The sequence below is a fragment of the Clostridium sp. YIM B02555 genome (assembly GCF_022320955.1).
Taxonomy (GTDB): domain Bacteria; phylum Bacillota; class Clostridia; order Clostridiales; family Clostridiaceae; genus Clostridium; species Clostridium saccharoperbutylacetonicum.
Map to the genome: position 1 here is coordinate 1 of NZ_JAKJJY010000004.1, position 57,671 is coordinate 57,671.

The window sequence follows — 57,671 nt, forward strand, 5'->3', positions numbered from 1 at the left end:
AATAGGAGGGTAATTTATTATGAATATAGCAGATTACAAAGGCGTTTGGGTCTTTGCTGAACAAAGAGAAGGCCAATTGCAAAAAGTATCTTTAGAACTACTTGGTGAAGGTAGAAGAATTGCTGATGAATTAGGAGTAAAGTTAACAGCTTTATTACTTGGAAATAATATAGAGACACTCGCTAAAACTTTAGCAGAACATGGTGCAGATGAAGTTTTAGTTGCTGATGATAAAAACTTAGAACATTATACAACTGAAGGTTACACTAAAGTTATTTGTGACTTAGCAACTGAAAGAAAACCTGGAATCTTATTTGTAGGAGCTACTTTTATCGGAAGAGATTTAGGTCCAAGAATAGCTGCTAGATTATCTACTGGATTAACTGCTGACTGTACATCATTAGATGTAGATGTTACAAATGGAGATCTTTTAGCAACAAGACCAGCCTTTGGTGGTAACTTAATGGCTACAATTGCATGCCCAGACCATAGACCACAAATGGCTACAGTAAGACCAGGAGTATTTGCAAAAATTACTAATGATCCATCCAAATGTAACATTGAAAAAGTTACTGTTACATTAGCTGATTCGGATATTAGAACAAAAGTATTAGAAACAATTAAATCAAAGAAAGATATCGTTGATATAGCTGAAGCTGATTTTATAGTTGCTGGAGGTAGAGGAGTTGGAAATAAAGAAAACTTTACACTACTTAAAGAGTTAGCTGATGCTTTAGGTGGAACTGTTGCTGGATCAAGAGCAGCTGTTGAAAAAGGATGGATTGACGGAGCATACCAAGTTGGTCAAACTGGTAAAACTGTTAAACCTCAAATATATATAGCTTGTGGTATATCAGGAGCTATTCAACACGTTGCTGGTATGCAAGATTCAGATCTTATAATTGCTGTTAATAAGGATGATTCAGCTCCAATAATGAAAATTGCTGATTATGCAATAGTTGGAGATCTTACAAAGGTAGTCCCAGAATTAATAGCTCAAGTTAAAGAAATTAAGAGTGCTGAATAATTCAGTTTAATTAGGGTTTGCTAAGCAAGCCCTAATTTCTGTTAAAAATTTGCTTCTTTAAGTTAAATCTAATTAAGTGATTTTTCCAAAAAAGTTACAAAAGAGATATAAAATTTTTAGAATTATGAAACACTTTTAACTTAAATCAATAACCAACATTTCAATAATAAAAAAGGTATATTGGGGGAATACAAATGCTAGAAAAATCAGTTAAAAAAAGTACCAGATTCGCAATTAAAACAAAACTTATTTTAGTAATGCTACTATTATTAAGTATACCTGTACTTATACTTGGACTAATCAGTTATTATGTTGCTAAAGCTGAGCTTGAAAATAACGGAAAGATTTTATTAAAAAATAGTGTTGAGATGACATTACAAGCAATAGATAACAATCAGAAACTTGTGGAGCAGGGAAAACTAACCCTTGAGGAAGCTCAAGAAAAAGTTAAAGAATATATGCTTGGTAAAAAACAAGCTGATGGCACAAGACCAATTAATAAAAATTTAAGTTTGGGACAAAACGGTTACCTACTGGCATATACTCAAGATGGAGTTGAAGCAGTTCATCCAAGTTTAGAAGGTAAAAATGTGTTAGATTCAAAAGATAAAAAAAATGGCAATTTGTTTGTTAAAGATCAGATAAAAATAGCAAATGATGGTGGCGGATATTTAACTTATTACTGGACTATTCCTAATTCAGATAGTATTGCAGATAAAATAACTTATCAAAAGACTGATCCTCATTGGGGTTGGGTAATTTGTGCTGGAACTTACATGAATGATTTTAATGTTGGTTCAAATAAAATTTTTATTACTACTATCATTATATTATTAGTGGTGTTTATTCTAGGTTCAACCATCATAATGATTTTTTCAAAACACATATCCACTCCAATTAAAGAAATCAGTAGTGCAGTAGATGCGGTGGCCTTAGGTAATTTAAATATTGAAAGGTTAAAAATCAAAAATAGAGATGAAATCGGTAATTTGAGCGATTCATTTAATGTAATGGTTAAAAATGTTAATTCCTTTATAAGTTCAGTTAAAAATTCAGTTGATGTTGTTTTTGACTCTTCTCGATTGTTAGATGAAATAGTTTATGAAAATACTGCTTCAATTAATGAAGTTGCATCATCTGTTGAAGAAATTGCCAAAGGCTCAAGTCAACAAGCTAGAGAAACTGAGAGCGGAGTTCTCAGGGTAAAAAATTTATCAGAGAAGATAGATTTAGTAACCAAACTAACTGTAGAAACCAACGATATTGCAATTGAAACAGCTGATATAAGCAATAAAGGTCTAAATGCAATTGAGTTACTATCAAAAAAATCAGATGAAAATAATACAGCTACTGAAAAGACGAGTGATATAATAATGGAAGTTGATAAAAATTCTGTTGAAATTGGAGTTATTACTGAAGCAATAAGTCAAATTTCAGAACAAACAAACTTATTATCTTTAAATGCTGCCATAGAAGCTGCTAGAGCTGGCGAACAGGGAAAAGGTTTTGCTGTAGTTGCTGAAGAGATTAGAAAATTGGCTTCACAATCTTCAAGGTCTGCTGAAAAAGTTAAAGAATTAATCATCGGGATACAGGATAAATCAAAAATTGCTGTAAAAACTATAGAATCTGGAAAGATTATAGCTAAAGAACAAAGTAAATCAGTACTAGAAGCCAAATATATATTTAGTGAAATATTAAAATCTGTAGAAAAAATTACAGATGATCTAAAAAACTTAAAAACTTACAGCCTTGAAATGGAGAATGAAAAAGACGAATTAATTGATGTTTTAGAAACTCTTTCAGCTTCAACTGAAGAAAATTCTGCAGCTACTGAGCAAATTTCAGCTACAAGTGAACAGCAATTAGCAAGTATTAATCAAGTAGCTAAACATACTCAAGACTTGACTCAACTTGCAGAAAAACTTAAAGAAGCAGTTGGTGCGTTTCAAATTTAAAACATGTTAAATCTATTAAAATAAAACAAGTGGACTTAATATGATCGGGAGATGCATTCGTTGGAGATGTGTTAAAGCAGTTGTCTGAAATTGAAGATAAGAGAGATTTGAGTTTTGAAGAGTGGAAAAATATAATGAAAAAGCTATAATAACAAGATAAATAAAAACTTCGCTTATAAGTGATACGGTAAATGCAAGATAAGTGAATACTGACTTAACTAAAATTGAGACCCACGACGAATTGTCGTGGGTCATTTGATTGTAGTTAGAATACCACCTGGTGATACTGATAATATGGTTTTTCACAACATATTAAAGGAATGATTAAAGCAAAAGTGCATTAACAGATAAAAACAATCTGATTATACTAAGATAGAAAATGAGTAAAAATTTTAATTTTTACCAATATTAATTCTTGACAAACGAACTGGTAAGGAATAATATTCAAATATACACAATGTGTAAAATTACTAAATGTATAAGAAGATACAAAGTGTAAAAAAGAGGTGAAGAGATGGATGTAAGAGATATATCTACTGAAAGTAGAATTGAGAGAAAAAAAAGAGAAACTAGAGAGAAAATTGTTAAGATTTCTATGAATTTATTTCAGGATCAAGGCTTCAATAATACAACAATGGAGCAAATAGCAGAAAAAACGGATATAGCAAGAAAGACGCTTTATAATTATTTCCCAGTAAAAGAAGCTATAGTTGATGAATATGTAAGAGGAATTTCACAAAAATTAGCTGGAGAAAATCTTGAAACTATTTGGAAGCTTCCAAATACTAAATCTCGATTAATAGCTTCGCTTAACCATACTTATAGTTGGGTTGAAAGCAACAAGGAAATTATGGGGATATGTATGAATTATCGCCTGCGAAATATGTGTAATGATTCAAAGGCTCAAAATGCTGAGACTGGAACTCAAAGTATCTTGAACCAAATTATTAGCAGAGGGCAGGAAACAGGTGAAATTAGAAAGGATATTTCAGTTAAACTATTGGTGACTCATATAAATATTCTTCGAAGTGCAATGACCTTTGAATGGGTAAATAGTACATCAAGGTTTGAACTTCATGATGAAATAGCTAAATTGGTAGATTTGTTTCTGTATGGAGCAGATAACCGATTAGATAGTTCCAAAAAATCTGAGCTAGATAATATAATAAGTCAGGAGGAATAATAGAGATGAAGTATTTTTTTACTTGGAAAGAGGCATTTAAATCAGATGCATCACTGGTAGGAGGTAAGGGATGGAATTTAGGACGCTTAGACAGATATGGCTTTAGTGTTCCACAAGGAGTAGTTCTTATTGCTAAGGCTTATGATGAGTATATAAAATATAACCAATTTGATAAAGTAATCAGCAATTTATCTTCAATAATTCATCTAAATAATTTAGATGAAGGCAATGTTAAGGATGGACTGGATCAATTAAGAAAAAAAATAATGAATGGTTCAATGCCGCCAGCTATTGTTGAGGAATTATCAGGGCTTCTAAATAGCAGTGGGAAATTAAAAAAATCGTGGGCAGTAAGATCTTCAGCAGTTGCAGAGGATTCTGCAAAGGCTTCATTTGCTGGCATACATGATTCATTTTTGAATGTTTGTGGTTTAGAGGAAATTCTATCAGCTGTGAAAGAGTGTTATGCTTCGTTGTGGTCATCTCGGGCAGTTGCATACCGTAGAAACATGAATATAAATGATGATGATGCGACAATGGCAGTAGTGGTTATGGAAATGGTGGAGGCGCAGGCAGCTGGAGTAGGGTTTACGTGCGATGTCCAAACAGGACGTCAGGATGTTATGATTATTAATGCCAATTTTGGATTAGGTGAGTCAGTTGTGAATGGTACAGTGGAGCCAGATACATATTATCTAGAGGCTCAAACATTAAACTCTGAAGCAAAGTTAATCCAGCGAAAAATTGGAAGCAGGCAAGGGATGACTGTGTTAAATGAGGAAGGCGGAACTAAACTTATACCAATTGACTCAGCTGTTTCGCAGGTATTGTCTGACCAGAATGTCAAAAAGCTAGGTCGTCTTTTGCAGAGAGTATTTGATGCTCTTGGAAATAGTGAGCAGCATCAGGATGTGGAGTGGGTTTATAACGGTAGGGATTTTGTTTTAGTCCAAGCCAGACCTGTGACTATTCTTCCAAGAAAGACTTTTCCTGCTTTACAGGAACAGAATGATGTTTGGTCTAATGGCAATTACAGAGATTCTGTTCCTATGGTGCAATCTCCTTTAAACCGTCGGTTAATGAAAAATATCATTGATATCATACATCATACGAGTTTTACAAGCTTAGGTTATAAACTACCCGTTGGAATACAGTTTTCTAAGTTTTATAATGGAAGGATTTACTGTAACTTATCAGCTTACCAGTGGGGTCTGTATGCTTCTATGGGGGGACGACCAGAGGGATTTAATGATTTTTGGGGAGGTCATCAGCCAGCGATTAATATTGGTGATCAGAAACCAGAACCTGGATTTGAAGATCGTGCAATGAAGTTCAGTGAGCTGGTTAATGAGGCTAGGAAAAATGCTCCTAAGATTTGGGAGGAGGTGTCGACTTCAATTCAAAAGATAACTGGAAGCAGGCTTGAAACTTGGAAGGATCAGGATTTTATTGCTGGTTATGATGAGTTAGGACAAATTGCCGGAATGCTTGCTAAGGAATTCAACTTTTTAGCTGCGGTTGGTAGCGTACCAGTGTTTATGCTAATTCAAAGTCTGAACAAATACTTTGAGGGCAGAGAGCTGATGATGCTGAATGCATTGATGATAGGTGGAACAGATGGCATCACAAGCGCTGAACATGGGTATAGGCTGGTGGAATTGGCTGAAATTGCAAGAAAAGATGTAGATGCTGCAAAATATCTTAGTGAAATCTCTTTTGATGCATTGGACTGGAGAGAACTGCCTGATAATTCTCCATTTAAGAAGGCTTTTTGTGAATTTGTCAAAGAATATGGGCATCGTGCAGTATATGAATTAGATATCATCAATCCTCGTTGGAATGAGGATCAGACTTATCTTCTAGGTATTATTCAGAGTACTGTGAATATAGCAGATATTAGTAAATTGAGAAAAGAGCAGAAAGAGAAACGAGAACAGGTTTGGAAGGAGATTAAAGATAAAGTCCCAGATTCTGAGCAAATTGCTATAAGAAATTTAGTCAAGGAGTGTCAGATCGGGGCTGGAGTTCGTGAGAAGACAAAATCAGTATTAGCTGAAGTCATGGAGGCTTATCGAATAATTGCCAAAAAATTAGGTTTCCGTTTTTATGAAAGAAATCTCATTAAGGAAGCAGAGGACATATTTTTCTTTACTTGGTCGGAAATTTTTTCTGTATTAAATGGAGAATGGAACGGAATTGGACTTCAGGCTCTTATTGATATGAGAAAAGATTGGAAGAAAGAAATGGAATTGTTAGCTCCGCCAGATGTAATTTTAGGAGAGACACCAAGGTTTGAAAAACAGGTTAGTTGTATTTCAAGTAATTATCTAGAAGGCGTACCAGTTGCTGCTGGAAAAGCCTCAGGATTAGCTAGATTAATCAGACATCCAGATGAGGGAGTACGATTACAGCCAGAAGAGATTATGGTAGTCCCATCCACTGATCCAGGGTGGACGCCACTGTTTTTAAAAGCAGGAGCTGTTGTTATGGAAACAGGAGGATTTTTATCACATGGAGCTATTGTAGCAAGAGAATATGGAATCCCGGCAGTAGTAAATGTACCAGGAGTAATGGGAATTATTAAGGATGGATGGACAATATCCGTAGATGGAAATAACGGTAAAATATTTTTTGATGATAAGGACATTAAAATTTGATAGGGGAGAGTTTTGATATCTGTGTCATAATTAAGTAGAATACAAAAGAAGGAGAAGCTTACTATGGAATGAAGTAAGAAAAACATATCCAAATAAATGGATTGTATTTGATAGTTTAAAACAACACGAAGAAAATAATAAATTAATCATTGAAGACGTAGCAATAATAGAAGTTTATGAAGCAAAAGCATACCTTGCATTATTAGAAGAATCACCATTAACAGGCTATGCAGTAGCGAAAAATTCAGGTGTACCACGTTCAAAAATATATGAGGTTTTAGATAGTCTTGCTATGCGTGGAGATATTTTAATTAGCCATGGAAGTACACAACAGTACGTTCCAATTCCAGCAAAAGAACTTATTAAAAATCGTCGGGTAAAAGCTGAAGAAAATTTTAAACTTGCAGAAAAATCTTTAGAACAATATAATCAATCTGCAAAGAATCGTGAGAATATCTGGAATATAACTGGTCATGACGAAATACTTGATAAAGTAAAAGAATGCATCATCTCAGCAAAACATAGAATTCTGATTGAACTTTGGAAAGAGGAATTCAAAGAATTAGAATCTGAATTAAAAAAGGCATCTGATAAAGGAGTAGTAGTAACCATTATTTAGAAAATTTATAGAGGTAAAACTTATTAAGTTGAATGATTTAAATCAATTACTATGTTCGGTACTAAAAGTTCTATTACTTACTACCGATACGGTGAACAGTATCATAAATAAAATAAAACTTCCAATTATTCATACAATGGGTAGTTATATAAACAGAAAACTAATTAAATGATAGATAAAGTTTAGGGCAAGTATAATAAGTGAATGCGAAAGTTATTAAAATTGGAGAATAGTGCAGGGGTTAGTTACGCTTCGCCTCCACCATGAAACCCACGAAAATCTAAAATTTGGATTTTCGTGGGTCTTTTATTTTGTAGATTTAAAATTATTAATAGTGAATCGTGCTGTAAGTAACATAGAATATTTTAATTGATAGAAAGTAGTAAAAAAGTAACACACTCACTATGAACAAGAGGAGTGTAATAAATTAAAAAAACTATTTTTTTTCGCTAAATATATCACATAATAAACTCATGATAAAGTTTATAAAATCATCCTCATTGAGTGAAAAATGATCTGTGAATGTTTTGCCTGATATAGAAAACATATGAAAGAATTCTGTTATTAAAAATTCAGAGAATGAGTTAATTTCATTGTGTCAAAATCTGTTCTTATACTTCCGTCTGCCTTTCCTTCATCAATTATCTTTGCAATTTCTTGAGCCAATTGCTCACTAACTTTATTAAACTCAATACGTTTAGCAGAATTTTCTGCTGTAGGCTTAATATACCCAATATAGTTCATTAAGTTCAATGTATTAGGAGAGTCCTTATAAAATTGAAAATAAGCATTTGTTAAGTGTTTAAGCTTTTCAATTCCGTTATTTCCATTTACAACTGCATTCTTAAGCGTACAGAAAAGGCTTTCAAATCCTCTAATTATAACTGAGAACAGTAAATCTTCTTTATCAGTAAAATACTGATAAATAGTTTTTCTGGTAAATTGCGATTCCTTAGCTATCGCTTCCATTGAGGCTCCATTATAGTAAAGACTTTTTCGGCAGCATTTATGATATCTTTTTCTCTTACTAATTTTTCTTTTTCTTTTCTAGAAATTGTACACATAAAATGTTTGCAGGTATTTTATATGAGACTTCTTAGGTAGTACACCTCTAAATTTGGATAAAATTGGAATATGGATTACTTAATAATAATAATATTATTATAAGAATTAAATTTCTAAGAGGGGAAGATTGATATCAAGGCATAAATTTTCTTTAATAATCCATAGTATATTATAAAAATTTTGGGGGTGTACAGAAAAATGGCAAAGATTAACACAGTACAAGAAGCGGTAGAAAATATTAAAGATGGTATGAAAATTATGACAGCTGGTTTTTTAGGAGTAGGTGCTCCATTAAAGATGATAGATGCATTAGCAGAGACAGATGTTAAGGACCTTACACTTATTCAAGCTGTATCAGCTCACCCAGGAGAAACTCACGATGTTGGTAAGCTTGTGGCAAATAAAAAAATAAAAAAATTTATAGGTGCACATATTGGAACTTGTCCTGAAATACAAGAACAATATAATGCAGGTACATTAGAAGTGGAATTTATACCTATGGGAACTATAGTAGAATGTATAAGAGCTGGAGGAGCTGGGCTTGGTGCAGTTATAACTCCAACTGGTCTTGGAACTGAAATTGAAAAGGGAAGAGATAAACTTATTGTAGATGGAAAGGAATATTTAGTATTTCCATCAATAAAGGCAGATATTGCACTAATTAAGGGTTATAAAGCTGATAAACTTGGGAATATCGTATATAGAGGGACAACCAAAGGAACAAATACAAGTATGGCACTTGCTGCTGATTTAGTTATAGCTGAAGTAGATGAAATTGTAGAAGTGGGTGAAATTCCCCCTGATAGTGTTGGAACACCAGGCATATTAGTAGATATAATAGTTCAAGGTGATTCTCTTGAAGATAGAACAAAATATTTTGAAGATTTATGGACACGAACTAAAAAAATGAAATAGGGGGTTAAAAAGATGAATGGTAAAGAGATAATTGCAAGGAGAATAGCGAAAGAGTTTAAAGAGGGAATGGTTGCTAATTTGGGATTCGGTATACCTAATATGGCTGCAAACTATTTACCAGAAGGGATGGAAATAATACTACAATGTGAAAATGGTGCATTGAGGTTTGGAGCAACTCCTAGCATAGGGGAATCTGATCCAGACTTAGCAAATTCCGGTGGAGCTCCAATTACTTTATTACCAGGAGCATCAACATTTGAAATGGATCTATCCTTTGCAATAATAAGAGGAGGACATGTTGATATAACTGCATTAGGTGCTTTAGAGGTTGATCAAGAAGGAAATATTGCTAACTGGAAGATACCGGGAGTTTTTGCACCAGGTATGGGAGGTGCAATGGACCTTTTGGTAGGAGCAAAATATGTAATAGCTGCTTTAAGTCATAATGATAAAAAAGGTAATTCAAAGGTGCTAAAAAAATGTACATTACCTTTATCAGCTGCAAAGTGCGTTGATCTTATAATTACAGATAAAGCAGTTATGAAGGTTACAGATAAAGGATTAGTATTAATGGAGGTGGCACCAGGTTTAACTGTTGAGGAAGTAGTAAAGATAACTGAGGCTGATTTACTAATAGCTGATGATGTCAAGGAAATGGAAATATAATAGGACAATTGCTAATGCTGTAAATAGAGCTAGAATATCTTTGGAGGTAAGCTTACAAGATTATAAAATTATGCATTATGAAAATTATTAAAATGCTTATAATAATTAATTGTATAACATAGTATATAAATTTATTTAATAAATAGGCTAAGCATGATTTACAAATTTAAAATAATTCTTGCTTAGTCTATAATTATATGAAATAGTTCAGTATATTAAAAAATTATTTATGCTGGGGGAAGTTACAGATGATAAATATTTTAATTGTAGAAGACGATTTACCTATATCAAATTTAATAAAACTTAATTTAAATATTACAAATTATGGAATGGCTGAATACTAACTTATATATTAAAGAAGGATAGAGTAAGTGGTGGATTTTAAAGGTCGTGCATCGCCTCCACCATGAAACCCACGAATCTAAAATTTAGATTTTGATGGGTTCTTTTATTTTGTTTTAAAAGTGTTTAGAAAAATTTCTATCAATAATAATTAAAAAGAAGTAATATTAAATTATTTCAAAACTAACAAAAGTGAATAATATCATAAATAAGTAAAGATAGTAATAAGTCTAATTTTTAAAAATAATTATGGAAAGGGTTTACCTATATTTAATTTCAAATATTCTAAATCGCCAGATGGTAAGGGATATGATTTAAATCCACGACTTGTAAAACAAGGGACAACAACAGATGCTAAGATGTTTAAAACCGGACAAGTTGAAATTAATTTTAAAGATTCTCCACATGATCCTTGGAGTGAATTAGAAGTTGTGAAAATGTTAGGTTGCACTTATACTATAGGCACTTCAGTACTTTTGAGAGGCAAAACTCTAGCAGAAGTAGATCCAAATAAGTTTATACTTTATGGGCAAATATTTCTTTTAAGTATTATTTTATGCGTTTGGAGAAAAATGTATGTATTTAATTTAAAAAATATGAGAATATGTAATTGTTTAAATAGATTAATAGTTACTTTTAGTTACGCTTATAAGCAAGGGGGTATTTATTTAAGAAATAGTATGATTTTCAAAAGGACATAGTTTTTTTAGTGAATTGCAAAACTAATAGAAAAGTAAATTTAAAGGTGAAAATAAAAAATGTTAAAAAGATCAAGTTCATTTTTATTGGCTTTAGCAACTAGTATTTAGCGTTGGAGTAAATACCAATACAGTGAAAGCTAGTGCAGCTACAACTATATGAACAATAAGTTCAAGTGCACTTGCAAAGATTCAAGGATATTCTAATCATCTTATTACACAAAAGTTTGGAGCAGATCCATTTGCGATGATCTATAACGTTAAGGTATACGTTTACATGGACGGTAATGCCTATGTATAGCAACGGAAAGCTAAAATGTTAGTTAAATCCAAATAAAAGAAAGTATGGATATTAAAATGATTTGAAGATAAAAAAGATATTATTCTAAAATCCATAGATTAAATATATCAAAATCAGAGAAATAAATTTATTAAAATTAAGGGGGTATTATTATGAAAAAAGTATTAAGTATGATAATTATTTCAGCTGCTTCAATACTACTTTTTCCAGTAGTATGCCATGCAGAGAATCCAATTGTACAAACTAGGTATACTGCTGATCCTGCTCCAATGGTTTATAACGGTACTTGCTATTTGTATACCGGGCATGATGAGGATGGATCAACTTACTACACTATGAACGACTGGAGATGCTATTCCTCAACAGATATGGTAAATTGGGTAGATTGTGGTTCACCATTATCTTACTCTACATTTAGTTGGGCAAAAGGTGATGCATGGGCTGGTCAATGCATTCCTAGAAACGGTAAATTCTATTACTATGTTCCTGTAAACCAAAAAAATGGGGGAATGGCAATAGGTGTTGCTGTTTCAGATAGTCCTACTGGACCTTTTAAAGATGCTCTTGGACATCCACTAGCTTCTACTGGTACTGGTGATATTGATCCAACAGTATTTATCGATGATAACGGACAAGCTTATTTATATTGGGGAAACCCTAATCTCTATTATGTAAAGTTAAATCAAGATATGATTTCCTATTCAGGAAGCATTGTAAAAGTACCTTTAACCACAGAAGGGTTTGGAGTGCGTAATGGAAATGCTCAAAAACCAACTTTATATGAAGAAGGTCCATGGTTCTACAAACAAAATGGAATGTATTACATGGTATATGCAGCTGGAGGTATACCTGAATATATTTGTTATTCCACAAGTACAAGTCCTACTGGGCCATGGCAATATAGGGGGAAAATCATGCCTACTCAAGGCAAAAGCTTTACAAATCATCCAGGAGTAATTGATTATAAAGGAAATTCCTACTTTTTCTATCATAATGGCGCTTTACCAGGAGGCAGTGGCTTCACACGTTCAGTATGTGTAGAGCAATTTAAATATAATGCTGATGGCACATTTCCAACAATAAATATGACTACAACCGGTGTACCTGCTATTAGTAATTTAAATCCATATGTAAAAACTGAAGCTGAAACAATTTGTACAGAATCAGGTGTTCAAACAGAAAAATGCAGTGAAGGTGGACAAAATATATCTAATATTGAAAATGGTGATTGGATAAAGGTTAAAGGTGTTAATTTTGGTACAGGTGCAGCATCTTTTAATGCAAGAGTAGCTTCAGCAACCAGCGGAGGGAATATTGAACTTCGTCTTGATAGTCCAACAGGTACTTTAATTGGAACATGTAGTGTTCAAGGTACTGGTGGCTGGCAATCTTGGGTTAATAAATCTTGTAAAGTAAGTGGTGCAAAAGGTGTACATGACTTATACCTAAAATTTACTGGAGGAAATGGTTATTTATTAAATGTAAATTGGTGGCAATTTAGTAGTAATGATTCCACAGGAGGAAAATTATCATATGGAGGAAACAATTAAGATATTAGTAAATAGATAGCATTATATTAAAAATATTAATTCAAATTTATGTTGTAGTTTTTAATACAGAATGAAAATAATACAATGAGTTGGTAAACAGTGTGATTACTCTTAAAGAAAGCACTGGCAAAATAAATTAATATACATTTCAATTTTGAGTAGTGTAATTTTGGTATCAGCATTTGCATTACATGCAAATGCTGCAACATCAGTAAAAATTCCAGTATTAATGTATCATAGATATTGATGTAAATCCTAATAAAAATGATACATGGCAAATAAGTTTAATTGAATTTAAACAGGAAATGAACTACTTAAAAAGTAATGGTTATACGACACTTACAAAGTAGAAACTTTAAAAGAATTTAAAGAAAAACTTGAAAGTGACAAAACTTTTGAGAATGTTGATATCATTAAATTGTTAGAATGGTTTCAAGATATACGCTATAGCAGTAAGGTTATTACAGATGATGATGTTTCCCGGATTAAACATTTTACTGCAAGTACAATAGAGGTAAAACTACAGGTAGGTGAAACATATGTATTGAATGTATATAGTAAAATAGGTGGTACAGAAACGTACACACTTAGAATTGTTAATTATATTGAATTATGGATGTAAGAATAAATGTTGTGACGCAGAATATTTTTAGTTGGTGGATTTTAAAGGTTGTGCTTCGCCTCCACCATGAAACCCACGAAAATCTAAAATTTGGATTTTCGTGGATTTTTTTCATGTAGGAATATTAGCTCTTACTCGATTAGGCTTAAATATTACTACATTTAGATATTATAAAATCTACTGTTTCAATTAGATTATCATCAGCTAAGTCAGCTGGAGATTTACCTTTTAAATCAGCTATAGAAATCAAATTACTATAAGGTATAGAAGAAAGCAGTTCTATATCATTAAGATAATCTTTTATAAGATTTAATTCTTCTTCATTTCGAACCTTATTAGCGATAGCATAGATATTATCTACTCCGATTTCCTTAGCCATTTTTTTAACATTTACAGCGGTTTCAAGACTTCTTTGACCTGGTTCTACAACTACAATAAATGTATCAATTCCCTGAGCAGTACCTCTAGAGAGGTGTTCAAGACCTGCTTCCATATCAATAATTACACTTTCCTGTCTCTTTAATACAATATGGTTTATAAGTCTTTTCAGAAGTTTATTTTCTGAGCAATAACAGCCAACCCCACCTTTTATAACTGTTCCAACAGCTAGAAAGTCTACACCTTCATGATGAATTGAAAAACGATCTGGGATATCTCCAACAAATGGGTTTAGAGTATAAAGTCCTTTTCCTATATCTTCTCCAGTACCCATCTTTTCCTCAATTAGTTTTTCCATCTCTGCTATTGGTTTGATTTCATGTTCTTTTATATTTATTCCTAGGGCAGAAGCAAAGTTTGCATCAGCATCAATTGCTAATACCTTATAACCCTTTTGAGCAAGTCTTCTCGCTATTAATGCAGATATAGTAGTCTTACCAACTCCACCTTTTCCGGTCATTGCTATTTTCATTTTTTTATCCTCCTTTTTTTATCTCTAAATAGTTTTCTTTTACATTTGCTGCAAGTTTTTAATAATTCTAAGTCGCTTTTAGATATATTCTCTATTCTTTTTTTTATATAATCTAATTTTATAAGTTTAATTGAGTCACCGCATTGAATACATTTATCAATTTTATCATAGTCTTTAATGTCAAAATCCATTATACAGTCCCCCTAAAATTAGATGTGATGTTTAAGGCTGCTCTTTTTTCTTCTATTGTTTCAATTATTATATGTGCAGCCTTTGATGGATCCTCTTCAACAATAAAATATCCATCTACTAAATTTTTCAATCCTAAAGTAAGAACATTGGTAACTAGCGTACTTCCGCTAACAGGAGGCATAAGTCCTATATGAAGTGGTAATCCAAGTCCGGCTACCCAAGTTCCAATTGATATTGCTTTCTCGCTCATAAGTTCTGGAGCAGAAGCTACTAAAGGTAGTTGATTAAGATCAACTCCTAGTTCATTAGCAAGAGCAACAGCTAGATCAACGCCGCGACTATTATCAACACAAGAGCCCATGTGAAGTACTGGTGGCAGTGGAGAATTCAATCCAGCTTCGTTTCCGAGCAGTGTTAAAACAGCTTTTAAACTCTCTCCGGCATATTTAAGAGTTGCTTCAGAATTCATCAATGAATTTTTGGCAAAGGCTCCAGCACCACAGCCTGTAGATAATATTAATATATTGTTTTCCAATAATGTCTTAGCCATTTCTACAAAGTTATGATCTTGAGTTATTTTAACATTATTGCATCCTGCAAATAGAGTAATTCCTCTGATATTTCCATTAACTATGTTATCAATTATGGGCCTTAGAGGTTTTTCATTGTCAATTTTGCTAAGAAGGTTAACTATAGATTCTGTGCTAAATCCAGCAATTATTTTATTTTTTTCCTCTGGAATTAATACTTTATTAGTATCACGCCTTTTAAAGGCTTCTATAGCTTTTCTAATAATTTCTTTTGCGTTTTCGATAGCTTTATCGCCTATTAAATCTGCATGGTCAGCACCAGATATCTTAGCTTCGACCATAGTTGTATATAGTTTTGTGTGATAACAGGATGCAATTTTAGAAAGAGAAGGCATAATACATTGTACATCTACAATCATTGCTTCTAGGGCTCCTGTAAGGATTACTAATTCTTGTGAAAGATAGTTAGAGGCTAGTGGTATACCCCTCCTTAATAAGACTTCATTTCCAGTACAGCAAACTCCCACGATGTTGATTCCACCTGGTGCTCCAGCATTTATTGCCTCCTGTTGCATTTCGTCTGCTACATCTACTATAATCTCGCTAAGTAATGGATTGTGGCCGTGAACAGCAATATTAACAGCATCAGCTCTAATAACTCCAAGATTTGCTTCACTAATTACTGGTTCTGGAGTACCAAACAAGATATCGGAAAGATTTGTTGAAAGCTCCATCCCAGTAAAGTCACCAAGAGCACATCTAAGACCAGCTAACAATAAGTTGATTGGATCTGCATCAGTACCCATATGAGTTCTAGACATAATATCTGTAACAGAAGATTCAATGTTGTTTAAGGCAACACCTAAACTATTAAGTTTGTTTAATCTGGATGTGGTTATATTGCTAGCTAGCCAAGTACAAGGGTCTTCTTCGAAACGAGAATAATCCTCTAAACTTTTATAAGCAACCTCTTTAGCTATATCATTTACACTTTTTCCATCAACATTTATATTTAATTTTTTAGCAACAGATTTTAGCTTTTCTACATCTTTAATTTCATAGTTTTTAGTCTCTCCTTTTGCAATATGCAAGATAGTCTTTGCAATTTCTTTTCCGTGAAGTGAATGAGCAGCGGTACCAGATGCTATCATTCTAACTAAATTACGAGCAACAATTGTATCTGCATTAGCACCACAAATTCCTTCTTGGGCTCCGTTTCCAAAAGGATAAATTCTACAAGGACCTTTCATACAAATTCTGCAGCAGATTCCTTTTTCGCCAAATCCACAAAGAGGTTTCATCTTTTCGTAACGATGCCAAACTAAATTAATTTTTTCTGCTTTAGCTTTATCAATTAGACAATTATTTGAACTGTTATAACATTTATTCATCTTTTATTCCTCCTAATATAATAAATTAATATGTGGTATTAATTAGATAAGGCCCAAAGCTTTAGTTGGACAGGCTGAGTAACAAAATGGGGCTTCATTATTAAGCTGTCTTTCAATACACATATCACATTTAACTGCAAGTTTTTTAATTTTAGAATCCTCATTGTAAGAAGTCATATTTATAACTCCATAAGGGCAAGCTTGTTGACAGATTCCACAACCTATGCATTTGTCTTCATTTAATTTCATTATATCTTGAACATCTTCAATGGCTTTATTAGGACATAGCTTTAGACAATAAGCATCCTTGCAGTGTCTACAGTAAACAGGAAATTTTAAGTTATCATTTTCAGTTATCATAATGTTTGGAATAATAGTTCTTTTATCAGCCTGACCATTAGCTATATATTTACTTAACTTTCCTGTTGCACAGGCCAATTCACAGCTTTTGCAGCCTAAACAGTGAGAAGGGTCAGAAATAACCAATTTTAGTGGCTTACGGTTCACACAAATCACTCCTTTAAATAATATTTAGAAAAATTAGTATCTGAAATAAATTTATATAAAGCAAATTTCATGCCAATACAGGAAATATATTGAAATTATTTAGAAAATTTATTAATAAACTTTTTTAAAAAGAAAAAGCACTGCTTTAATGGGATTTTTAATGATGTTTTAAATACATTCTTATAAACAATTAATTATTAGAATGGAATTTTATTGATTAGTATTGTATATTTTACTAAGAATTTAGTGTAAAAAAAATTTACAGTGTAAAAATTTTTTTACACTGTAAAAGTAGTCAGGCATCTATACTATATCTTTTCATTTTATTATATAAGGTTTGACGGGTGATTCCTAAAGCTTGGGCAGCAATAGTTTTATTATAATCATACTTCTTAAGAGTATTTACTATTAGTTCTTTTTCAACAATATTAATATCTTCAGATGAATTAATAGTGGATACATTAAGGTTTTTAATTGAATTTAACTCTTTTATAATATCTTTTTTAGTAATTTTATTAGTATCAGAATTTATAGCCAGTCTTTTTACTAAATTCTCAAGTTCACGTATATTTCCAGGCCAGTTATAGTGAATTAATTGTACCATTCCATCTTCTTCAACTTCTTTTATATCAAGATTAACTTCTTGACAAAAGTCAGATAATATCTTAGTTACTAAACTAGGTATTTCTTCAAATCGATCACGTAGAGAAGGTAATGTAATATTAATTACATTTAATCTATAATAGAGGTCTTTTCTAAAGGTACCCATAGATACCATTTTCTCTAAATTTTGATTTGTTGCCGATATTATTCTAATATCTAATTTCTTTGTAGTTATCCCACCAACTCTTTCAAACTCTTTTTCTTGCAAAAGTCGGAGTAGTTTGGACTGTATCTCTAGAGGAATATCCGCAATCTCATCTAAAAACACTGTTCCACCATCAGCAGACTCTAGCTTGCCTGCTTTACCATTTTTCTTAGCGCCAGTAAATGCTCCATCTTCATATCCAAATAATTCTGATTCAAAGAATCCTTTAGGAATGGTTGTACAATCAATGCAGATAAAGGGCTTATTTCTGCGTAGACTTTCGCTATGAATTACTTTAGCAAATCTACTTTTTCCAGTTCCACTTTCTCCTCTTAATAGTACAGTGGCATCAGTTTTAGACACCTTATTTATATAGACTCTAATTTCTTTCATCTTATCACTATTACTAATTAAATCTGAGTCATCAGATTCAGATTTTAATTCCATAGCCTTATATTTATAATATTTCATTTCTTTTTCCAAGAAGGATATTTTATCTAATAATAGCTTTATAAAATCAGATTCAAGAGGAATCAATTGATGGAGAACACCTCGAGATTCATCAACTGGACTTTCAAATATAATATAGTGATTGCCGTTAATAGTTTCTTGCCATATTGTAGGATTGCCAGAAGATAAGACTTCTTCATATTTTGTAGTCCAACCTAAGAACTTGATACTTTTCTTTTCAATGTTATAAGAATCTATATTAAAAAAATCTTTATATTGCTTATTAATTTTAATTATTACACCATTTCTATCAATTAATGCTAAACAATTTGTCATGCTATCTAATATTGTTTCATTAAAATTATTTATTTCTAGAGCAGTTTCTAAGCTTTTATTTAGTTGTTTGTTTAAGTTGCAAATCTGAGTTGAAGTATGCTCTATTTTATTATAGTTCTGTACCAATTTTAATGAGTGAAGAGTTAGGTTTAAAATATTGTTATCTCTTTTTATTAATTCAGAGTTTTCGTTAGATATGTTCGATAAAATATGGCTTTTAGTTAACTCAAACTCACAATAGCTATCTCCTAAGGTATTGCAGCACACCTCTATAGCATCCATATCCTGTCCGCAAATAGTACTTACAGCACCTGCTAAAAGACCACCTTCAAAAAAACAAACAGGCTTGCCAGTATATTTCATATCTTTACAGGTAAAGCATTCATATAATTGAATTACAATTTTTTCATAGGATATAAGGTTGATCCGAGCGTTACCTATACCAAGCTCTGAAACCTTTGTTATTAGCATATCATAATCTGTAATATTAAGACGGGTACCAAAATTTTTGGCAGTATTATAATATAGGTCTTCTTCAACTATTTTAACTTCATTTTGAGAGTTGAGTATGTTTATTAAAGATTTTAGGTTGGATTCTAACTCATTTGATTTTTCAACAGTTTCTATTTTCTTCATAGGCAAAATAACCTCCTTTCAAAATAAAGATTATTTATTATATTATAATAAAGTATATTACAAATTAAGCAATTTGGTAATATGTCAAGAAAGATGGAGGAAAATAAATTGAAAACTAGAAAGTAAATAAACGCAACAGCAATTATAGCAGTATTGGTATTTAGCGCATTTATGGCTACATTTAATGAAACTGTACTAAATGTAGCATTATCAAGTATTATAAAAGAAATGAATGTTACGCCTGGAACTGCTCAATTGTTAATTACAGTTTAAATGATAAGACCAATTATGATGAATACTGCATTACTAGTTGCTCCAAAAGAAAAGATATGTTCATTAATTCAGTTAAAAGGTGAAAATAAATACAAAAATTCAGAGAATAATATTATTGTCAATGGAAATCCATCACAGATGATGGTTATAAAGGAATACATCTATATAATCAAAAGAGTAATAAGCATTATTCAATTGAAATACAAGCAAATACTAAAAGCGATAGAATGATAAATGATTGGCTTCATATACATTTATAAATAATGAGGTTGATTTTATAAGTAAAGTTATTAAAATTGGAGAATAGTGCAGGGGTAGTTACGCTTCGCCTCCGCCATGAAACCCACGAAAATCTAAAATTTGGATTTTCGTGGGTCTTTTATTTTTTTGATTTAAAATTACTAATAGTTAACCATAAAATAAGTAAATTATTCAGGTAAATAAAATATAAGATAGATTATTTTGTAGTATTAGACTTATATTTATAAGTACAAAAAGTAGCATCTAATAAATTTCATATTAGTGTTAGAATAATATATTAAAAGACATTTAAATTTTGATTTTAATACAGTTGAGATATAATAGAAATAAATAAGAAAATATAGAAAGAAGAGTACATAATATGGTGATTGAGGAATTAAGAATAGGTAGAAATTTCACACAGAATGAAAAAACAATTTCTGAATTTATATTAAATCATCCAAATGAATTTCAAAAAATGACTAGTGAGGAATTAGGAAAGGTAACTTTTACGAGTAAATCTACTGTTGTTCGTTTATGTAAAAAGTTAAATGTTTCAAGTTATCAAGAATTAAAGAAAATATTATATTCAGAACTTAATGAGGAAAGAATACTTGGAAAAGAAGATGTATGTCCAACTTTAAATAAGAAAAGTACAAATAGAGAGATTTCGGATTTACTTCAACAGGTATACAAAAAAGCTATTGATGAGGTCAATTTGTTAAATAATCAGATTATTATAAATCGGATTATGAATCAACTAGTTGCAATGGAAAAGATAGAATTTTTTTCTACAGGAATAGGATATTCAGTACTTGAAACAGTATCTCATAAATTTAATTCTATTGGAATAGAAGGTAATGTAAGCAGCACTTTGAATGAACGTTATTTGGCATCTGCTAAAAAAAAGTTTAAAATAATGGCTTTTGTTTTGTCCTTTTCTGGAAATAATCCATTTGTTATACATGCAGCAGAAGTATTGAAGCATCTAGGAATATACGTAGTAGGGGTAGTAGGAACATTAAATGATGATATATCTAAGTATTGTGATGAATTAATAAATATACCATCAGATAGATTTGTAGAGGGAATGGATATGCCTTCAACCCAACATAGCATTAATTATATTTTTGATATGATGTTTACACGAATTTTAGCAAACCAATACGAGGAGATAATAAAAAGGCAGAAAGAAATACATTACGATTACGATAAAGATGTATTTGCAGTGACACGAAAGTATCAAAAATAAAATATAAATAAAAGAAGATTGTGAAACGGCGGTACAATATCCTTTAACTATATTGTGATTTAAATGATGCGGAGTTATATTCTTATTAAAGAAAATAAATCACATTTTAAAAGATAGGGGAGAAGAAATATGGAAGAAGCAATAATGGAACTAATAATGAATGCAGGATGTGCTAGAAGTAAGGCGATGGAATCAATAATGAAAGTTAAAGAGGGAAATTTAGAAGAAACAAAGAAAAGTATGGAAGAAGCAGATGAATTTTTATCAAATGCTCATAACGTTCAAACAAAATTAATTCAAGAAGAAGCAGCTGGAAAGAAAACAGAGATAAATTTATTAATGGTTCACGCACAAGACCACTTAATGAATGCTATGACTATAAAAGACTTGGCTAAAGAAATCATAGAAATGTATGAAAAATTTAGTTAGATTAAATAGAATAATTTAGCAGGAGATAGTGAAATGAATGATGTAAAATATAATGAAGGGACAACAGAAAGAAGACAGTATATACTAAGTCCTGTAGATGGAGAAATAATTAAAGAGTCTCAAATAATCGATAAGGTTTTTCAAGAAAAGTTATTTGGAGAATATGTTTGCATTCATCCGAAAAGCAGAAAATTATTATCTCCAGTTAGCGGAATAATTGAGAAAATAGAAAAGTATGAACATTATATTATAATAAGATCAGATTTAGGTACAAAAATATGGATATATTTAGGAGCATATGCTATTTCGCTAGATGGAAGGTATACAAAGGTAGTTGTTTCAGAAGGAGATAAAGTAAATGCAGGAGACGTGCTGATTATATGTGATTTTGAAGAAATTGAAAGGCTGGGATATGAAATTAAAATTATAATGTCTGTCATTAACCAAGATAATATATTGGATGTTATTTCTTTATCAAAGGAAGATGTAAAAGGGAAAGATAAAATATTAGTTGTTATTTTTGCCATGATTCGTGATAAATTAAGGTGGTAGTAAATGATTAGAGTGATTGCAGCAGATATGGATGGAACTCTGCTAAATAATAATCATGAAATGGATATAGAAACTTATTTGAATATTAAAAAGGCTTGTAAGCAAGGAATTCGCTTTATTATTATTACAGGACGTAATTTTCAAGGGGTAGTGGATGCTGCAACTATTGCAGAAATTAACGAATTTCTAAAGACCTTCTTTAAGCTCTATCCAACAGCAACAGAAAAGGAGCTTTCTTACTATGTAAAAGATAGTGCATTGAAGCCTATGGGTAAAGATTATGTCTTTGCACGGAAATGTATTTGGATTATTTTATAGTAACTAAAAAATATTGACAATATTCTTTAGTTACTACAAAATATATTTGGTGATAAAAATGAAACAAAATGAAATTCTAGAAAAAATAATTTGTTTTTCTAATAAAGTTAGTCAAAATAATAAAAGACCCAATAATTATGGAACTGAGCACACACTTTATTCAGCTGAAATTCATATGATAGAAGCTATAGGCAATCACAAAAATGCTAATGCTAGTGAACTTTCTACTATTATGGGAATTACAAATGGAGCTATTAATCAGGTAGCAAATAAACTTATTAAAAAAGGACTAGTTGAACAATATCGAATGAAAGATAATAAAAAAGATGTATTTTATCAATTAACACCTCAAGGAGAAATTGCTAATGTTGAGCATAGTAATTATCATAAAGAACAATATCATCATATGGAAGAATATATAGATGAACTTGTTCCGGAGGAAATTAATATCATAAATAAGTTTCTCGATGAATTAATTAATTCTTGGCCTCCCAACTAAAGGAGGCTTTATACAGGCATAATGTTTTAGTAACTAAAAAATATTTTTATGGAGGTATTAAAATTGAAAAAAAAATTTGAGTTAACAGAAATTACTACACCAATGTTATTAGAACTTTTAAAGGACGAAATTATTTCGCCAGAATGTTTTTTGAAAGAGTGTAAATCATCTCTCCAAAGTTTTCAGAGTACTATTGATAAAAAATTTCCGCCTGATTTAATAAATTTTATTTCAATGCCATTATGGGTATATATAAATTTAAAAAATAAGTTAGGCAATGAAAAAGCATTTGAAATAATGAGAATAGTATTGCTTACAGGGGGAGTAGCAATGCAAAGCATTCTGTTTAATTCTATTAATAAACCAAGAACTTTTGAAAATTTTATTGAACAGGAATTGCAAATTAATAAAACAGGAACAACTAAGTGGAATACTCTAGAAATAGTTTCTAAAGATAAAAATAAATTTGAGATAAAAATAACTAAATGCCTTTATCATGAATTAACAACTTCTTTACAAATTCCTGAAGCAACAAAATTAATCTGCCAAGTGGATAATGCAGTATTTAATTCTTACTTACCTGAAGAAATTACATTTCATCGCGATGGTCTAAATCAACGTATTGCAGATGGATGTAATGAATGTCATTTTACTTGGGAATGTAAAAATAAGATTGAACATAAATAATCAATAATATGTCTTAAATGATGTAAAAACTTATTTAAATTATGATGATTTACTTGGACAAGGGTGGCATATATCACTAGGAGTAAAGTAATTACAACATATATATAATATTTGTAATGTAAGGAGAGAAATTAAATATGATGTCAAAAGTAATTCTTATTACAGGTTGTTCTTCAGGAATAGGTAGAGAAATGGCTGAGAGATTATCTAAAAATGGTTACACAGTAGTTGCTACGGCAAGAAATTTAAATGATATGGAAAATCTAAATGTGGCTTTAAAACTTTCTTTAGATATTACTAACAATGAATCCATATTAGATGCAGTTAATAAAGTAATGCAACATTTTGGAAAGATAGATGTTCTGATTAACAATGCTGGTTATGCTTTCAGAAGTGCTGTAGAAGAAATATCAGATAATAATATTGAACAAATGTTTAATGTTAATGTTTATGGTATTATACGAATGATTAGAGTAGTTGTTCCCTATATGAGAAAGGAAAGGTCAGGTAGGATAATAAATATTAGTTCAATTGCTGGTAAAATGGTTCTTCCAGTCAGTGGTGCTTATTGTGCTTCAAAATTTGCGACAGAAGCATTAAGTGATGCACTTCGCTTGGAGCTATCAGCTTTCGGTATTTCTGTTGTAGTTGTAGAGCCTGGAAATATTCGAACAAACTTTATGAAAACAGTTCAAAATAATTCAGATAGAATCATATCAGACTCTAATTCTCCGTATGATGAACTATACAAAAATTATAAAACTTTTAACGATAATGCACGTACTAATGAACCAGGGCCAGAAGTTGTTTCTTTAGTTGTACAAAAGGCTATAGAAGCATCAAGACCCCAAAAAAGATATATGGCTGGCGTTCCATCTTTTAACCGCATGATGACTCATTTTGGAGACGGAGTGAAAGATTGTGTTGTTAAATCTCTTTTTAAGATAAAGTGATTCTGATAATCAAAAGGCTTATATTTACTTAAATATATTGAAAGTGAACATAAATGTAGGTGTATAAGTTTGGAATTTAAAATAAGTTATCAGTAGATATTAATGTATGTTAAATTTTCTGAAAGACAGAGAGATTGATTTATGGGAAGCGGACAAGATATTGCTATTTTGGGAGAAATAGTGTTGCCTTTATAATAAGGAAGAAAGATTAAGGGAAGAATTGTTAAGTATCATGTTAAAGTGCGTTCGTTGTGAAGAGAATTGGTAATTAACAATAAAGAAATAATTCCTTATGAAGTAACACATATAGATGCACATTCAGATTTAGGGTTTTCGTCAAATGTTAATTAGGGGTTATTTTACATCCATCTATGCGGAGGATATTCCTCATCGTGCAAAAAACTTACCATTAGCTTCTTTTATAATTCTTATTATGTATTGTGTATAAAAGAATATGCTGCTGTGCGTTAAATAAAAAAACCGATATTGCAGCAGTATTCTTTTCTTGCTCTCATTTAAATATAGTTATACGGCAGTTTTGAATAATCAAAGCCTTCATTTATATCATTAAAAGAAGATGAACGATATAACTTGCTTGTTAAAAAATTGAAAGGGAAGTTAGCTGGAGAAGATGAATGCAATAAATATTGAGAATCTTAAAAAATCTTATGATGGACAGATTGATGCTTTGAACAATATCAGTCTTTTTATACATATATATTCATAACTATATAAAAGTTTTGAATACTATTTTATGCTTATTATTGAGCATAATAAATTTTAATATGGATTTACAAAGCTTTGATGCACGTTTCGTCTTAATTGGTAAGGTGTTTGTTTTATTTAATTTGTGCTGTCATATTAAAGATAATTTCGGCCATTTCATATGTCGACTTGGTCAATCCATATTTCAGCCAGTGTTGTATTAGGCCAATACTTCCATTAAGCACAAATATAAAATAAAACTCCGTTGTCGATGAAGGTACTGCCAAATTCATTATTTCGCATTGCTCATATATCATCGTAAAAAGCTTTTTTTGGAAATTAATATCACCTCGTTCGCTGAGCAAAATCTGGATGTGCTTGTCATTGTCCGCGATGTATTGCAAAAATCCTTGGATAATATGTACGATACTGCTCTTGTCCATTTGACTATGAAGACTGTCAATAAATTTTCTAAACGATAATAGAACATCATTTTCGATTTTATGAAGAAGGTCGTTTTGGTCAGTATAATGCGCATAAAAAGTTGTTCTGTTTATATCTGCCCTTTCGCAAAGTTCTTTAATGGTTATTTTAAAAATGGGTTTTTGCTCCATTAGTTCCATAAGGGCATCTTGCAATGCCAGTTGTGTATATTTAGTTTTTCTGTTCTGTTTCATTTCTTTCATAAACATCCTCCTGTTCGCAGTATAAAATTTATAAATTCACATGCAAACCGACAAATGTGGATCATTATGTTGTCAACACAACAAATTAAAAACATCTGCAGGTTGTGAAAACAACACTGTGATGTTATTATAATTTTATCAATCTAGATTGTCAAGGACGGACTGGGCTCAGGAGGAGTTATCTTGATTTTTAGTTAGCCTATGCCGTGGTCCATTGTAAGAATATTTTTCCTCATGTTGTTTGAATGTATATTTCGCATGCGTCAAGGAGAGAACATCTTTTAAAAAAATAACAGCAGGGTGTATGTAATAACGGATTACAGAGCTTAATAAAAAAGAAAAATCTAATTTAATTAGTGGCCACTGCATTGAAAACTGGAGCTTCCAAATGATTATTGAAAAGAGGGTGTGTTTGATGATTTTATACTTTTCCGCCACAGGTAACAGCAGGTATGTTGCGGAACGAATTGCAAGGGAGACAAATGATAAAACCGTTTCATTAAACCTATTAATAAAACAAAATAAAAAAGATGACCTTATTTCAGAAACGAAACCATTTGTATTTATTTGCCCAACCTACGCGTGGAGGTTGCCGCGAGTAGTAGATGATTATATAAGAAGGACTGTCTTTAAGGGAAATCGCAAGGTATATTTTGTTATGACCTGCGGAGATGAAACCGCGAATGCAATCCGATATGTGAAAAAGCTATGCCAATATAAAGGTTGGGATTTACAAGGTTTTGCGGAAGTTATAATGCCGGATAACTACATTGTTATGTTCCCAAGTATTGATAAGACAAAGGCAAGAAAGATTATCGAGGGAGCACAACCGTTAATCAATCAGATTTCAGTAGATATTTATAATGGAAATGGTTTCTCTATTCTTGCTCAAAAAGGTATTGTTGGGTGGTTGGAAAGCGGACTAGTGAACGACATATTTTATAAGCTTTTTGTACAGGCTAAAGGATTTAATGTTGATGAAGCAAAATGCCTTTGTTGCGGTAAATGTGCAGAGTTATGTCCGCTTAACAATATTGTCATAACTAGCGGAAAGCCTGTTTGGGGAGATCGCTGTACCCATTGTATGGCTTGCCTTCATAGATGCCCCACAGAATGTATTGAATACAAAAAGAAAACACAGGGTAAGCAGAGATATTCTTTTGATAATCAATAGTCTTTTTTATCTCTTACAAGTGAAATTGGAGAGAGTATAGAATTTACTGTTTGATTGCCTAAATAGAAGCCAATATGTTTATTACCACAGTCTGAATTTAATAGACTGTGTTTTTCTTTTTGTTTACATTTGCAGATAAACAAAATTTATGCAAAATTGTTAAAACATTAGAGGAATATGAATTAGTATTAACTTTTGAAAATGGAGAGATAAGATTATTTGATATGGCATAATATTTTAAAAAAGGAATATTTAAAGAATTAAATAGAAAACTAGAGATCGCAGAAATTTTAGAGAGAACAGGCTTTTTGAAAGTTTGTTCTCTGAAGAATTTTCGCGGTCTTTTTGTATTGCTAAAAATACTATTTCTGCTGAGGTATTATATAAACCTTTAAAAAAGCGGGACTTGTTAAATCATTAGGATTAATTAAATATTTCGTAAATAAAATTTGAAAGAAATCATATATATTAAATAAATATGAGTAATTTGATAGGAGATGAATAGATGAAGAAAAATTTAATTAGAGGTATTGTTGTAATAGTAATAACAGCTATGGTTTTATCTGGGTGTGGAAAAAATGGAGGATCTGATAATACAACAGCTACAGCAACAACACCAACAAAAGTAGATAATAATGTACAGCTAATTAAAGCAACAGACATTTCTAAAAATCCTCAAAAAGCAAAGGAAAGAACTGATACTTTTGTTGCTGGATTAGCATCAGCCCCAGGAGGTGTATTTTTACCTTATTTTTATGAAAATGGATATGATGGTAATGCTACTGGACCTATATTTGCATCACTTGTTGTTCTTGACAGCGAGGGAAAGCCAAAGGCAGATTTGGCAGAAAAGTGGGAGATATCCTCAGATAATTTAGTTTATACTTACCATTTAAAAAAGGATTTGAAATTTAGTAATGGGACATCTGTAACTGCAAATGATGTTGCATTTACTCTTACATTATTAGCTGATCCAGCATATGCAGGGTCTGTGGATATATCAACATTTTTTGTAAAGGGAGTAGATGATTACAAAAAGGGAAATGCTGATTCAATTTCTGGGATAAAGGTGATAGACCCTTCTACAATAGAAATTACAACTGAAAAAGTCAATGCTCAAAATTTATTAAACTTAGGTGGTCCTGTAATATCTAAAGAATACTATGGGAAAGACTACAAGAAGGGGAAACTTGATTATTTAAAAGACTTATATCCAGCTCCAATGGGAGCAGGTCCTTATAAATTTTCAAAATATGTACCAGGCCAGGAAATTGATTATGTAGCTAACGAAAACTATTATGGTGGAAAGCCAAGCATAGAAAATCTAATATACAAGGTTAGTTCGGCAGATACAGCGCTACAATTATTCCAAACTGGTGAAACAGATACTGTAGGTGTTCCTTTGACTGAAGATAATTTACAAGCACTAAAAGAGCTTGGGTTTGCAGATATACAAATTTCACTAGCAAATAATTTTGGTTTAATATATTTTAATAACGAAAAACCTACTTTAAAGGAAACAGCGGTAAGACAAGCTCTTTATTATGGGTTAGATAGGCAAAAGCTAGTTGATATTCAGTATCAAGGTCATGCTAAAGTTGCAGATGTTCCTAATTCACCTCTTTCTTGGGCTTATACTGAAGATGGTATTACCAAATATGATTTTGAGCCTGAAAAAGCTAAAAAGCTTCTTGATGATGCAGGTTGGAAAGTAGGTTCTGATGGGATTAGAGAAAAGAATGGAGTTAAGCTTAAATTAAATTATTTGACGAGAAAAGGTGATGATGTCTTTATATCCATAGCTAAAGAAAATTATAAAGATTTAGGTATTGATTTTATGGCTGAAATGATAGATTTTGACACTGAAATATCAAAATTTACTAAAGGTGATTATGATTTAGCTGCTTTTTCGACTTCACTTTTAACTGATCCTCATGATGCTGTGTCAGAATTTGCAAGTAATTATCCGCAAAATTATTCTCATTACTCAAATCAAAAAGTAGACAAACTAATTAGTGATGGAATAGGAACAATTGATTTAGAGAAGAGAAAAGTTATTTATAAAGAATTATATAAAGAATTTACTAATGATCCACCAGTGTTACTAACAGTATATAAACAAACATTAAGTGCATCTAATGCTAGAATACCAGGATTAGTTAAAGATGGGTATAGTAATTATGATTTAATGCTTCCTAAGATAAAAATTACAAAATAAGACTATAAAATAATTGTTTGAAATTATAAGGCTTAATTGAGTTTGGTTAAGCATTATAATTTCTTGGAGGTGAGAGCTTGAAAAAATATATTCTGAGAAGAGTGCTGATTATGATACCAACACTTATTGGAGTTTCAATTCTTATATTCTTCTTATTTGCAGCAATGCCAGGAGATTATTTTGATTCTTTTGTAAGACTTAATCCAAGCAGATTAGCTGAACTTAAAGCTCTTTATGGTTTGGATCAACCTGTGGTTAAGCGATATTTTATGTGGATATCAGGAGTATTATCAGGGAATCTTGGCTTTTCCTTGAAGTATCAAGAGCCTGTAACCTCGTTGTTAAATAAATATATGTGGAATTCTTTTATTGTGGCTATAGTATCAGTGATTATATCTTGGACTGCAGCTTTAATTATAGGAGTAGCGTCTGCTGTTAAGCAAAACTCTTGGTTTGATAGGATAATAACTGTATTTGTATTTGTATTTATGTCTTTTCCTTCATTTTTCTTGGGATTACTTATGATAAAATTTATTTCTGTAGATTTAAACATATTACCTATTGGAGGAATGATAGATACGGGAAGTACGACAACTGGATTTGCTTATATCTTAGAGGTTGGAAGACATATGGTTTTACCAGTGAGCCTGCTTACATTATTAAGCCTAGGATCATTAACTAGATACTTTAGATCAGGCATGATTGATGTTATAAAAATGGATTTTATTAGAACAGCTCGAGCAAAAGGATTGAAGGAAAAAACAGTAATTGTCAGACATGCTCTAAGAAATGCAATTTTACCAGCTATAACCTTGCTTGCATTTGAGCTACCTGGATTATTTTCAGGAGCTATTATAACAGAACAAATCTTTAATTGGCCAGGAGTTGGGCATATTCAGCTTGAAGCAGTAAGTACCAGAGACTATCCTGTTTTAATGTCCTTTACTTTATTATTAGCAGCACTTACAATATTGGGAAATCTTTTGGCAGATGTACTATATGCCTATGCTGACCCTAGAATTAGACTAAAATAATTGAAATGAGGTGAGCATATGATACTTAAGAATAAATCAAAAGTTAAGAGAGATTCCTTGTGGAATCAAAATATAAAACGTTTTAAGAAGAATAAATTTGCAGTGGGAGGCGTATGCTTCATTGTAATTATGTTGCTTTTTAGTTTTATAGGTCCATTCCTATCTCCATATTTACCAGATAAGGTAGATCCGTTGATGATAAATAAGCCTCCAAGCTTTAAGCACTGGATGGGGACAGATCAGCTTGGAAGAGATATAATAACAAGATTGATGTCTGGTGGCAGAATTTCTTTAACTATAGGAATTGCATCCATGACCATTTCTATAATTATTGGAACAATATTAGGTGCTATATCAGGCTTTTACGGAAAGCTAATAGATAGCATAATTATGCGTTTGGCAGATATACTTATGTCTATTCCAAGTCTTCCACTGCTTATAATACTGGCAGCATTGATGTCAGAATGGAAAATACCTCAAGAATCTAGAATTTATTTAGTTATGATCATGCTTAGTTTAGTTGGCTGGCCGGGGCTTGCAAGGTTAATTCGTGGACAAATTCTTTCCTTGAAGGAACAATCATTTATGGATGCAGCAGAAGTACTTGGATTAAGTGATAGGCGTAAAATATTTTCACATCTAATCCCAAATACAATTCCACTATTAATAGTAATCGCAACCTTGGGTGTAGCTGGGGCTATACTTAGTGAATCTGCGTTAAGCTTCTTAGGACTTGGGGTGACCCCACCAACTGCTTCTTGGGGAAATATGATTGACGCAGCTAATAGCTTTATGGATTTTAAAAATAGGCCTTGGCTATGGATACCACCAGGAGCAGCATTATTGCTTACAATTATCTCAATAAATTTAGTGGGCGATGGGTTAAGAGATGCGTTAGACCCTAAGATGAAAAGGTAGGTGAATAGCTATGAAGGATGTTTTATTGGAAGTAAAAAACCTAAGGACCTACTTTAAAACTGAGGATAGTATTTTAAAAGCTGTTGATGACGTAAGCTTTCAAATTAAAGACGGTCAAACTGTCTGTATTGTAGGTGAATCAGGTTGTGGCAAAAGTGTCACAGCACTTTCAATCTTAGGTTTAATAGGGAATCCAGGTAATATTGAAAGTGGAGAAGTGATATTTAAAGGTAAAGATTTACTTAAAGCTAAGAAAAAAGAAATGAACTCTATTAGGGGAAATGAAATATCTATGATATTTCAAGAGCCTATGTCGTCCCTTAACCCATTGATGACAATAGGAAAACAAATAGTAGAGCCCTTAATTGAACATAAGAAGCTTGATAAAATAGAAGCATTTAATCAAGGAGTTGAACTTATTAAAAAAGTTGGAATCTCAAGAGCTGAAGAAATAATGTATTCATACCCTCATGAATTAAGTGGCGGCATGCTTCAAAGAATCATGATTGCTATAGCACTAAGTTGTAATCCAAAGCTTTTAATTGCTGATGAGCCAACTACAGCTTTAGATGTTACTATTCAAGCGCAAATATTAGATTTAGTAAACAATCTAAAGAATGAATTCAATACTTCTGTATTACTTATTACTCATGATTTAGGTGTAGTAGCTGAAGTAGCTGATTATGTTATTGTTATGTATGCAGGAAAAATTATAGAGGAAGCACCCGTGTTAGAATTATTTAAAAATAATATGCATCCCTATACAAAAGGACTTTTAAAGGCTAAACCCATATTAGGCAAACGAACTGAAAGACTCTATACTATTGATGGCAATGTACCAAATCTTTCAGATTTAAAGCCTTCCTGCTATTTTAGTGATCGTTGTACTAAATGTAAAGAAATATGTAAGCGTAAGGCACCAAGCCTTAAAAAGGTTAATGATAGCCATAAAATTGCTTGCTGGCTTTACCAGGAGGAAGAATAATATGAGTGAGATATTATTAGAAGTAAAGAATTTAAAAAAGTATTTTCCAATAAAAGATAATCTGACTAAAGCCACTATTGGAGAAGTCAAAGCTGTAAATGGAGTATCTTTTACTATAAATAAAGGTGAAGCCTTTGGACTAGTGGGAGAATCGGGAAGTGGGAAAACCACAGTTGGCAGAACTATTCTTAGACTAAATGAAAAAACAGATGGAATGGTTAAGTTTAATGGAGTTGATGTTCACAGTTTAAAGAGGAAAGAATTAATAAAACTTAGACCTAAAATTCAATATATTTTTCAGGATCCTTATAGTTCGCTAAATCCTCGTATGAGAATTGGTGATGCTATAGCTGAACCACTTATAGAACATGGTTTAGCAACACAAAACGATGTACGTGAAAAGATTGTAGAGTTATTAAAAATTTGTGGATTGTCTGAATATCAGATGCATAGATTCCCTCATGAATTCTCAGGAGGACAAAGGCAACGTATAGTAATAGCAAGAGCTCTGGCTCTAAATCCAGAGCTTATTATAGCAGATGAACCAGTGTCAGCCTTAGATGTATCGATACAAGCACAAATTATAAATTTATTTAGTGACTTAAAGAATGAGAAACAACTGTCTTATCTTTTCATCTCTCATGATTTAAGTATAGTTGAACATTTGTGTACAAGGATAGCTATAATGTATTTGGGAAATATTGTTGAGATTGCAGATAGAGATGAACTATTTAAGAATCCTCTTCACCCATATACAAAGGCATTATTATCTGCAGTTCCAATACCAGATCCAACAATAAAAAGAAAGCGAATAATCTTAAATGGAGATATACCAAATCCAGCAAAACCACCAAGTGGATGCAAATTTCATACACGCTGTCCTTATGCTATAGATAAATGTAAGGCTGTAGAGCCAGAGTTTAGAAAAATTTCTAACGGGCATGAAGTTGCGTGTCACATTATTTAAAATGAAGTATATTGCAATATTTGAATTTCCTCGCGGTTGTTGTGGTGATGCAAGTAATCTTCTAGCTAAGTTTCTTCGTGATAATGGTATTGAATGTGAATATGTATGTGGGATTAAGGGGCAACAATCACATGTATGATTATAATTGATTCGCTATAGTACTTTTTAGCATCACAACTATTAAAAACTATATATTTTTTGAAACACCGCATTAGTAAATTTTACGGTGTTTTTTTATTCTATAGGAAATTATATTGTTGGACAATCTGTGGATAACTTTTGAAACAGACTAATCAACTAGGTTTAATATTTTAAAAGAATAAAAAAATAAATCATATTCGCCTGCATAAAATGTTCTCATATGCAGCATAGCTGCTCTTTATAAGGTGCAGATTTTTCTCACATGCGTTCGAAAAGGCAGATGCGCACCTATAAAAAGAGTGCGAAGCACAATACGGAACTTAATATTAAAAATCTACGGCTCCATAGTCGCCTGCGATTTTTTTATAAGTTAAATTCGATACCTTTACCTTAATCATTATATAAAAAAATATTTTTTGAATTAATAGCTTTTCATACATATATGTATGAAAAATATATATTAGTCATTAGCAATAATAGCTAATATAATAGTAAATGTTAGGAGGTTTGGGAAGTTTTACATCCTTATGAGGAGAACAAAACTCAAAGAAATTACCTATATTTATTTAACTTAATTATGAAAGGGGAAAATTATTATGTCGTTAAATCCTAAATATAATGAATTTTTAAAACAAGATTTTGATAAGATGTATGAAATGGGAGTTGATAAGGTAAGAGAGCTATATGTTGAAATGATGAAAGCAGGTAAAAGAGTTCACAAACAAGTTGGTTCAGTAGAAGACCGCATTGTTAAGACTTCGGTAAGAAATACAAAAATTAGAATTTATACTCCCGAAGAAAAAGCTTCAGATGGAGTAATTATTTGGATGCATGGTGGTGGATTTGTATTAGGAGACATTGAACATGGAGATTCTACTTGCAGAGAATTATGTAGCAGAGTAAAATGCCTTGTAATAAGTATTGAATATGGTCTTTGCCCACCACAAAGGTTTCCAGATCCTCAAGAAGAATGCTATGAAATTGTAAAATTTATATATCAAAATGCTAAGAGCTTTGATATAAATATCAATAAAATTTGCGTTGCAGGTGACAGTGCAGGTGGAACTCTTACTGGTTCTCTTTGCCTGATGGCTAGAGATAGACAAGAATTCCCCATTGCCTTCCAAATGCCTGTTTATGCATGCTTTGATTGGAATGATATTGGAGAAAGAAAATCCAGACGAGAAAATGGTAAGGGATACAGGCTTACACAATATGGTATTCAATGGTTTGTTCAATTTCTATATAAGGATCGCATAGTTGATGGTAATAATGAGCTGGCTTCTCCGTTGCTTGCTAAACACTTTGATAGACTTCCTCCTGCATTAGTCATTACAGCTGAATTCGACATATTAAGAGATGAAAATCATGATTACGCGCAGGCATTGGTTGATGCTGGGGGTGAAGCAGAATATGTATGTTATCCTGGAGATCTTCACGGTTTTTTAGGTTTCAAGCAATTAGGGCTTGAATCTCCTGATCATTGCTATGATTTGATGGCCGATAGAATTACTAAGGCTTTCAATAAGATAAAATAGGCCCAAGTACTACTTATAAATTTTTTAATATAGATTGATACTGTAAATCTAATTTACCTCTCTAACAATTGTTATATTTATGTTTTTCAAAATAATCAATTATATAATCTTTGAGTTGTTTAGCTGCTTGAGATAAATAACGATCTTGAACAAAAGATAAAGAGGTTGTTTGTTTGCAAATAGGTTCCATTATATGCAAAGCAAAAGGTTTATTTTCTGGGAGTCCACTCCATTGAGATGTTGGGAGTAGAGATATTCCTAGATTTAAATTAACCATATTTATTATGTTTGCAGCTATATCACTTTCAAAAATAATATTTGGGGTGAAACCGGCTTGATGGCAGAGAGTTTCTGTTAAATCACGTATACCGAAGCCCTCGGGTAAGCTAATAAATGGTTCATTAGCGACCTCAATTAAATTAATATACTTACGATTTGCAAACCTGTGTCCGTTAGGAACAATTAAAAATATTTCTTCTGTTATGAGAGGTATGCTTTTTATATAGTCACTATCAATAGGTGCTGAAGAGATACAAAGATCAACATCACCATTTTGAAGTTGTTGCTGCATTTTTACTGTTGTTCCTATGGTTTGACGAAAACTTGTATGTGGATAAAGTTCTAAATACCCTTCAAGGAGTTTGGAGAATGGATATAAATTATTTGCAGCTATAGATACTTTCTCATTTTCATTCCCTTGCATATCCCATATTTCTTTTTTTGCATCCTCAAGCTCAAGGAACACTCTTTCTACTCTATGAAGAAATACTTTGCCAAACTGGTTAAGTTTAATCTGTCGCCCTACACGATCAAATAAAGGAATGCCCAAGTCTTCTTCTAAACGCCCAATAGCTTTACTTAAAGAGGGTTGTGCGACATGAAGTTCATCAGCAGCATGAGTCATATGTTCATGCATAGCAACTGTCTGAAAATATTTTAATTGAAGTAAGTCCATATATTTTTCACACTCCTTAAATTAGTGATATTAAAGCTACTAATATAAGGAAAAGTATACATTAATGATTAGTGATAATCAAGAATAGAATAAATATTATGGAGGTGCAAAAGCCACTTTTTTGATATAAGGAATTCCTATTATTTCACTAAATAAAAATTAAAAATAAAGACGAGGAGAAAAGCTATGGAAAATAATGTAGAAAATTTAATAAAAAATTATAAAGGAAATGGAATACCTAAAATTGATATGCATGCACATTATCTGCCACAAGCTTATAAAGATGCATTATTGAATAGAGGAGAAAAAAATCCAGATGGATTTCCAACACCAGAGTGGGATCCTGAAGTGCATTTACAAACAATGGAGCAGCTAGGTATATCCAAATCAATGCTATCAATATCATCTCCTCATATTAATTTTGGAGATAGAAATGCTGCTAAAATCCTAGCTAGAAAAGTAAATGAAGATGGAGCAGAACTTGTAAAAAAATATCCTGATCGATTTGGTCTGTTTGCCTCTTTACCACTGCCTAATGTAGAAGATAGTATAGAAGAAATTCGATATGCAAAGGAAATTTTGCAGGTTGATGGTTTTGCTTTACCTACTAACACGCAAGGAGTTTATCTAGGAAATCCTTGCTTAGATCCTATATTTGAAGAGTTAAACAGGCATAAAGCAGTGGTTGTTCTTCATCCCAATAAACCTAGTAATGTTCCTGAAAATGTTGTTGAAGGTTTACCTATTCCTATGATGGAATTTTTCTTTGATACAACTCGTACTGTAATTAATATGATATTAAAAGGGACGTTAAAGAAATTTCCTGATATTAAATTCATCATTCCTCATGCTGGTGCTTTTTTGCCAATACTTGCAGATAGGATTGCTTCTGCAATTCAAATGACACCAGACTCATTTGGTGAGAATATAAAAGGAGAGGCAGATAGGATAGATATCTATGATGCTTTAAAAAATTTATATTATGATGTAGCTGGAGTTTGTCTACCTATACAATTAGCGGCTCTCTTACAGATTGTTAATGTTGATCATTTATTATATGGAAGTGATTATCCTTATACCCCGAAATTTGGATGTATTATACTAGCTGATGCTTTAGATAAAACCAATTTGCTTAATAATGAACAGCGTCATGCTGTCTACCATGATAATGCATTAAAATTATTTTCACATTTAAAAGATGAGTAAAATTTATTAAGAGAAAAATTAAAAGTTATCAATAAATAATACAGTTAATTTATTGATAACTTTAATGTTAATGATTATGACACTACTTATTTTGGGAGTACAGAATATTTTAGACATGCAGGCCGCTCAACAATACCTTATATTCTTCGCTTGAAAATGGAGTATTTATAAAAATAGACAGTGATTGCTGAAATCCTGTTGTTATAAGAATATTATCTGATGTGTTAAAATATAGATTAATTATTGGAATTCATAAGATAAACTTACAGCAATAGGAAATTATAATATGATATTAGAAGGAAAGGATTTTATTTATGAAAAAATATAAACATGTATTTACTAAATTCTTAAGTGTTTTACTAAGTATATTCATTTTATCTCTAATCGCTTGTTCTAATAATGTCAAAGAAAATAGTAAAGCAAAAGAGTCTGTATTGGAAATCGGATCTGATGATTCTAATTTTGTTCAATTAACTAAAATTAATGATAATGTCTGGGTACATACAACATACTATAGCTATAATGGAAGTAGAACTTTATCAAATGGTTTGTTAATTTTAACATCTAAAGGATTAGTACTAATAGATACTCCTTGGACTGATGAGCAAACAAAAGAATTAATTAAATTAACAAAGGAAAAATTCAAGCAGGATATTATTGCCGCAGTAATAACACATGCTCATATAGATAGAATTGGTGGGATTAAAACATTATTAGATAAGAAAATAGATGTAAAATCTACCACATTAACAGCACAGCTAGCTGAAAAATATGGTTTTGATAAACCTAATTCGTTAATTAATAATGACGATGAAGTGTTAGAGTTCGGAAAAACCAAGCTAGAGGTATATTTTCCTGGTAAAGGTCATACTATTGATAATATTGTTGTTTGGTTACCAGAAGACAAGATTTTATTTGGGGGATGTATTGTAAAGCCAGTGGAATCTAATTCAATTGGAAATACTGCAGATGCTGATATAAAAGAATGGCCTAATTCTATTAAAAATTTGATGAATAAGTTTTCTGATTCTGAGATAGTCATAACATCACATGGAAGTTGGGGGAATAAACAGATATTAACACATACTCTTGACTTATTAAAAAAAGCATAAAGATATATGGTAATAATCTCATTTAAGTTTAACTAAATATCAAATAATGATATTCACCTCTATAAGTAGTTCGTTTGCAACTACTATAATTGGCATAGAAAATATACAAGCATTGCTATCTATGCCAATTTAACTTGATATATGAGATATATTTTTAAGGGAAAGTTATTATTATCTGTTCAAACATTTTTAAAACAATTATATATACTAAAGTTCATATAGAAGTATATTTATGATACTTTGAGTATAGTGAGAGGAATGGTAGTTAATATGAAAAATAATGTTGATTTCAATTCAGGCGAATATCAATTACACTCTAATCCTAATTTTAATTATCAATTAAACCGCACCTATAATGTAAGTAATGGGAACCTTGATGAAATTTTAGAACTCGCTAAAAAAATAACTGATATTAAAGTGTGGGAAAAAGAAATGATGGTTCTTGCTAAAAAAGCTTTAAAGGAAGAGAGAATAAAAGATGCTATTGCTTATTTCAGAATGACAGAATTCTTTATGTATGATGGTAATCCAGATAAGATAAAAACATATGATAAGGCAATAGAATTGTTTTATAAATATCATGAGGAATTGTTTCAATCTGGAATATTAAAGTTTGACCGTGTTCCATATGACCAAGGGTATCTTCCAGTAATACATGCAGTGCCTGAAGGAGAGTGTATAGATACAATTCTAATACATGGCGGATTTGATTCCTATATGGAAGAATTCCTTCCTTCGCTGTTGTATCTCAGGGAAAATGGCTTCGACGTATATCTATTTGAAGGGCCAGGTCAGGGAAATGTCTTAAGGAAACAAGGAATTACATTTTCAATTAAATGGGAAAGGCCTGTAAAAGCTTTACTAGATTATTATAATTTAAACGATGTGACAATAATAGGTATATCCATGGGGGCTATTCTAGCACCAAGGGCAGCAGCGTTTGAAAATCGAATAAAGAGAGTTGTAGCATGGAGTGTATGTGTTAACATGTTTGAATTACTTCTCGATGCTATTCCTACAGCAGAACAAGAGGTTTTAAAAGAATTGCTAGGACAAAATGATAAAGATACTATAAATAATATAATGTATAACCAGATGGAGAAAGAACCTTTAATAGATTGGGCAATGCATCATGGCTTTTATAATATGGGAGTAAATAACCCTTACGATTATATGCTGGCCGCAAATAAATATGAATATAGAGATGTTGCGGATAGGATTACACAGGATTTTATGTTACTAGGCGCTGAAAAAGACCATTTAATACGTATAGAAAAATATAAAGATGCTATTGATAGTCTTAAAAATGTAAAATCATTAACATACAGAATGTTTACAGAGAAAGAGAATGCAGCAAGTCATTGCAATACTGGAAATCCTAAATTAGTTCTGGATACTATCATTTCATGGATAAAAATAATTAAAAATAGAGAGAAGTAGTTTTTAAGGCACTTATGGAAAGCATTTTAAGAGCTGTTAAATTAATTAAGGATATAGTAAAAAACAAAATTCAAAGAGAAAAGCTATGTCGGCTAAACTCAAAAGTGAAGCAGATGCGCACCTATAAAAAGAGTGCGAAGCACAATACGGAACTTAATATTAAAAATCTTCGGATCCACAGTCACCTGCGATTTTTTTATAGAACGGCAGCAGATAAGAAATTAAGAAAAAATACTTTAAACATAAAAACAACATTATAAATGATAATGTAGTGTATTTAGATAATGGAGGAGAACGAAATCCAGACAGAGGAGGTTCTCCTTTTTTGTTGCGAAAAAAATGTTGATGATAGGTCTTGTGAATATAACAATAAGTAGATAATTAATAATGCAAATATAAAATATTCCTTTAGTTATATGGAATGTTTATTAAGGTAAGCTTGGTTTTTATTGGTTAATTTTAAATTAAGTGGATTAATAATATTGACAATGTTATTATAACGAGTTAATATGTATCTATAATATATATATCGAAATGATATATATCATAAATATATATGGAGGTGAAAAATGTTAGAGTATATTATTCTTGGTTTTTTAATGAGTGGTGAAATGAGTGGATATGATTTAAAGCAAAAAATGATTGAAAGTACATCAAACTTTTTTGATGCAGGTTATGGGAGCATATATCCTGCTTTGAAAAGAATGGAAGCTAAGTGTGTTATAAGTTTAAGGGAAATTATCGAGGGCGGAAAATATAAAAAATTATATGCTATAACTGAGCTGGGAAAATCAGAGTTCCTGAATTGGCTTGAACTACCAGTGGAATTTTCAAGGACAAAGCCAGATCATCTTATAAAGATATTCTTCTTCAAGTTTTTGCCGAAGGAAAAGGCCATAACACATTTAAAATTTTTTATTAAAGAAGTTGAATCTTTTATAAGCATTTTTGGAAAATATGAAAATCAAGTTAAAGAACAATTCGATGTTTATCAATTTTCTACATTTTTATTTGGACTTGGTTACTATGAGTATATAGTAAAATATTGTAATGACTTATTAAATAAACTAAATGATTAGGGAGGATTTATAATGTTACGACGACAAAATGTAAGAAATGCCTTTTTAATAATATCTTTTTTATTATTCCCAATCACGCAATTTTATTTTTCTCCTTTTCTTATTATATGGGGTGCTTCAAAGGGGTTGATTACTGCAAGTGCTGTTATATTCTCAATGTTTTTCCTTTTTTCATTATTGTTTGGACGAGTATTTTGTGGCTGGTTATGTCCCTGTGGTGCTATGCAGGAAATATTATTTAAAGTAAATAATAAGAACCCTAAAACTGGCAAGCTTGATTATATTAAATTTTTTATATGGGTTCCGTGGATGATTACAATAGTAACTGTAGCATTATTGGCAGGTGGATTTAAAAGAGCAGATTATTTTTTTGTAATGGATCATGGAATTTCAGTAAGTAATATATATATGTATATTCCATATTATATTGTAATTTTATTATTTTTTCTTAACTCTATAATTTTTGGTAAAAGAGCAAACTGCCATTATTTATGCTGGATGAGTCCATTTATGATTATTGGAAGAAAAATTAGTAACTTTTTTAATATTCCTTCATTAAGAATTAAATCTGAAAAGGATAAATGTATTAATTGTAAAAAATGTAATAGCGAATGTCCAATGAGTCTTGATGTTAACAATATGGTTAAGTGTGATAAATTAGAAAATCACGAGTGCATTTTATGTGGCAAATGCGCCGATATCTGCCCGAAGAATGTAATTAAATTTAATTTTGGAAGAATACAATTTGCTAAAAAAAATAGAATATAATCATTGGAAGGAAGTTTTTTTATGAAAGTAATAACAATTTTAGGAAGTCCGAAAAGACACGGCAAAACAGCAAAAGCTCTTGACATGTTTGAAGAGAATCTTATTTCACAAGGACACGAGGTAGAAAGGGTACAGCTTAGTGAACATATTATTAAAGGATGTGTTGGGTGCTATGCTTGTATGGCAAATAACGATGGACCTGGATGTATTTTAAAAGATGATGCGGTATTGATATTTAAACGAATGATATCTGCAGATGCTGTTGTATATGCTTCTCCTATTTACTGTTATGATTTTACCTCACAGTTAAAGACTTTTATTGACAGACATTATTGTCTTACAATAAATTTTGGTTCTCCCAATCACACATCATCAATTGAGGGAAAGAAGGTTGCTCTTTTAATTACATGCATGGGTAGAGAAGAAGGAAATGCAGATCTTGCAGAGGAAATTTTCGATAGGTCAATGAGAAATGTACTAAAATGCAATTTAGTTGGAAAATATACTATTCCATTAAGTGAGGCACCTGATTTTAATGATAGAGCTAAGAAAGTTGCCGATAAGTTGGCAAAAGATATAATACAAAAGTAACTTTTGTAAAAAGTATTGATTTTAATGCAGTGAAGTTTGTTTATCTTGAATTGGTAAAAGAAATAAATAGTTGGATTATAATAATTTGTGTTTTGTAATTTATAAGAGAGGAAGAGTGAATTAACTTGAGTAAAATAAATATGATGGATAAAGGCACCAAGAGTAAGAATGTCTCGAAACACATAATGCAGTTGATATTTGTTCTAATAGGAATTTTAGCTATATACACAGCTTATTTAGGATTTGCTTATGGTGCGGTTAACTGGTATTATGGATTTCCAGTTGGGCAGGAATATTCAAAAGGATTTCTTATGCTAGATAGCAACCTGCGTTTTTACAGTGGATTATGGTTAGGCGTTGGAATTATAATGTTGTGGATGATTCCACGGATCGATAAAGATAAGGACATGCTTCGTGTTATTGCAATATTATTTTTTTTTGGTGGAATAGGGCGCTTAATATCCATATTAACATGTGGCCTGCCTTCGTATATGTACATGGTTTTCGTGCTACTTGAATTGAGTTTTCCGCTTCTCACGTTGTGGCAAAAGCGTATTTTGAAATGATGTATACGTTAATGTACGAATAGTGAATTTAATATATTATAATATTTCAACTTAATATTTAAAATTATGTTTAAGAAGCTGAATTTTCATACTGGGAATTTGGCTTTTTATATAGTTTGGCATAGATGATTAATTAATTTATAGTGCCAAATATAATAGAATTTTCAGGAATATCAGGCTCTGAAATGAGATTTAAAGCTAGCTGACTTAGTATTATTCAATCTTTGATAACTACCTCAGGAGATGATAATCTACATAATAATCATAAAATGTATATTTTTCATCGTAAAATTGCAAGTGATGAATTTATATATTTTTGATAAGTGATTTTATGCATTTCAAGGAATAAGAATTTACTTAATTTTTATATTATGAGAATATGTAGTGGTAAATATTAGATGAGGAGGAATAGTATATGAAGTCGAAAAAGATAATCACAGTAATAATAAGTGCAGCTTTATGTCTAGGTATGCTTGTAGGCAATAACAATTTTCAAATAATAGCAAAAGCTGCTGAAGTTAATGTTAATTTAATTAAGAATGGAAATTTTGATAAAAACTTAGACGGTTGGGGGAGTTATACAGCTTATGGTGGAGATGGCAGAATAAGTTTAAAAGATGGAGCGATTAATATACAAGTAGATAACTGTGGAACAGTATCATATGGTGTACAAGTTTATAATGATGGTTTTAAAATGTACAAAAACGGAAAATATCATTTAGAATTTGATGTTAGTTCTACAACTGATAGAAAAATTGATTATAGAATTCAACGTAATGGAGGAGATTATCGTTCTTATTTTGGAGAAACAATTGATATAAGTAAAGATGTAAAAAAAGTGTCACAAGATTTTGTTATGAACGATGAAAATGATATGTCACCAAGATTTGCTTTCAATTTAGGTAATGTAACAGGAAAAAATCTTGATCCGCACTCCATTAAAATTGATAATGTTAAATTAGTTCTTATTGATGATACTGGAGTACAATATGATGAAGAAAAACCAGAACAAAAAATTGTTTTAAACCAAGTTGGTTATAAACCAGGAGATAAGAAAAAGGTTGTGTTTAGAGCACAAAGTGAAGACAGCAAATTTAGAGTTGTTTCAGCAGAAACAAAGAAAGTTGCCTATGAAGGAAACATTAACGGTAACTCTTACAATGAAGCAGCTGGAGAAACAGATAGATTTGGTGATTTTTCTTCTGTTACAGTGCCAGGCAAATATACTATTGAAACAGATGGTTTAGGCAGTTCCTATGAATTTACTATAGGACAAGATGTCTATAAAAATGTATTTAAGGATTTAGTTAGATTTTTCTATATGCAAAGATGTGGACAAGAAATACCAAAAGAATTTGGTGGTACATGGTCACATCCAGCTTGTCACACAGATCTTGCTAAAATATATGGTTCAGATAAAAAAATTGATGTATCTGGAGGCTGGCATGACGCTGGTGACTATGGACGTTATGTGGTTGCTACATCAAAAGCAGTTGCAGATCTTTTATCTGCTTATGAAGATAACAAAGGAGCCTTTGGAGATGATTTCAACATACCTGAAAGTGGGAATGGAATTCCTGATGTTTTAGATGAAGTAAAATATCAGCTAGAGTGGATGTTAAAGATGCAAGAACCATTAAGTGGTGGTGTTTATCATAAAGTAACTTGTGCTAACTTCCCAGGAACTGTTATGCCACAAGAGGAGAAAGAAGAACTTATTGTATGTCCCATTTCAACAACTGCAACAGGAGACTTTGCAGCAGTTATGGCAATGGGTTATCAAAACTTTAAAGATGTAGATCCATCACTTGCTCAAAAATGTCTCGTAGCAGCAGAAAAGGCTTGGACATACCTTGAAAAGACACCAAATGCTGTGGTTAAGAATCCAGATGGAATTGTAACTGGAGAATATGGTGACTCTGATGATACAGATGAAAGATATTGGGCAGCTGCACAACTTTTCAAGGCCACTGGTGAGAGTAAATATGATAATGCCTTTACCGAAATGGCCAAGGCAAAAATTCAGAATGGGTATGATTGGGCTCTTGTAGGCGACTATGGTAATATGGCTTACCTTTCAGCAAAGGATGCCAATCAAAATGTTGCTAATAATATTAGAAATAACATTTTAAATGAAGCTCAAAAAATTGTAGCTTTGGATAGAAATGATGGTTATAATGTTCCCAATGGAAAAGATTATTATTGGGGTAGTAATATGGGCATGAATAATAATGCTGTACTTCTTGCGCAGGCATATAAACTTTCACCTAATCCAGAGTACTTGGAATATGCAAAAGAGCATATCAATTATTGCTTTGGTAAAAATTCATTAGGCAAGTGCTTTGTTTCAGGTTATGGTTCCGATTCATTAAAAAATCCACATCATAGACCATCTATAGTACAAGGTAAAGCAATACCAGGTATGATTGCAGGTGGCCCAAATAAGAATCTAGAGGATCCAATTGCAAAAAACCTGTTAGAAGGTAAAGCTCCTGCTAAATGTTATTTAGACAATTCAGAAAGTTATTCAACTAATGAAGTAGATATTTACTGGAATTCACCAATTGTGCATGCAATGGCTGAATTAAATATGGATTAGAATAATTGAAATGAATAGAGTAAATGAAGGTAGATTAGATAGAAATATTTAATCTGCCTTCATCTTTCAATAAGGGATTGAAAGATTTGAAAATTTTGTTATTAAGGACAGGTCAACATTAATAAATAATAATAGTTCTAATTTACTTTAAATTGAGATTCAAAAGTTTTAATAAATTCTCCTAATGTTGAGGAAATATATCCTTCGCTTCTCCAAATTAAATTTGGAGTTGTAGTCCAAGGATTATTTTTAATTGGAATGACATGCATAAATTCGCCTAACATATTATCAACCATTGAATTCGGCAAAATTGTTGCACCAAAATTACTTAAAATCATTTTTAAAAGTAAACCAGAGTCATGGCATAGACATGAAACATTTAACTTTAGTTCTTTTTTCTCGAATTCACTTGTGATTTTCTTATATAAGCTGGTTGAATCTGGTGCATTAAGAAGAAGAAGTGGAACGGTGGAAATTTCTTCAAGAGAAATATGTTCTTTTTTCCATTCGAAATCTTTAGAAGCAACAAAGACACACTTATCTGGTTCCAGCTCCTTGGTTATGTAACCTTTTGTATTAAAAGGTCGTGCTGAAACAACTAGGTCAATTGTATGATTTTTTAATAAATCCATTAGATGAGATATATTCCCCTCATGAATTTCAGGAATAGTGAAGGGATATTTTTTACGGAAATTTTTTAAAACAGGAAGCATAATTTCTGAACAATAAATAGTGGTACCAATTGATAGCTTTTTTGACATTTGCAGATTATATTCTTGTACTTCCGTAATAGCTTCATCCATTGTGTAAAGTATTCTTCTAGCATTTTTTAAAAAAATTCTGCCTTGTGGAGTAAGTGACATACTTTTTTTGTTTGTACGATTAAAAAGAGTGACTCCAAGTTTGTCTTCTATTGTTTGTAGCTGTCTAGATAAGGGTGGCTGAGCCATAAATAAGCGTTCTGCTGCTTTTGTAATACTACCTTCTTCTGCAATTACAACAAAATATTTTAACTGACGAATATCCATGATATAGTTAACTCCTTTCTGTTATACCTTAAAGGTATTAAAACATACATTATTGATATTTTCAATGTATGTTTTCTAAGCTTATAATAATAATGCAGAAACAAGAAAAAGAGGTGATACATTGAATGTTATAGTATCAATTACTGGAGCAACAGGATCAATTTTTGGAATACGTATTCTAGAAATATTAAAGGATATTAAAGAAGTAAAAACTCATCTTATATTATCAAGCTGGGGAAAAAAGACTTTGGAAGCAGAAACAAACTATACAATGGAAGAAGTGGAACAGCTTGCTGATTTTATATATGAAACAGCAGACCTTGGGGCAAGAATCTCAAGTGGATCATTTCAGGTAGATGCTATGATTATTGCACCATGCAGCATGAAAACACTTACATCCATTCGCATTGGGCTTGCAGATAATCTTGTATCACGTGCCGCAGATGTTATTTTAAAGGAAAGAAGAAAATTAATTCTCTTAACAAGAGAAACACCTCTGAATACAATTCATTTAGAAAATATGCTTGCATTATCTAAGATGGGAACAATTATATTGCCACCAATGCCAGCATTCTATAATAATCCTCAAACAATAAATGACATAGTAAATCACATTGCATATAGAACAGTGGATCAACTTGGAATCATTCTTCCTAATTTAAAACGTTGGGATGGATTAAGAGAAAAATAGGTTTAAATATACTGGGAGATATAACAAGAAATGAAACAGGTATATTTCTGTTTTAAATAAATACCATATAATTCTATGATAAATCAGGAGGTTAAAAAATGGCTTACAGAGACTTAAGAGAATTTTTAGAACTATTAGAAAAAGAAAAGCAATTAGTTAGAATAAAGGATGAGGTTATGCCTGAACCAGACCTTAGTGCAATCGGGCGATGTGCCCCAGATATGGAAAGTGCACCTGCAATTTTTGTAGAAAATATTAAAGGATACAAAAGTCCTGTTGTGCTTAATGTCCACGGATCATGGCAAAACCATGCACTAATGTTGAACATGCCTAAGGATACTCCAGTCAAAGATCAATTTTTTAGGCTAAAAGAACTTTGGGGTAAGTATCCTGTGAAACCGGTCTGGGTTGATAAAAAAAATGCTCCAGTAAAGGAAGTTGTAATAGAAGAGGATATAAATCTTTTCGATGTACTTCCGTTATTTAGAATTAATGAATTTGATGCTGGATTTTATCTTTCAAAAGCACTTATAGTTACTAGAGATCCTAATAAACCTGAAAATTATGATGAGCAAAATTGCGGAATATATCGTATTCAAGTAAAAGGAAAGGATAAAGTTGCAATTCAGCCGATGCCATTCCACGATATCGCAGTTCACTTAAGAAATGCTGAAGAAAAGAATGAAAGGCTTCCAATTGCAATTTGTCTTGGGAACGATCCGGTTCTAAGCTTCATGGCTAGTACACCAATTGCATATGTACAATCAGAATATGACTTTGCAGGTGCTCTTAAAGGAGAACCGATAGAACTTACAAAAACTGAAAATAGCAACCTTGATATTCCAGCTCGTTCAGAAGTTATACTTGAAGGTTATATTGAACCAAGGGTTAGAGAAATCGAAGGACCATTCGGTGAATTCCCAGGAAGTTATTCGGGCGCACGTCTTCAACCAATTGTGAAAATAACAAAGATTACACATCGTAAAAATCCTATATTTGAAAACTTGTATCTTGGAATGCCTTGGACAGAGGTTGACTACTTAATCGCGCTTAACACAAGTATTCCTCTTTATGATCAATTAAAGAGAGACTTCCCAGAAGTACAAGCCGTAAATGCTATGTATACACATGGTATAGGTGCAATTGTATCTACAAAATCTCGTTTTGGAGGGTATGGAAAAGCTGTCGCAATGAGACTTTTATCAACTCCTCACGGAATGTCATATACAAAGATTGTTATTATTGTAGATGAATTCGTAGATCCATTTAACTTAGAACAAGTAATGTGGGCTCTTACAACAAGAGTACGTCCAGATAAAGATGTATTCAAAATTCCATACGCTCCAGGTATGCTACTAGATCCATCTTCAGAGCCTGCAGGAATGCATACTAAATTGGTTATTGATGCAACAACGCCAGTAGCACCTGATTTTGGAAGAGATACAGAGCTTTTAGAAACTCCAATAGGGGTAGAAAAATGGACAAAAATTCTTAGAGATTTAGTAAAAGAAGGAGGCAACAAATAATGAAATGTCCTAGATGTGATTCAGAATTAGTAAGCGTAATGGTAAAATCACCAGTTGGTCATGCTTGGGAAGTATATTTATGTGATACATGCAAATTTTCATGGAGAAGTACAGAGGGTGAAAATATAACGGACCCAGAACAATATGATAAAAGGTTCAAATTAAATTCAGAAGAATTTAATAAATTAGATCAGATTCCTCCTGTCCCACCATTGCTAAAAAACAAATAATGATTTGTAAGTTTAACAATATTAAGTTATATAATAGCTATTTTTATAAATAGTTATTATATAATTTTTATTTGTTTGGAACGATATAGGGATTCTTTTGCAATGAAATTGTAAATGCACCAATAATGAGCTATATTAGGATGAGTCAAAATAAATTGAAAAATAATTACAGAGTTTGGGATTGTTATTATTGAGTTAAGAAAGACCTGTTTCTAAGAATTATTCTTGAATCAAGTCTTTTTTGTTTTGAAAGGAGATATACATGTAGAACTTTCAACTTTAGAGGATTTACGGGAATGTTAATAATACAAAAATTTTGTCTGTTCAGAATTGTATTATTGAATAAATAATGCAGTTATATGTCTTTAGAAACTACGGTATGGAAATAAATGGAAAAGACATGAAATGATAACGTTTTATTTCGCTTAATCTAATTTTATTGTATATAGGGATTGTTTTTATAGTATACAGTGCTATGATACTAGCATATAATGATTTACTATTTAATCATTTGACGATGAAATGTCTTCAGCATTAAATCTAAAGTATTCATTATAGAGAATAACAATAGGTTCTAATATTTACTGATTTTAGAGTATATAAGTTGCAATAAAAACTTTTTATTTGACTGCTTTGCATAGGTTTAAAGCTAAATAATAAATATAAATTATTTGTTGAGACTTATATTCATTGAGTGATTAAAAAATAAAAAGCGGTGGATGAAATCAAAAAAATGTTAATTACAGTCTTGAATATTGCTGTATATAAGTGATTAGAGTCTATATCGTTAAAAAAATAACAATATTTTTTATTTTAGGAACTATGGGATTAAAAGATCTTCAAGTTTTTTCAAAATCAGTTTTGAACCTATTGAAATATGGTCCATATCTAGCCTTAAAAAGTTAGATAAACTAAGGCTTGAGGAATTCCACAAACAGATAAACTAATATTTATTAAAAATTTAGGAGGGGAAAATTATGGAACAGTTAGGAGTATTTGAAACAGCAACAGAGGCATGCGTAGCAGCTACAGTTGCACAAAAGGAGCTAGTGCTCAAATATACACTTGAGGACAGGGAGCGTTTTATAGGTAATATCCGTAAGAATATTATTGGTAACATGGAAATGCTTGCTGAGATGGAATTTGATGAGACAGGTTATGGCAGATTAGAAGATAAATTAGCAAAGAATACAGGTGCGGTTATGCTATCTCAGGGTACAGAAGCTATTCCACAAAATATGTATGCCTCTGATAAGGGGCTTACAGTAGAATATTATGCACCATTTGGTGTCGTAGGTGCTGTTACACCTGTAACTAATCCTGTTGCTACAGTTGTAGGAAATGGTATTGCGAATGTCGCGGCAGGAAATGCAGTTGTATTTAATGCTCATCCTTCAGCCAAGAAGACTTCAGCAAGGGCAGTACATTTAATAAACAAAGCTGTTATTGAAGTTGGTGGACCTGGTAATTTATTTACAATGCCAGCAGAACCTACTTTAGATTCACTTAATGAAATTATGGCGTATCCATCAGTTAAATTATTGATAGGAACAGGTGGGCCTGGAATGGTTAAAACTCTGATGTGTTCAGGTAAGAAGGTTATTGCGGCTGGGGCAGGTAATCCACCATCAATTATTGATGAAACAGTAGATTTAGCAAAAGCAGCAGCAGGAATTTATGAGTCAGCTTCTTTTGATAACAATCTGCTTTGCATAGCAGAAAAAGAGTTGTTTGTAGTTGATACTATATTTGATGAGTTTATGAAAAGGTTAGAATCAGTAGGAGCTTATCGCGTAAATACGGAAGAAGGAAAAAGATTAACAGATATTTGTGTTGTAAAAGCATCAGGTGGTAGTTATGCTGCGAATAAAAAGTATGTAGGTAAGTGTGCAAATATAATTTTAAAGGCGGCAGGTATAAAAATTAATGATGATCCTAGGATGGTTATCTTTGAAGCACAGAATGATGACAAATTAGTTCATACGGAGCAGATGATGCCTATTATACCTGTTGTCAGGTGTAAAAATTTTGAAGAAGCAGTTGAAAGAGCTGTTGCAGCAGAGCATGATTGCAAGCATTCTGCATCTATTTGGTCAAATGATATAAACAGAGTAACTGCTTTTGGAAAAGTTATAAATACAACTATTTTTGTTCAAAATGGAGGGACAATGGCGGCCTTTGGTATTGGAGGCACTGGAACTAATGCACCGACTATTGCTACACCAACAGGTGAAGGTGTAACAGGACCCCAATCATTCGTAAGAAGAAGGAGGTTCTGCATGGCAGGTGGCGGAAATTACCTTTTATAACAGGATAAATAATAAAGAAATGCTCTGTTAAAAGGTTATCAATATACAAGGAGTGATACGAAAATGCAGATTGAGAGTTTTCAAGATTTGGTTAAGAATGCTCAAAGTATAGAAAAGAAAAGTAGGATTGCAGTGGTGGCTGCTCATGATAAGCACACTCTACAATCTATAGTGAAAGCCAAAAAAGATAATTTAATAATTCCTATATTGGTAGGAAATGAAATGGTAATTGTAAAGATGTTGATAGAATTAGGAGAAGATTCTAGAGAATATAAAATTGTACACGCAAGAAATATTGATGAATGTTTGGTTATTGCAGTTGAAATGATTCATAAACACATTGCAGATTTACTTATGAAAGGGAAACTTGAAACGTCTACTATGATGAAAGTAATCTTAAAAAAAGAGAATGATTTGAAAAAAGATAGAACTATGTCCGTAGTCGGCTTTTTTGAAACTGAGAAGTATCATAAATTGCTTGCTGTAAGTGATGTGGCAGTTAATATATACCCGGATGTGGAAAGAAAGAAGGATATTTTGTTAAATGCAGTAAAGATTTTAAATTTAATGGGAGTAGAAAATCCAAAGGTAGCTCTTTTGACAGCAACCGAAAATATAAATCCTAAGATGCCTGAAACTGAGCATGCAAATGATTTAAAGCAGATGAACCAAAATGGAGAGATACAGGGGTGCATTGTGGAAGGACCTATTTCCTTTGACTTGGCAACCAGCAGGGAAGCAACACGAATAAAGGGATACGAAAGTCAAGTTGCAGGAGATGCAGATTTATTATTGATGCCAGATCTTGTTTCTGCAAATGTATTAGGAAAATGTTTGACAGGATTTGCAGGTGCGCAGACTGCTGGTTTATTAGTTGGCGCAAAGGTTCCAATAATATTAACATCTCGTTCTGCCGAAGCTTCTGATAAATATTATTCAATTGCACTTGCTGCCTATGTTGCACAAAATTATTAATTTAGGAAAGAAGTGGTGGATATAGTGAAAACTTACGTTATTCTAGCTGTAAATACAGGATCAACATCTACAAAGATTGCTGTATTTGAGAATGAAAAAGAAGTGTTTAATAAAAATATAAGCCATGATATTGATAAATTAAAAGAATTTAAACAGATACAGGATCAATTAGGATATAGAAAAGAAATAGTTGAACAGGAACTTAAGGCTCATAGAATTTCTATAAAGAATATTGAGATTTTTGTAGGAAGAGGGGGCGGTTTGGTACCAATTAAAGGTGGGACGTATTTAGTAAATAGTAAACTTATTGAACATGCTAGCAAAGGAATGTCAGGACAGCACCCAGCACAGCTGGCATCTCAGATCTGTAATATCTTTGTAAAAAAGTATGGTGGAAGAGCTTATGTTGTAAATCCGCCCGATGTTGATGAATTTGAAGAAATCGCAAGAATTACTGGATTATATGGTGTATACAGAGAAAGTAAAGTTCATGCGCTAAATCAAAAGGAAGTTGCATTGAGATATTGTAATACAAATAATAAAAAATATGAAAATAGTAAACTTATAGTTTGTCATATTGGAGGGGGAATTTCAGTGACAGCCCACAATAATGGCAGGATGGTAGATTCTAATGATATTATTAATGGTGATGGACCTATGACGCCTACAAGAGCTGGTGCATTACCTATTACAAAGGTAGTAAGAATGTGTTATAGTGGAAGGTTTACAGAAAAAGAGCTGTACAATAAATTGACTAAAGAAAGTGGTTTGATTGATCATCTAGGAACATCAGATATTAGAAAAATTGAAAAGCGTATTATGCTAGGTGATAGATATGCAAAACTGGTATATAATGCAATGATTTATCAAATTGGGAAAAGTGTAGGAGCAGCTGCTTGTGTTTTAAAAGGAAAAGTAGATGCAATTATTTTAACCGGTGGAATAGCGAACAGTGACTATTTGGTGTCAAAGCTGGATGAATATATTAGCTGGATTTCTAAGATCAAGGTTATACCTGGAGAATTTGAAATGGAAGCGCTGGCAGCCGGAGCTCTTAGAGTAGTGCGTGGTGAGGAAGAGGCTATATTATACACAGGGCATCCTATTTGGAGTGGAGTTACTGCTTAAAAATTGTTAAAAAGATATTGATATTTCATGACTATATTTAGACGCTTTTATAAAGAGGTATCTTCTTTATTTGTATATATGTTGCAAATTGTTTTCTACATCTGGGCATATAACATGTCTATTGTCTGAGTAGGAACCATTGGAACTGTCAAGATTTTGTAGACACAAAGTTAAGCGATTTTTATGAATTCAATTCTTCAAATTGGAAGGAAAGAGATGTCCCAATGAAGAATGCATTCTTTTAGTGTTATAATAAATTTTAATATATTTAAAGATTTCTTATTTGAGCTTGTCCAGGTAACTCGTAATGAGCATCTTGAATAAGTTCTATCTTCATTGTTCTATAAAATGATTCAATTACCTCATTGTCAGAAGGATTTCCTTTTGTACTTTCACTATGAATGTCATAATAGTTTATATGGTTGTTGACAGTGAATTGAAGGGTAGAATACAAACTGCTGTAATCAATATGATTTTGAATTTTAAGATCACTGTAGTTTAAAGACTTATGGTGAAGTATGTATTGTCCTCTTTTTAAAATGATTCATCAGAAACAATGCGTATTGCTTATTATTCAAGGAATATCCAGATGTGGTAAATGTTAAACAGATGTGTAAAATGCTTGGGGGAATAAGTATTAAAACCGGATATAGAATTTTAAAAGAAAATAAGATTAATCATTTTAAAATAAGAAGAACATATAAAATACCTAAAATTAACATACTTATATATCTAAAAGTAATTCAGGAATCAAGTATATGCAGTATTTAGCATTTTCTTTAGTGCTTTAAAATATTAAAAGCGAGTAACGCATAAGATATAATAAAGATGTCAATGGCAGGGATGGCAACAAAAACATTATTTTTATTTAGTGGCAATAGGGTTACTCACATTTTCTACATTTCCTGTTTTCGTTACTTTTCTTGAATCATGTTTTTTTTAAGAGAAAATCAAGTTGTCAGATATTGTGATTGCAACTATTACATTCTTGGGTGTTATGTTTGTTATTCCGAAGTTTGAATTCGGAAGTAATCTAACTCAAGGTGTTGTTTGGGGAATAATATCTGGTTTTACTTATGCAATTCTTTCAATGCTTAATAGAAAATATGTAAAAGAATATTCAAGTTCTGTAATTGCTTTCTATGAACAACTTGTGGCAACAGCTGTATTAATTCCTTCTGTATTTTTGCAAAAACCAGCTTTTCATATTATAGATGTGATACTACTAATCATATTAGGTACGATTTTTACTGGAATTGCTCACTCGTTATTCATAAGTGGTTTAAAGAATATTAAAACACAGACAGCAGGAATCATATCAAGCCTTGAACCAGTTTATGGTATTATTTTTGCTGTTTTTTATTAAGAAAAATACCAATTTTAAGGGAGATTTTTGGGGGAATTATTATTTTAGGTGCTGTTTTTTATTCAACCATTAAATCTAAATAATTCATATTATTGTTGGTTAGTGCTTTAATTTAAAAATGAACAACTTATTAAACACCATATTATTCACAAAAATTTTACGGTGTTTTTTATATCGTAATATTTTTATTGCATTATAAAAGCAATCCGTTAATTGATTTTATTGAATCGCTTTTTTCATGCTAATTTATCTAGTCTAGGTGCGGATATTAATTGGTTTTAAGAATTTAGTCAATCTACTCGACTTACTTAGAGTAATAATAAAAGTTTAAAATTAAAGACATTGATAAAAGTGTATTTATACAATATATCAGTATAAGTACACTTCTTTTGATTGAGAATATAATGAGGCCTAAGAAAGATAAATGCATTTTACATAGTATTTACGCTCCTTTTAATAGTTTTTAGATAGAAATTTTAAATTTGTCATTGAAAACGTGACACAATTTTGAAGTTGTTTAAATTGAAAAGGTTTAATTCATACTATAAGATAATAACTGAAAGAACTAATATATAAATAAAATAAATGGAGGTTTTATTATGGAAACTAACAAATCGTCTCTTAAAGGAAACGTACAAAGGTTAGGTAGTTTTTTAAGTGGTATGGTATTACCTAATATTGGCGCATTTATTGCTTGGGGGTTAATTACAGCTTTATTCATTCCAACAGGGTGGATGCCAAATGAATATTTGGGCAAGCTAGTAGGACCTATGATAACGTTTTTATTACCATTACTTATTGGATTTACAGGTGGTAAAATGGTTTATGGACATAGGGGTGGAGTTGTTGGTGCAATAGCAACAGCAGGAGTTATAATAGGTGCTTCTATTCCAATGTTCTTAGGAGCAATGATCATGGGACCAGTTGGTGGATACGTAATCAAAAAATTTGACAAATTAGTAGAAGATAAAGTACCAACAGGTTTTGAAATGTTAGTTAACAATTTCTCAGCTGGAATCCTTGGTGGAATTGTAGCAATTTTAGCATATACATGTATTGAACCAGTAGTTTCCACATTTTCAAATACATTGGGAAGTTTGGCTACTATAGTTACTAATTTAGGGCTTTTACCATTAATAGATATATTTATAGAACCTGCTAAGATATTATTCCTAAATAATGCAATTAATCACGGAATATTAACTCCTCTTGGAGTACAACAAGCAGCGGATGCAGGTAAATCAATATTCTTCTTACTTGAAGCAAATCCAGGACCAGGTCTTGGTATACTTTTAGCTTATTCTTTATATGGAAAAGGAAATGCAAAACAATCAGCTCCAGGAGCTATAATTATTCACTTCCTTGGAGGAATACATGAAATATACTTCCCATACATTTTAATGAAACCAATATTAATATTAGCAGCAATAGCTGGTGGAATATCTGCAGATTTAGTATTTGTGTTAACTCATGCAGGGCTTAGAGCAGCATCTTCTCCAGGAAGTATATTTGCAATATTAGCTATGACAGCAAGTGATTCATATGTAGGTGTTATAGGAGGTGTTGCAGTAGGCGCAATAGTGTCTTTCTTAGTAGGTTCATTGATTCTTAAAGCATCAAAAGATAATGCAGAAGAAGAAAACTTCGATGACGCACAAGCTAAAATAAAAGATATGAAGGCAGAAAGTAAAGGTGCAAAGGTTGAAGAAGCTAAAGTCAGCTTATCAAAAATTGATGTTAAGATGATAGTTTTTGCTTGTGATGCAGGCATGGGATCTTCTGCAATGGGAGAATCTATTCTAAAGAAAGCATTAAAAGATGCTGGAATTACTGGTATTGATGTAAAGCACTCATCAGTTGATAGTATTCCGCAGGAAGCTAATGTGATATTTACTCAAGAAAACTTAATTGAGAGAGCAAGAAGTTCAGCAAATAATGCTGCTAGCATAATTACAATTAAAAATTTCTTGGATCGTTCTAAATATGATGAATTTATAAATACATTAAAATAATACATAAGTTTATCATTGTCAAATATAAAAAATTACTAGTAATAAAGGGCAATTGGTTTAATGATTGTCCTTTATTGTAATAAGTGTAGGCTAGAGAAAAAAATGATATCTTTAAGATATTATTTTTTTAAGAATGATAGTTAAAAAAATATCAAACAATTGTGGATATATGAAGGTGTTTATAAATGAGTACAAAAAAGAAAAGGTCATTAACATAGATATAAATTTATAAGAATACAAAAAATAAATTAGATGTCTTAAATTAAATACTTAATAGCACTTATCAAGAAAGGAAAGGCAAATGCTTTTCCTTTAAAAATAAAAAAGATTGATTAATATTTAACAAGCAATCTTTTAGGACTAATATAAATATTGATTATTAAAGTTGATTTATATTTTTTAAATTAATATAACAATTATTTATCAAAGGAGAGAAAGTTAATGATGAAAGTAACAAATATTGAAGAATTGATGAAAAAATTGAAAGAAGTTAAAGATGCACAAAAAGAGTTTTCAACGTATACTCAGGAAGAAGTTGATAAGGTTTTTAGAGAAGTGGCTATGGAAGTATCTAATTACAGAATAACTTTGGCTAAAATGGCAGTAGAAGAAACCGGCATGGGCATAATAGAAGATAAAGTCATAAAAAATCATTTTGCATCAGAATATATTTACAATAAATATAAAGATGAAAAAACCTGTGGAGTTATAGAGAGGGATGAGGCTTTTGGAATGACAAAGATTGCAGAACCAATAGGAGTTGTTGCTGCTGTTATTCCAACAACAAATCCAACATCTACAGCAATTTTTAAAGCATTAATATCCTTAAAGACTAGAAATGGAATAATATTATCACCACATCCAAGGGCAAAGAATTGTACTATAGCTGCGGCGAAAATAGTTTTGGATGCTGCAGTAAGGGCTGGTGCACCTAAGGGAATAATTGGATGGATAGACGAACCGACAGTCGAGCTTTCGCAAATTTTAATGAGAGAGGCTGATATAACTCTTGCGACAGGAGGACCAGCAATGGTTAAAGCTGCTTATTCATCAGGAAAACCGGCGATAGGAGTGGGACCGGGAAATACACCTGTTATAATTGATGAAACTGCTCATATAAAAATGGCTCATGCATCAACTATAGCAGGCATGGCATTT

At 31.6% G+C, this 57,671-nt stretch carries 53 protein-coding genes and 2 pseudogenes (1 of these 55 running past the window's edge); 45 read left to right on the plus strand and 10 right to left on the minus strand.

Annotated elements, in window-relative coordinates:
* Positions 1-19 precede the first annotated feature (19 nt).
* The 5 genes from L3B98_RS07600 to L3B98_RS07625 all read left to right on the plus strand — a co-directional run bounded on the left by L3B98_RS07600 (position 20) and on the right by L3B98_RS07625 (position 7,444).
* The gene (locus L3B98_RS07600) at positions 20-1,027 is read left to right on the plus strand and encodes an electron transfer flavoprotein subunit alpha/FixB family protein (RefSeq protein ID WP_238916170.1); all 1,008 of its coding nucleotides are present in this window, start codon (positions 20-22) and stop codon (positions 1,025-1,027) included.
* A gap of 194 nt (positions 1,028-1,221) precedes the next feature.
* A complete protein-coding gene (locus tag L3B98_RS07605) occupies positions 1,222-2,985 on the plus strand; it encodes a methyl-accepting chemotaxis protein (protein WP_238916171.1) in 1,764 nt (587 codons plus the stop codon).
* 514 nt (positions 2,986-3,499) lie between these two features.
* On the plus strand, positions 3,500-4,168 hold the full coding sequence (locus tag L3B98_RS07610; RefSeq protein WP_238916172.1) for a TetR/AcrR family transcriptional regulator: 669 nt from the start codon (positions 3,500-3,502) through the stop codon (positions 4,166-4,168).
* A 5-nt stretch (positions 4,169-4,173) separates the two neighbouring features.
* The gene (locus L3B98_RS07615; RefSeq protein WP_238916173.1) at positions 4,174-6,825 is read left to right on the plus strand and encodes a PEP/pyruvate-binding domain-containing protein; all 2,652 of its coding nucleotides are present in this window, start codon (positions 4,174-4,176) and stop codon (positions 6,823-6,825) included.
* A gap of 166 nt (positions 6,826-6,991) precedes the next feature.
* Complete coding sequence (locus L3B98_RS07625; protein WP_343073675.1) at positions 6,992-7,444, plus strand: helix-turn-helix domain-containing protein; 453 nt, start codon at positions 6,992-6,994, stop codon at positions 7,442-7,444.
* A 564-nt stretch (positions 7,445-8,008) separates the two neighbouring features.
* Here L3B98_RS07625 and L3B98_RS07630 read toward each other — a convergent pair.
* Positions 8,009-8,413: a TetR/AcrR family transcriptional regulator gene (locus L3B98_RS07630; RefSeq protein WP_275298389.1), complete on the minus strand. Its 405-nt coding sequence runs from the start codon at positions 8,411-8,413 to the stop codon at positions 8,009-8,011.
* A gap of 294 nt (positions 8,414-8,707) precedes the next feature.
* Here L3B98_RS07630 and L3B98_RS07635 point away from each other — a divergent pair, with 294 nt between their 5' ends.
* From L3B98_RS07635 to L3B98_RS07655, 5 genes are all read left to right on the plus strand, one after another.
* On the plus strand, positions 8,708-9,424 hold the full coding sequence (locus L3B98_RS07635; RefSeq protein WP_238916175.1) for a CoA transferase subunit A: 717 nt from the start codon (positions 8,708-8,710) through the stop codon (positions 9,422-9,424).
* A 12-nt stretch (positions 9,425-9,436) separates the two neighbouring features.
* A complete protein-coding gene (locus tag L3B98_RS07640; RefSeq protein WP_015392188.1) occupies positions 9,437-10,090 on the plus strand; it encodes a 3-oxoacid CoA-transferase subunit B in 654 nt (217 codons plus the stop codon).
* A gap of 608 nt (positions 10,091-10,698) precedes the next feature.
* The gene (locus tag L3B98_RS07645; RefSeq protein WP_238916412.1) at positions 10,699-11,133 is read left to right on the plus strand and encodes an acetoacetate decarboxylase family protein; all 435 of its coding nucleotides are present in this window, start codon (positions 10,699-10,701) and stop codon (positions 11,131-11,133) included.
* Between the two features lie 450 nt (positions 11,134-11,583).
* A complete protein-coding gene (locus tag L3B98_RS07650; RefSeq protein WP_238916176.1) occupies positions 11,584-12,981 on the plus strand; it encodes a glycoside hydrolase family 43 protein in 1,398 nt (465 codons plus the stop codon).
* 418 nt (positions 12,982-13,399) lie between these two features.
* Positions 13,400-13,603 carry a hypothetical protein gene (locus tag L3B98_RS07655; RefSeq protein WP_238916177.1) on the plus strand — a complete coding sequence of 68 codons (204 nt, stop codon included), beginning with the start codon at positions 13,400-13,402 and terminating at the stop codon, positions 13,601-13,603.
* 145 nt (positions 13,604-13,748) lie between these two features.
* Here the strand turns inward: L3B98_RS07655 and L3B98_RS07660 are convergent, their stop codons facing one another.
* The 5 genes from L3B98_RS07660 to L3B98_RS07680 all read right to left on the minus strand — a co-directional run bounded on the left by L3B98_RS07660 (position 13,749) and on the right by L3B98_RS07680 (position 19,363).
* The gene (locus L3B98_RS07660) at positions 13,749-14,513 is read right to left on the minus strand and encodes an AAA family ATPase (RefSeq protein WP_275298390.1); all 765 of its coding nucleotides are present in this window, start codon (positions 14,511-14,513) and stop codon (positions 13,749-13,751) included.
* Positions 14,510-14,704, minus strand: a complete 195-nt coding sequence (locus tag L3B98_RS07665) for a hypothetical protein (protein ID WP_015392197.1) — start codon at positions 14,702-14,704, stop codon at positions 14,510-14,512. Before L3B98_RS07665 ends, L3B98_RS07660 begins: the two co-directional genes overlap by 4 nt.
* A complete protein-coding gene (gene cooS, locus L3B98_RS07670; protein WP_238916178.1) occupies positions 14,704-16,626 on the minus strand; it encodes an anaerobic carbon-monoxide dehydrogenase catalytic subunit in 1,923 nt (640 codons plus the stop codon). The genes L3B98_RS07665 and cooS overlap by 1 nt, the downstream gene beginning before the upstream one ends.
* Positions 16,627-16,668: 42 nt before the next feature.
* Positions 16,669-17,133, minus strand: a complete 465-nt coding sequence (locus tag L3B98_RS07675) for a 4Fe-4S dicluster domain-containing protein (protein ID WP_015392199.1) — start codon at positions 17,131-17,133, stop codon at positions 16,669-16,671.
* 295 nt (positions 17,134-17,428) lie between these two features.
* Positions 17,429-19,363 carry a sigma 54-interacting transcriptional regulator gene (locus tag L3B98_RS07680; protein ID WP_238916179.1) on the minus strand — a complete coding sequence of 645 codons (1,935 nt, stop codon included), beginning with the start codon at positions 19,361-19,363 and terminating at the stop codon, positions 17,429-17,431.
* Positions 19,364-19,636: 273 nt separating this feature from the next.
* Between L3B98_RS07680 and L3B98_RS07685 the strand changes: the two genes are divergently transcribed.
* The 8 genes and pseudogenes from L3B98_RS07685 to L3B98_RS07725 all read left to right on the plus strand — a co-directional run bounded on the left by L3B98_RS07685 (position 19,637) and on the right by L3B98_RS07725 (position 24,566).
* Positions 19,637-19,867, plus strand: a complete 231-nt coding sequence (locus L3B98_RS07685) for a hypothetical protein (protein WP_238916180.1) — start codon at positions 19,637-19,639, stop codon at positions 19,865-19,867.
* Positions 19,868-20,258: 391 nt separating this feature from the next.
* Positions 20,259-21,128 (plus strand): MurR/RpiR family transcriptional regulator, encoded by an 870-nt coding sequence (locus tag L3B98_RS07690; RefSeq protein WP_238916181.1) that lies wholly within the window; start codon positions 20,259-20,261, stop codon positions 21,126-21,128.
* A gap of 129 nt (positions 21,129-21,257) precedes the next feature.
* Positions 21,258-21,557 carry a PTS lactose/cellobiose transporter subunit IIA gene (locus L3B98_RS07695; protein ID WP_238916182.1) on the plus strand — a complete coding sequence of 100 codons (300 nt, stop codon included), beginning with the start codon at positions 21,258-21,260 and terminating at the stop codon, positions 21,555-21,557.
* A 33-nt stretch (positions 21,558-21,590) separates the two neighbouring features.
* Positions 21,591-22,109, plus strand: a complete 519-nt coding sequence (locus L3B98_RS07700; protein WP_238916183.1) for a PTS glucose transporter subunit IIA — start codon at positions 21,591-21,593, stop codon at positions 22,107-22,109.
* A gap of 27 nt (positions 22,110-22,136) precedes the next feature.
* Positions 22,137-22,397: pseudogene (locus L3B98_RS28870) on the plus strand (conjugal transfer protein); the annotation flags it as partial.
* 88 nt (positions 22,398-22,485) lie between these two features.
* Positions 22,486-22,926, plus strand: coding sequence for a MarR family transcriptional regulator (locus L3B98_RS07715; protein ID WP_015392205.1), 441 nt, complete (start codon positions 22,486-22,488; stop codon positions 22,924-22,926).
* Positions 22,927-22,989: 63 nt separating this feature from the next.
* Positions 22,990-23,613, plus strand: coding sequence for an L-2-amino-thiazoline-4-carboxylic acid hydrolase (locus L3B98_RS07720; RefSeq protein WP_015392206.1), 624 nt, complete (start codon positions 22,990-22,992; stop codon positions 23,611-23,613).
* Between the two features lie 137 nt (positions 23,614-23,750).
* Positions 23,751-24,566: an SDR family oxidoreductase gene (locus L3B98_RS07725; RefSeq protein ID WP_238916184.1), complete on the plus strand. Its 816-nt coding sequence runs from the start codon at positions 23,751-23,753 to the stop codon at positions 24,564-24,566.
* 839 nt (positions 24,567-25,405) lie between these two features.
* On the opposite strand, the gene L3B98_RS07730 is transcribed toward L3B98_RS07725, so the two are convergent.
* Positions 25,406-25,957 (minus strand): TetR/AcrR family transcriptional regulator, encoded by a 552-nt coding sequence (locus L3B98_RS07730; protein WP_238916185.1) that lies wholly within the window; start codon positions 25,955-25,957, stop codon positions 25,406-25,408.
* 415 nt (positions 25,958-26,372) lie between these two features.
* Here L3B98_RS07730 and L3B98_RS07735 point away from each other — a divergent pair, with 415 nt between their 5' ends.
* From L3B98_RS07735 to L3B98_RS07775, 9 genes are all read left to right on the plus strand, one after another.
* Positions 26,373-27,131 carry an EFR1 family ferrodoxin gene (locus L3B98_RS07735; RefSeq protein WP_238916413.1) on the plus strand — a complete coding sequence of 253 codons (759 nt, stop codon included), beginning with the start codon at positions 26,373-26,375 and terminating at the stop codon, positions 27,129-27,131.
* A 119-nt stretch (positions 27,132-27,250) separates the two neighbouring features.
* The gene (locus L3B98_RS07740; RefSeq protein ID WP_238916186.1) at positions 27,251-27,364 is read left to right on the plus strand and encodes a DUF2442 domain-containing protein; all 114 of its coding nucleotides are present in this window, start codon (positions 27,251-27,253) and stop codon (positions 27,362-27,364) included.
* Between the two features lie 272 nt (positions 27,365-27,636).
* On the plus strand, positions 27,637-29,349 hold the full coding sequence (locus L3B98_RS07745; protein ID WP_238916187.1) for an ABC transporter substrate-binding protein: 1,713 nt from the start codon (positions 27,637-27,639) through the stop codon (positions 29,347-29,349).
* Positions 29,350-29,426: 77 nt separating this feature from the next.
* On the plus strand, positions 29,427-30,383 hold the full coding sequence (locus L3B98_RS07750; RefSeq protein ID WP_238916188.1) for an ABC transporter permease: 957 nt from the start codon (positions 29,427-29,429) through the stop codon (positions 30,381-30,383).
* 18 nt (positions 30,384-30,401) lie between these two features.
* The gene (gene opp4C / locus L3B98_RS07755; protein WP_077362111.1) at positions 30,402-31,301 is read left to right on the plus strand and encodes an oligopeptide ABC transporter permease; all 900 of its coding nucleotides are present in this window, start codon (positions 30,402-30,404) and stop codon (positions 31,299-31,301) included.
* A gap of 10 nt (positions 31,302-31,311) precedes the next feature.
* On the plus strand, positions 31,312-32,286 hold the full coding sequence (locus L3B98_RS07760; protein ID WP_238916189.1) for an ABC transporter ATP-binding protein: 975 nt from the start codon (positions 31,312-31,314) through the stop codon (positions 32,284-32,286).
* A gap of 1 nt (position 32,287) precedes the next feature.
* The gene (locus L3B98_RS07765) at positions 32,288-33,253 is read left to right on the plus strand and encodes an ABC transporter ATP-binding protein (RefSeq protein WP_238916190.1); all 966 of its coding nucleotides are present in this window, start codon (positions 32,288-32,290) and stop codon (positions 33,251-33,253) included.
* Position 33,254: 1 nt separating this feature from the next.
* Positions 33,255-33,392 (plus strand): transglutaminase, encoded by a 138-nt coding sequence (locus L3B98_RS07770; protein ID WP_238916191.1) that lies wholly within the window; start codon positions 33,255-33,257, stop codon positions 33,390-33,392.
* 598 nt (positions 33,393-33,990) lie between these two features.
* Positions 33,991-34,932 carry an alpha/beta hydrolase gene (locus L3B98_RS07775; RefSeq protein WP_238916192.1) on the plus strand — a complete coding sequence of 314 codons (942 nt, stop codon included), beginning with the start codon at positions 33,991-33,993 and terminating at the stop codon, positions 34,930-34,932.
* A gap of 61 nt (positions 34,933-34,993) precedes the next feature.
* Here the strand turns inward: L3B98_RS07775 and L3B98_RS07780 are convergent, their stop codons facing one another.
* Positions 34,994-35,887 (minus strand): LysR family transcriptional regulator, encoded by an 894-nt coding sequence (locus L3B98_RS07780; RefSeq protein WP_238916193.1) that lies wholly within the window; start codon positions 35,885-35,887, stop codon positions 34,994-34,996.
* A 186-nt stretch (positions 35,888-36,073) separates the two neighbouring features.
* Here L3B98_RS07780 and L3B98_RS07785 point away from each other — a divergent pair, with 186 nt between their 5' ends.
* The 8 genes from L3B98_RS07785 to L3B98_RS07820 all read left to right on the plus strand — a co-directional run bounded on the left by L3B98_RS07785 (position 36,074) and on the right by L3B98_RS07820 (position 45,248).
* Positions 36,074-37,093: an amidohydrolase family protein gene (locus tag L3B98_RS07785; RefSeq protein ID WP_238916194.1), complete on the plus strand. Its 1,020-nt coding sequence runs from the start codon at positions 36,074-36,076 to the stop codon at positions 37,091-37,093.
* A gap of 314 nt (positions 37,094-37,407) precedes the next feature.
* The gene (gene bla / locus L3B98_RS07790) at positions 37,408-38,205 is read left to right on the plus strand and encodes a subclass B1 metallo-beta-lactamase (protein ID WP_015392219.1); all 798 of its coding nucleotides are present in this window, start codon (positions 37,408-37,410) and stop codon (positions 38,203-38,205) included.
* Positions 38,206-38,475: 270 nt separating this feature from the next.
* Entirely contained in the window at positions 38,476-39,645 is a 1,170-nt protein-coding gene (locus L3B98_RS07795) for an alpha/beta fold hydrolase (RefSeq protein WP_015392220.1), read from the plus strand.
* A 569-nt stretch (positions 39,646-40,214) separates the two neighbouring features.
* Entirely contained in the window at positions 40,215-40,724 is a 510-nt protein-coding gene (locus L3B98_RS07800) for a PadR family transcriptional regulator (protein ID WP_015392222.1), read from the plus strand.
* A 12-nt stretch (positions 40,725-40,736) separates the two neighbouring features.
* Positions 40,737-41,492, plus strand: coding sequence for a 4Fe-4S binding protein (locus L3B98_RS07805; protein WP_015392223.1), 756 nt, complete (start codon positions 40,737-40,739; stop codon positions 41,490-41,492).
* A 21-nt stretch (positions 41,493-41,513) separates the two neighbouring features.
* Positions 41,514-42,083, plus strand: a complete 570-nt coding sequence (locus L3B98_RS07810; protein ID WP_238916195.1) for a flavodoxin family protein — start codon at positions 41,514-41,516, stop codon at positions 42,081-42,083.
* Positions 42,084-42,208: 125 nt separating this feature from the next.
* Complete coding sequence (locus tag L3B98_RS07815; protein WP_238916196.1) at positions 42,209-42,649, plus strand: DUF4345 domain-containing protein; 441 nt, start codon at positions 42,209-42,211, stop codon at positions 42,647-42,649.
* Between the two features lie 415 nt (positions 42,650-43,064).
* Positions 43,065-45,248: a glycoside hydrolase family 9 protein gene (locus tag L3B98_RS07820; RefSeq protein WP_238916197.1), complete on the plus strand. Its 2,184-nt coding sequence runs from the start codon at positions 43,065-43,067 to the stop codon at positions 45,246-45,248.
* 137 nt (positions 45,249-45,385) lie between these two features.
* Here L3B98_RS07820 and L3B98_RS07825 read toward each other — a convergent pair whose 3' ends face one another.
* Positions 45,386-46,276, minus strand: a complete 891-nt coding sequence (locus tag L3B98_RS07825) for a LysR family transcriptional regulator (protein ID WP_238916198.1) — start codon at positions 46,274-46,276, stop codon at positions 45,386-45,388.
* 121 nt (positions 46,277-46,397) lie between these two features.
* On the opposite strand from L3B98_RS07825, the gene L3B98_RS07830 reads away from it, so the two are divergent.
* The 6 genes from L3B98_RS07830 (at position 46,398) to buk (ending at position 53,135) form a co-directional block, all read left to right on the plus strand.
* Entirely contained in the window at positions 46,398-46,967 is a 570-nt protein-coding gene (locus tag L3B98_RS07830; RefSeq protein WP_238916199.1) for a non-oxidative hydroxyarylic acid decarboxylases subunit B, read from the plus strand.
* A gap of 98 nt (positions 46,968-47,065) precedes the next feature.
* On the plus strand, positions 47,066-48,493 hold the full coding sequence (locus L3B98_RS07835) for a non-oxidative hydroxyarylic acid decarboxylases subunit C (RefSeq protein WP_238916200.1): 1,428 nt from the start codon (positions 47,066-47,068) through the stop codon (positions 48,491-48,493).
* A complete protein-coding gene (locus tag L3B98_RS07840) occupies positions 48,493-48,723 on the plus strand; it encodes a non-oxidative hydroxyarylic acid decarboxylases subunit D (RefSeq protein WP_275298391.1) in 231 nt (76 codons plus the stop codon). Before L3B98_RS07835 ends, L3B98_RS07840 begins: the two co-directional genes overlap by 1 nt.
* Before the next feature lie 977 nt (positions 48,724-49,700).
* Entirely contained in the window at positions 49,701-51,032 is a 1,332-nt protein-coding gene (locus tag L3B98_RS07845; protein WP_238916201.1) for an aldehyde dehydrogenase, read from the plus strand.
* A gap of 63 nt (positions 51,033-51,095) precedes the next feature.
* Positions 51,096-52,007, plus strand: coding sequence for a phosphate acyltransferase (locus L3B98_RS07850; RefSeq protein WP_077362137.1), 912 nt, complete (start codon positions 51,096-51,098; stop codon positions 52,005-52,007).
* 24 nt (positions 52,008-52,031) lie between these two features.
* Positions 52,032-53,135, plus strand: a complete 1,104-nt coding sequence (gene buk, locus L3B98_RS07855; RefSeq protein WP_015392233.1) for a butyrate kinase — start codon at positions 52,032-52,034, stop codon at positions 53,133-53,135.
* A 189-nt stretch (positions 53,136-53,324) separates the two neighbouring features.
* On the opposite strand, the pseudogene L3B98_RS07860 reads toward buk, so the two are convergent.
* Positions 53,325-53,526 (minus strand): annotated as a pseudogene (locus L3B98_RS07860) (integrase core domain-containing protein); the annotation flags it as partial.
* A gap of 27 nt (positions 53,527-53,553) precedes the next feature.
* On the opposite strand from L3B98_RS07860, the gene L3B98_RS07865 reads away from it, so the two are divergent.
* From L3B98_RS07865 to L3B98_RS07885, 4 genes are all read left to right on the plus strand, one after another.
* Positions 53,554-53,637, plus strand: a complete 84-nt coding sequence (locus L3B98_RS07865; protein WP_236907835.1) for a helix-turn-helix domain-containing protein — start codon at positions 53,554-53,556, stop codon at positions 53,635-53,637.
* Positions 53,638-54,090: 453 nt separating this feature from the next.
* On the plus strand, positions 54,091-54,501 hold the full coding sequence (locus L3B98_RS07875) for a DMT family transporter (protein WP_238916202.1): 411 nt from the start codon (positions 54,091-54,093) through the stop codon (positions 54,499-54,501).
* 599 nt (positions 54,502-55,100) lie between these two features.
* The gene (locus tag L3B98_RS07880; RefSeq protein WP_238916203.1) at positions 55,101-56,513 is read left to right on the plus strand and encodes a PTS mannitol transporter subunit IICB; all 1,413 of its coding nucleotides are present in this window, start codon (positions 55,101-55,103) and stop codon (positions 56,511-56,513) included.
* A 444-nt stretch (positions 56,514-56,957) separates the two neighbouring features.
* Positions 56,958-57,671, plus strand: partial view of an iron-containing alcohol dehydrogenase gene (locus tag L3B98_RS07885; RefSeq protein ID WP_238916415.1) — the 5' portion only. Its footprint extends 453 nt past the window's final position; the window shows 714 of its 1,167 coding nt (coding positions 1-714); its start codon is at positions 56,958-56,960; its stop codon lies off the right edge, out of view.

Coding starts and splice junctions, on each gene's coding strand:
- L3B98_RS07600 (WP_238916170.1), top strand. CDS start 20: ATGAATATAGCAGATTACAAAGGCGTTTGGGTCTTTGCTGAACAAAGA.
- L3B98_RS07605 (WP_238916171.1), top strand. CDS start 1,222: ATGCTAGAAAAATCAGTTAAAAAAAGTACCAGATTCGCAATTAAAACA.
- L3B98_RS07610 (WP_238916172.1), top strand. CDS start 3,500: ATGGATGTAAGAGATATATCTACTGAAAGTAGAATTGAGAGAAAAAAA.
- L3B98_RS07615 (WP_238916173.1), top strand. CDS start 4,174: ATGAAGTATTTTTTTACTTGGAAAGAGGCATTTAAATCAGATGCATCA.
- L3B98_RS07630 (WP_275298389.1), bottom strand. CDS start 8,413: ATGGAAGCGATAGCTAAGGAATCGCAATTTACCAGAAAAACTATTTAT.
- L3B98_RS07635 (WP_238916175.1), top strand. CDS start 8,708: ATGGCAAAGATTAACACAGTACAAGAAGCGGTAGAAAATATTAAAGAT.
- L3B98_RS07640 (WP_015392188.1), top strand. CDS start 9,437: ATGAATGGTAAAGAGATAATTGCAAGGAGAATAGCGAAAGAGTTTAAA.
- L3B98_RS07650 (WP_238916176.1), top strand. CDS start 11,584: ATGAAAAAAGTATTAAGTATGATAATTATTTCAGCTGCTTCAATACTA.
- L3B98_RS07660 (WP_275298390.1), bottom strand. CDS start 14,513: ATGAAAATAGCAATGACCGGAAAAGGTGGAGTTGGTAAGACTACTATA.
- L3B98_RS07665 (WP_015392197.1), bottom strand. CDS start 14,704: ATGGATTTTGACATTAAAGACTATGATAAAATTGATAAATGTATTCAA.
- cooS (WP_238916178.1), bottom strand. CDS start 16,626: ATGAATAAATGTTATAACAGTTCAAATAATTGTCTAATTGATAAAGCT.
- L3B98_RS07680 (WP_238916179.1), bottom strand. CDS start 19,363: ATGAAGAAAATAGAAACTGTTGAAAAATCAAATGAGTTAGAATCCAAC.
- L3B98_RS07685 (WP_238916180.1), top strand. CDS start 19,637: ATGATAAGACCAATTATGATGAATACTGCATTACTAGTTGCTCCAAAA.
- L3B98_RS07690 (WP_238916181.1), top strand. CDS start 20,259: ATGGTGATTGAGGAATTAAGAATAGGTAGAAATTTCACACAGAATGAA.
- L3B98_RS07695 (WP_238916182.1), top strand. CDS start 21,258: ATGGAAGAAGCAATAATGGAACTAATAATGAATGCAGGATGTGCTAGA.
- L3B98_RS07700 (WP_238916183.1), top strand. CDS start 21,591: ATGAATGATGTAAAATATAATGAAGGGACAACAGAAAGAAGACAGTAT.
- L3B98_RS07715 (WP_015392205.1), top strand. CDS start 22,486: ATGAAACAAAATGAAATTCTAGAAAAAATAATTTGTTTTTCTAATAAA.
- L3B98_RS07725 (WP_238916184.1), top strand. CDS start 23,751: ATGATGTCAAAAGTAATTCTTATTACAGGTTGTTCTTCAGGAATAGGT.
- L3B98_RS07730 (WP_238916185.1), bottom strand. CDS start 25,957: ATGAAAGAAATGAAACAGAACAGAAAAACTAAATATACACAACTGGCA.
- L3B98_RS07735 (WP_238916413.1), top strand. CDS start 26,373: ATGATTTTATACTTTTCCGCCACAGGTAACAGCAGGTATGTTGCGGAA.
- L3B98_RS07745 (WP_238916187.1), top strand. CDS start 27,637: ATGAAGAAAAATTTAATTAGAGGTATTGTTGTAATAGTAATAACAGCT.
- opp4C (WP_077362111.1), top strand. CDS start 30,402: ATGATACTTAAGAATAAATCAAAAGTTAAGAGAGATTCCTTGTGGAAT.
- L3B98_RS07760 (WP_238916189.1), top strand. CDS start 31,312: ATGAAGGATGTTTTATTGGAAGTAAAAAACCTAAGGACCTACTTTAAA.
- L3B98_RS07765 (WP_238916190.1), top strand. CDS start 32,288: ATGAGTGAGATATTATTAGAAGTAAAGAATTTAAAAAAGTATTTTCCA.
- L3B98_RS07770 (WP_238916191.1), top strand. CDS start 33,255: ATGAAGTATATTGCAATATTTGAATTTCCTCGCGGTTGTTGTGGTGAT.
- L3B98_RS07775 (WP_238916192.1), top strand. CDS start 33,991: ATGTCGTTAAATCCTAAATATAATGAATTTTTAAAACAAGATTTTGAT.
- L3B98_RS07780 (WP_238916193.1), bottom strand. CDS start 35,887: ATGGACTTACTTCAATTAAAATATTTTCAGACAGTTGCTATGCATGAA.
- L3B98_RS07785 (WP_238916194.1), top strand. CDS start 36,074: ATGGAAAATAATGTAGAAAATTTAATAAAAAATTATAAAGGAAATGGA.
- bla (WP_015392219.1), top strand. CDS start 37,408: ATGAAAAAATATAAACATGTATTTACTAAATTCTTAAGTGTTTTACTA.
- L3B98_RS07795 (WP_015392220.1), top strand. CDS start 38,476: ATGAAAAATAATGTTGATTTCAATTCAGGCGAATATCAATTACACTCT.
- L3B98_RS07800 (WP_015392222.1), top strand. CDS start 40,215: ATGTTAGAGTATATTATTCTTGGTTTTTTAATGAGTGGTGAAATGAGT.
- L3B98_RS07805 (WP_015392223.1), top strand. CDS start 40,737: ATGTTACGACGACAAAATGTAAGAAATGCCTTTTTAATAATATCTTTT.
- L3B98_RS07810 (WP_238916195.1), top strand. CDS start 41,514: ATGAAAGTAATAACAATTTTAGGAAGTCCGAAAAGACACGGCAAAACA.
- L3B98_RS07820 (WP_238916197.1), top strand. CDS start 43,065: ATGAAGTCGAAAAAGATAATCACAGTAATAATAAGTGCAGCTTTATGT.
- L3B98_RS07825 (WP_238916198.1), bottom strand. CDS start 46,276: ATGGATATTCGTCAGTTAAAATATTTTGTTGTAATTGCAGAAGAAGGT.
- L3B98_RS07835 (WP_238916200.1), top strand. CDS start 47,066: ATGGCTTACAGAGACTTAAGAGAATTTTTAGAACTATTAGAAAAAGAA.
- L3B98_RS07840 (WP_275298391.1), top strand. CDS start 48,493: ATGAAATGTCCTAGATGTGATTCAGAATTAGTAAGCGTAATGGTAAAA.
- L3B98_RS07845 (WP_238916201.1), top strand. CDS start 49,701: ATGGAACAGTTAGGAGTATTTGAAACAGCAACAGAGGCATGCGTAGCA.
- L3B98_RS07850 (WP_077362137.1), top strand. CDS start 51,096: ATGCAGATTGAGAGTTTTCAAGATTTGGTTAAGAATGCTCAAAGTATA.
- L3B98_RS07865 (WP_236907835.1), top strand. CDS start 53,554: ATGGTTGTTGACAGTGAATTGAAGGGTAGAATACAAACTGCTGTAATC.
- L3B98_RS07880 (WP_238916203.1), top strand. CDS start 55,101: ATGGAAACTAACAAATCGTCTCTTAAAGGAAACGTACAAAGGTTAGGT.